This window comes from Mycobacterium sp. SVM_VP21, from assembly GCA_024758765.1.
GTDB classification, from domain to species: domain Bacteria; phylum Actinomycetota; class Actinomycetes; order Mycobacteriales; family Mycobacteriaceae; genus Mycobacterium; species Mycobacterium heraklionense_C.
Window position 1 is genome coordinate 3,743,770 of the sequence record CP101406.1, and the last position, 57,248, is coordinate 3,801,017.

Annotated in this window: 55 protein-coding genes, 3 tRNA genes and 1 pseudogene (2 of these 59 only partly in view); 33 read left to right on the forward strand and 26 right to left on the reverse strand. The window is 67.6% G+C overall.

The window, feature by feature from the left end; translation table 11 throughout:
* The 7 genes from NM962_17430 to NM962_17460 all read left to right on the forward strand — a co-directional run.
* Nucleotides 1–1,279, forward strand: the 3' portion of a protein-coding gene (locus NM962_17430) for a hypothetical protein (protein UVO14802.1). It extends 998 nt beyond the left edge of the window; only the last 1,279 of its 2,277 coding nucleotides appear in the window; its start codon lies off the left edge, out of view; the stop codon is at nt 1,277–1,279.
* Nucleotides 1,276–4,656, forward strand: coding sequence for a murein biosynthesis integral membrane protein MurJ (gene murJ / locus NM962_17435; GenBank protein ID UVO11703.1), 3,381 nt, complete (start codon nt 1,276–1,278; stop codon nt 4,654–4,656). The genes NM962_17430 and murJ overlap by 4 nt, the downstream gene beginning before the upstream one ends.
* A gap of 80 nt (nt 4,657–4,736) precedes the next feature.
* Nucleotides 4,737–5,309, forward strand: a complete 573-nt coding sequence (gene sigM, locus NM962_17440) for an RNA polymerase sigma factor SigM (protein ID UVO11704.1) — start codon at nt 4,737–4,739, stop codon at nt 5,307–5,309.
* Nucleotides 5,310–5,387: 78 nt separating this feature from the next.
* Nucleotides 5,388–5,897 carry a hypothetical protein gene (locus NM962_17445; protein UVO11705.1) on the forward strand — a complete coding sequence of 170 codons (510 nt, stop codon included), beginning with the start codon at nt 5,388–5,390 and terminating at the stop codon, nt 5,895–5,897.
* 96 nt (nt 5,898–5,993) lie between these two features.
* Entirely contained in the window at nt 5,994–6,995 is a 1,002-nt protein-coding gene (gene trxB, locus NM962_17450; protein UVO11706.1) for a thioredoxin-disulfide reductase, read from the forward strand.
* The gene (trxA, locus tag NM962_17455; GenBank protein ID UVO11707.1) at nt 6,992–7,336 is read left to right on the forward strand and encodes a thioredoxin; all 345 of its coding nucleotides are present in this window, start codon (nt 6,992–6,994) and stop codon (nt 7,334–7,336) included. The genes trxB and trxA overlap by 4 nt, the downstream gene beginning before the upstream one ends.
* 167 nt (nt 7,337–7,503) lie before the next feature.
* Complete coding sequence (locus NM962_17460) at nt 7,504–8,724, forward strand: N-acetylmuramoyl-L-alanine amidase (protein ID UVO11708.1); 1,221 nt, start codon at nt 7,504–7,506, stop codon at nt 8,722–8,724.
* 68 nt (nt 8,725–8,792) lie between these two features.
* Here NM962_17460 and NM962_17465 read toward each other — a convergent pair whose 3' ends face one another.
* The 9 genes from NM962_17465 to rpmH form a co-directional block, all read right to left on the reverse strand.
* Nucleotides 8,793–9,542 (reverse strand): acetyltransferase, encoded by a 750-nt coding sequence (locus NM962_17465; protein ID UVO11709.1) that lies wholly within the window; start codon nt 9,540–9,542, stop codon nt 8,793–8,795.
* A 223-nt stretch (nt 9,543–9,765) separates the two neighbouring features.
* Nucleotides 9,766–10,764 (reverse strand): ParB/RepB/Spo0J family partition protein, encoded by a 999-nt coding sequence (locus tag NM962_17470; GenBank protein ID UVO11710.1) that lies wholly within the window; start codon nt 10,762–10,764, stop codon nt 9,766–9,768.
* 43 nt (nt 10,765–10,807) lie between these two features.
* Complete coding sequence (locus NM962_17475) at nt 10,808–11,803, reverse strand: ParA family protein (protein ID UVO11711.1); 996 nt, start codon at nt 11,801–11,803, stop codon at nt 10,808–10,810.
* Between the two features lie 2 nt (nt 11,804–11,805).
* Complete coding sequence (gene rsmG / locus NM962_17480; GenBank protein ID UVO11712.1) at nt 11,806–12,534, reverse strand: 16S rRNA (guanine(527)-N(7))-methyltransferase RsmG; 729 nt, start codon at nt 12,532–12,534, stop codon at nt 11,806–11,808.
* Nucleotides 12,535–12,604: 70 nt separating this feature from the next.
* Nucleotides 12,605–13,162, reverse strand: coding sequence for a single-stranded DNA-binding protein (locus NM962_17485; GenBank protein UVO11713.1), 558 nt, complete (start codon nt 13,160–13,162; stop codon nt 12,605–12,607).
* A gap of 54 nt (nt 13,163–13,216) precedes the next feature.
* A complete protein-coding gene (gene yidC / locus NM962_17490) occupies nt 13,217–14,257 on the reverse strand; it encodes a membrane protein insertase YidC (protein ID UVO14803.1) in 1,041 nt (346 codons plus the stop codon).
* 43 nt (nt 14,258–14,300) lie between these two features.
* A complete protein-coding gene (yidD, locus tag NM962_17495) occupies nt 14,301–14,618 on the reverse strand; it encodes a membrane protein insertion efficiency factor YidD (GenBank protein ID UVO11714.1) in 318 nt (105 codons plus the stop codon).
* Nucleotides 14,615–15,013, reverse strand: coding sequence for a ribonuclease P protein component (gene rnpA / locus NM962_17500; protein UVO11715.1), 399 nt, complete (start codon nt 15,011–15,013; stop codon nt 14,615–14,617). The genes yidD and rnpA overlap by 4 nt, the downstream gene beginning before the upstream one ends.
* A 17-nt stretch (nt 15,014–15,030) precedes the next feature.
* Nucleotides 15,031–15,174 carry a 50S ribosomal protein L34 gene (gene rpmH / locus NM962_17505; GenBank protein UVO11716.1) on the reverse strand — a complete coding sequence of 48 codons (144 nt, stop codon included), beginning with the start codon at nt 15,172–15,174 and terminating at the stop codon, nt 15,031–15,033.
* A 619-nt stretch (nt 15,175–15,793) separates the two neighbouring features.
* Here rpmH and dnaA point away from each other — a divergent pair.
* The 9 genes from dnaA (at nt 15,794) to NM962_17550 (ending at nt 26,696) form a co-directional block, all read left to right on the forward strand.
* Nucleotides 15,794–17,263, forward strand: coding sequence for a chromosomal replication initiator protein DnaA (gene dnaA, locus NM962_17510; GenBank protein UVO11717.1), 1,470 nt, complete (start codon nt 15,794–15,796; stop codon nt 17,261–17,263).
* A gap of 533 nt (nt 17,264–17,796) precedes the next feature.
* Nucleotides 17,797–18,993, forward strand: coding sequence for a DNA polymerase III subunit beta (gene dnaN, locus NM962_17515; GenBank protein ID UVO11718.1), 1,197 nt, complete (start codon nt 17,797–17,799; stop codon nt 18,991–18,993).
* A 39-nt stretch (nt 18,994–19,032) separates the two neighbouring features.
* On the forward strand, nt 19,033–20,193 hold the full coding sequence (gene recF / locus NM962_17520; protein UVO11719.1) for a DNA replication/repair protein RecF: 1,161 nt from the start codon (nt 19,033–19,035) through the stop codon (nt 20,191–20,193).
* A 68-nt stretch (nt 20,194–20,261) separates the two neighbouring features.
* Nucleotides 20,262–20,768, forward strand: a complete 507-nt coding sequence (locus NM962_17525) for a DUF721 family protein (protein UVO14804.1) — start codon at nt 20,262–20,264, stop codon at nt 20,766–20,768.
* A 199-nt stretch (nt 20,769–20,967) separates the two neighbouring features.
* Nucleotides 20,968–23,019 (forward strand): DNA topoisomerase (ATP-hydrolyzing) subunit B, encoded by a 2,052-nt coding sequence (gene gyrB / locus NM962_17530; protein ID UVO14805.1) that lies wholly within the window; start codon nt 20,968–20,970, stop codon nt 23,017–23,019.
* A gap of 56 nt (nt 23,020–23,075) precedes the next feature.
* Nucleotides 23,076–25,571: a DNA gyrase subunit A gene (gene gyrA / locus NM962_17535; protein UVO11720.1), complete on the forward strand. Its 2,496-nt coding sequence runs from the start codon at nt 23,076–23,078 to the stop codon at nt 25,569–25,571.
* Nucleotides 25,572–25,627: 56 nt separating this feature from the next.
* Nucleotides 25,628–26,464, forward strand: coding sequence for a DUF3566 domain-containing protein (locus NM962_17540; GenBank protein UVO11721.1), 837 nt, complete (start codon nt 25,628–25,630; stop codon nt 26,462–26,464).
* 73 nt (nt 26,465–26,537) lie between these two features.
* Nucleotides 26,538–26,611, forward strand: a tRNA-Ile gene (locus NM962_17545).
* A gap of 12 nt (nt 26,612–26,623) precedes the next feature.
* Nucleotides 26,624–26,696 (forward strand) — tRNA-Ala (locus NM962_17550).
* Between the two features lie 31 nt (nt 26,697–26,727).
* On the opposite strand, the gene cwsA is transcribed toward NM962_17550, so the two are convergent.
* Complete coding sequence (gene cwsA / locus NM962_17555; GenBank protein UVO11722.1) at nt 26,728–27,153, reverse strand: cell wall synthesis protein CwsA; 426 nt, start codon at nt 27,151–27,153, stop codon at nt 26,728–26,730.
* A 57-nt stretch (nt 27,154–27,210) separates the two neighbouring features.
* Here cwsA and NM962_17560 point away from each other — a divergent pair, with 57 nt between their 5' ends.
* On the forward strand, nt 27,211–27,741 hold the full coding sequence (locus NM962_17560; protein UVO11723.1) for a peptidylprolyl isomerase: 531 nt from the start codon (nt 27,211–27,213) through the stop codon (nt 27,739–27,741).
* 21 nt (nt 27,742–27,762) lie between these two features.
* Here the strand turns inward: NM962_17560 and NM962_17565 are convergent, their stop codons facing one another.
* Nucleotides 27,763–28,194 (reverse strand): PH domain-containing protein, encoded by a 432-nt coding sequence (locus NM962_17565; GenBank protein ID UVO11724.1) that lies wholly within the window; start codon nt 28,192–28,194, stop codon nt 27,763–27,765.
* A 141-nt stretch (nt 28,195–28,335) separates the two neighbouring features.
* Nucleotides 28,336–28,620 carry a cell division protein CrgA gene (gene crgA, locus NM962_17570; protein UVO11725.1) on the reverse strand — a complete coding sequence of 95 codons (285 nt, stop codon included), beginning with the start codon at nt 28,618–28,620 and terminating at the stop codon, nt 28,336–28,338.
* Nucleotides 28,621–28,712: 92 nt separating this feature from the next.
* On the opposite strand from crgA, the gene NM962_17575 reads away from it, so the two are divergent.
* Both NM962_17575 and NM962_17580 read left to right on the forward strand, forming a co-directional pair.
* Entirely contained in the window at nt 28,713–29,474 is a 762-nt protein-coding gene (locus tag NM962_17575) for a DUF881 domain-containing protein (GenBank protein UVO11726.1), read from the forward strand.
* A 45-nt stretch (nt 29,475–29,519) separates the two neighbouring features.
* Nucleotides 29,520–30,200, forward strand: a complete 681-nt coding sequence (locus tag NM962_17580) for an aminodeoxychorismate/anthranilate synthase component II (GenBank protein ID UVO11727.1) — start codon at nt 29,520–29,522, stop codon at nt 30,198–30,200.
* A gap of 18 nt (nt 30,201–30,218) precedes the next feature.
* On the opposite strand, the gene pknB is transcribed toward NM962_17580, so the two are convergent.
* The 7 genes and pseudogenes from pknB to NM962_17615 form a co-directional block, all read right to left on the reverse strand.
* Entirely contained in the window at nt 30,219–32,093 is a 1,875-nt protein-coding gene (pknB, locus tag NM962_17585) for a Stk1 family PASTA domain-containing Ser/Thr kinase (protein ID UVO14806.1), read from the reverse strand.
* A gap of 41 nt (nt 32,094–32,134) precedes the next feature.
* Nucleotides 32,135–33,325 (reverse strand): annotated as a pseudogene (locus tag NM962_17590) (protein kinase).
* Complete coding sequence (gene pbpA / locus NM962_17595; protein ID UVO11728.1) at nt 33,322–34,803, reverse strand: D,D-transpeptidase PbpA; 1,482 nt, start codon at nt 34,801–34,803, stop codon at nt 33,322–33,324. The pseudogene NM962_17590 and the gene pbpA overlap by 4 nt, the downstream one beginning before the upstream one ends.
* Entirely contained in the window at nt 34,800–36,209 is a 1,410-nt protein-coding gene (locus NM962_17600; GenBank protein ID UVO11729.1) for an FtsW/RodA/SpoVE family cell cycle protein, read from the reverse strand. The genes pbpA and NM962_17600 overlap by 4 nt, the downstream gene beginning before the upstream one ends.
* 110 nt (nt 36,210–36,319) lie before the next feature.
* Entirely contained in the window at nt 36,320–37,765 is a 1,446-nt protein-coding gene (locus tag NM962_17605; protein UVO11730.1) for a protein phosphatase 2C domain-containing protein, read from the reverse strand.
* Nucleotides 37,762–38,229 carry an FHA domain-containing protein gene (locus NM962_17610; protein UVO11731.1) on the reverse strand — a complete coding sequence of 156 codons (468 nt, stop codon included), beginning with the start codon at nt 38,227–38,229 and terminating at the stop codon, nt 37,762–37,764. Before NM962_17610 ends, NM962_17605 begins: the two co-directional genes overlap by 4 nt.
* Before the next feature lie 154 nt (nt 38,230–38,383).
* Nucleotides 38,384–39,859, reverse strand: a complete 1,476-nt coding sequence (locus tag NM962_17615) for a DUF3662 and FHA domain-containing protein (GenBank protein ID UVO11732.1) — start codon at nt 39,857–39,859, stop codon at nt 38,384–38,386.
* A gap of 257 nt (nt 39,860–40,116) precedes the next feature.
* Here NM962_17615 and NM962_17620 point away from each other — a divergent pair.
* Nucleotides 40,117–40,199 (forward strand) — tRNA-Leu (locus NM962_17620).
* An 80-nt stretch (nt 40,200–40,279) separates the two neighbouring features.
* Here NM962_17620 and NM962_17625 read toward each other — a convergent pair.
* Nucleotides 40,280–40,924 (reverse strand): TIGR03086 family metal-binding protein, encoded by a 645-nt coding sequence (locus NM962_17625; protein ID UVO11733.1) that lies wholly within the window; start codon nt 40,922–40,924, stop codon nt 40,280–40,282.
* 63 nt (nt 40,925–40,987) lie between these two features.
* Between NM962_17625 and NM962_17630 the strand changes: the two genes are divergently transcribed.
* Nucleotides 40,988–41,935: a WYL domain-containing protein gene (locus NM962_17630; protein UVO11734.1), complete on the forward strand. Its 948-nt coding sequence runs from the start codon at nt 40,988–40,990 to the stop codon at nt 41,933–41,935.
* A gap of 9 nt (nt 41,936–41,944) precedes the next feature.
* Here NM962_17630 and NM962_17635 read toward each other — a convergent pair whose 3' ends face one another.
* On the reverse strand, nt 41,945–42,370 hold the full coding sequence (locus NM962_17635; protein ID UVO11735.1) for a tautomerase family protein: 426 nt from the start codon (nt 42,368–42,370) through the stop codon (nt 41,945–41,947).
* 35 nt (nt 42,371–42,405) lie between these two features.
* Nucleotides 42,406–43,107, reverse strand: a complete 702-nt coding sequence (locus NM962_17640; protein ID UVO11736.1) for an SDR family oxidoreductase — start codon at nt 43,105–43,107, stop codon at nt 42,406–42,408.
* Nucleotides 43,108–43,202: 95 nt separating this feature from the next.
* On the opposite strand from NM962_17640, the gene NM962_17645 reads away from it, so the two are divergent.
* Complete coding sequence (locus NM962_17645) at nt 43,203–43,688, forward strand: helix-turn-helix transcriptional regulator (GenBank protein UVO11737.1); 486 nt, start codon at nt 43,203–43,205, stop codon at nt 43,686–43,688.
* A gap of 5 nt (nt 43,689–43,693) precedes the next feature.
* Here the strand turns inward: NM962_17645 and NM962_17650 are convergent, their stop codons facing one another.
* Both NM962_17650 and NM962_17655 read right to left on the reverse strand, forming a co-directional pair.
* Nucleotides 43,694–44,536, reverse strand: coding sequence for an LLM class flavin-dependent oxidoreductase (locus tag NM962_17650; GenBank protein ID UVO11738.1), 843 nt, complete (start codon nt 44,534–44,536; stop codon nt 43,694–43,696).
* Complete coding sequence (locus tag NM962_17655) at nt 44,533–45,168, reverse strand: TetR/AcrR family transcriptional regulator (GenBank protein UVO11739.1); 636 nt, start codon at nt 45,166–45,168, stop codon at nt 44,533–44,535. Before NM962_17655 ends, NM962_17650 begins: the two co-directional genes overlap by 4 nt.
* Nucleotides 45,169–45,287: 119 nt before the next feature.
* Here NM962_17655 and NM962_17660 point away from each other — a divergent pair, with 119 nt between their 5' ends.
* From NM962_17660 to NM962_17685, 6 genes are read left to right on the forward strand one after another with little or no spacing between them, the layout of a single operon-like run.
* Nucleotides 45,288–46,652 (forward strand): NAD(P)-binding domain-containing protein, encoded by a 1,365-nt coding sequence (locus NM962_17660; GenBank protein UVO11740.1) that lies wholly within the window; start codon nt 45,288–45,290, stop codon nt 46,650–46,652.
* Nucleotides 46,649–47,566: an alpha/beta hydrolase gene (locus tag NM962_17665; GenBank protein UVO11741.1), complete on the forward strand. Its 918-nt coding sequence runs from the start codon at nt 46,649–46,651 to the stop codon at nt 47,564–47,566. The genes NM962_17660 and NM962_17665 overlap by 4 nt, the downstream gene beginning before the upstream one ends.
* A gap of 8 nt (nt 47,567–47,574) precedes the next feature.
* Nucleotides 47,575–49,179: a fatty-acid--CoA ligase FadD1 gene (gene fadD1 / locus NM962_17670; GenBank protein ID UVO11742.1), complete on the forward strand. Its 1,605-nt coding sequence runs from the start codon at nt 47,575–47,577 to the stop codon at nt 49,177–49,179.
* 2 nt (nt 49,180–49,181) lie between these two features.
* Nucleotides 49,182–49,961, forward strand: a complete 780-nt coding sequence (locus NM962_17675) for an SDR family oxidoreductase (GenBank protein UVO11743.1) — start codon at nt 49,182–49,184, stop codon at nt 49,959–49,961.
* A gap of 1 nt (nt 49,962) precedes the next feature.
* The gene (locus tag NM962_17680; GenBank protein UVO11744.1) at nt 49,963–50,988 is read left to right on the forward strand and encodes an alcohol dehydrogenase catalytic domain-containing protein; all 1,026 of its coding nucleotides are present in this window, start codon (nt 49,963–49,965) and stop codon (nt 50,986–50,988) included.
* A 34-nt stretch (nt 50,989–51,022) separates the two neighbouring features.
* Nucleotides 51,023–52,093: a dihydrodipicolinate reductase gene (locus NM962_17685; GenBank protein UVO11745.1), complete on the forward strand. Its 1,071-nt coding sequence runs from the start codon at nt 51,023–51,025 to the stop codon at nt 52,091–52,093.
* A 12-nt stretch (nt 52,094–52,105) separates the two neighbouring features.
* Here the strand turns inward: NM962_17685 and NM962_17690 are convergent, their stop codons facing one another.
* Together NM962_17690 and NM962_17695 are read right to left on the reverse strand one after the other, a co-directional pair.
* Complete coding sequence (locus tag NM962_17690; protein ID UVO11746.1) at nt 52,106–53,080, reverse strand: pirin family protein; 975 nt, start codon at nt 53,078–53,080, stop codon at nt 52,106–52,108.
* Nucleotides 53,081–53,142: 62 nt separating this feature from the next.
* Nucleotides 53,143–53,559 (reverse strand): WhiB family transcriptional regulator, encoded by a 417-nt coding sequence (locus tag NM962_17695; protein UVO11747.1) that lies wholly within the window; start codon nt 53,557–53,559, stop codon nt 53,143–53,145.
* A gap of 149 nt (nt 53,560–53,708) precedes the next feature.
* On the opposite strand from NM962_17695, the gene NM962_17700 reads away from it, so the two are divergent.
* The 5 genes from NM962_17700 to NM962_17720 all read left to right on the forward strand — a co-directional run.
* The gene (locus tag NM962_17700) at nt 53,709–54,479 is read left to right on the forward strand and encodes a helix-turn-helix domain-containing protein (protein ID UVO11748.1); all 771 of its coding nucleotides are present in this window, start codon (nt 53,709–53,711) and stop codon (nt 54,477–54,479) included.
* A 2-nt stretch (nt 54,480–54,481) separates the two neighbouring features.
* The gene (locus NM962_17705; protein UVO11749.1) at nt 54,482–55,315 is read left to right on the forward strand and encodes a C40 family peptidase; all 834 of its coding nucleotides are present in this window, start codon (nt 54,482–54,484) and stop codon (nt 55,313–55,315) included.
* A 124-nt stretch (nt 55,316–55,439) separates the two neighbouring features.
* A complete protein-coding gene (locus NM962_17710; protein ID UVO11750.1) occupies nt 55,440–56,711 on the forward strand; it encodes a DUF4226 domain-containing protein in 1,272 nt (423 codons plus the stop codon).
* A gap of 15 nt (nt 56,712–56,726) precedes the next feature.
* A complete protein-coding gene (locus NM962_17715; GenBank protein UVO11751.1) occupies nt 56,727–57,044 on the forward strand; it encodes an ESX-1 secretion-associated protein in 318 nt (105 codons plus the stop codon).
* Nucleotides 57,041–57,248: the 5' portion of a DUF2694 domain-containing protein gene (locus tag NM962_17720; protein UVO11752.1), read on the forward strand. It continues 107 nt past the right edge of the window; 208 of the gene's 315 nt are visible here — the first part of the coding sequence; the start codon lies at nt 57,041–57,043; its stop codon lies off the right edge, out of view. Before NM962_17715 ends, NM962_17720 begins: the two co-directional genes overlap by 4 nt.

The following is a 57,248-nucleotide window of genomic DNA, read 5'->3' on the forward strand; positions in this document are numbered from 1 at the left end:
CAAACCCGCCGACATCGTCGACCGCATCCTCGAGGTGAGCTCGACCCGTGGTGTGGTCCTGCTCGGCGATGGCCGGCTCACGACCGGCGCCGCGGACCTGATCAGTGCCCAGGGCGGCGCGGTGGTGATCACCGCCGGCGACTGCGCGGCGCAAGACTCGGCGTCCGGCGCCTCGGCCACCGCCGACGTCACCCCGCGGCGGGTGTCCCCACAGCTGGTGTCCGTGCCGTATGACCCCGCCGTCGGCGCCGCACTGGCGGCGATGGGCACCGATCCGGTCGCGCCCAGCTACCAGGACACCTCGTTAGCCGTCCGGCTTCGTCACGACTCGGCGCTGGCCCGTCGCCAGGACGCCCTGGGCTCCATGTTGTGGCGCGGACTGGAGTCCCCGGAGAGCCCCGGTGCGCCACGCGACGAGATTCTGATGCCGCCGGCGTACTGGAAGCCCCGCGCCGACGACGCTCAGGCCGTGCTGACCACCCTGGCCACCGCGCTGCGCTCCGGGCTGGCCGTGGCCCGGCCACTGACCGCGGTGATCGCCGAAGCGCGCAACGTGACAACCCTCCCGGAGCATCCACTGCCGACCCAACAGCCGGCGGGCGGTTTCGGCCCGGAGATCATCGGCGCGGTGGCCAACGACATCGGCCGGTTGTCGGGCTTGACCTCGGCGTTGACCACCGACGCCCGCACCGGCCTGACCGGTGACCAATACACCGCGCCGCTCGCCGAAGGGATGCTGCGCGCACTGACCCAGTCCGAGCCGGTCGATGTCCGCAACGGCCTGGCGGCGCAGCGGCTGGCGATCATCGGCAACACCGTCACCGATCTGATCGGCGCGGTCACCATCGTCAACCCCGCCGACTCCTACACGCTGGCCACCGAGCACAGCCCGCTGCCGCTGGCGCTGCGCAACGATCTGGCGGTACCGATCCGGGTGCGGCTGCACGTCGACGCGCCACCCGGCATGACGGTGACCGATGTCGGGGAGTTGGAGTTGCCGCCGGGGTATCTGCCGTTGCGGGTTCCGGTCGAGGTACGCGTCAACCAGCACTTCGTCGTCGACGCTGCCCTGCAGACCCCTGACGGTCTGCCGCTGGGTGAGTCCGTCCGATTGTCGGTGCATTCCAACGCCTACGGCATGGTGCTGTTCTTGATCACCATGACTGCAGCGGCGGCACTGACGGTGCTCACCGGGCGCCGACTCTGGCATCGCTTCCGCGGCCAGCCCGACCGGGCCGACCTGCCCGCACCCCCAACCAGCTCAGGCGGAGACCGGTGAGCACGCCGGCCCAGCAACCCGCACGCCCCGAGCTGTCCGACGCCGCCGTGGTGTCGCGCTCCTGGGGGATGGCTTTGGCGACTCTGGTCAGCCGCATCACCGGTTTCATCCGGGTGGTGCTGTTGGCGGCGATCCTGGGGGCCGCACTGTCGAGCGCCTTCTCGGTGGCCAACCAGTTGCCGAACCAGATCGCCGCCCTGGTGCTGGAGGCGACGTTCACCGCGATCTTCGTGCCGGTGCTGGCCCGAGCTGAACGTGACGACGCCGACGGCGGTGCCGCGTTCGTACGTCGGCTGGTCACGCTGGCCACCGCCCTGCTGCTGGCCACCACCGTCATCTCGGTGGCGGCGGCGCCGATGCTGGTGCGGTTGATGCTGGGCGGCGACCCTCAGGTCAACAAACCGCTGACCATCGCATTCGCCTATCTGCTGCTGCCCCAGGTGATCTGCTACGGGCTGTCCTCGGTGTTCATGGCGATCCTGAACACCCGCAACATCTTCGGGGCGCCCGCCTGGGCGCCGGTGGTCAACAACGTCGTGGCGATCGCCACCCTGGTGGCCTACCTGCTGGTGCCGGGGGAACTGTCGGTCGACCCGGTGCGGATGGGCAACGCCAAGCTACTGGTACTTGGCCTAGGCACCACGGCCGGCGTCGTCGCCCAGACCGCCGTTCTGCTGGTGGCGATCCGGCGGGAGCGGATCAGTCTGCGCCCGCTGTGGGGTATCGACGACCGGCTCAAGCGTTTCGGCACGATGGCCTCGGCGATGGTGCTCTACGTCTTGATCAGCCAGGTCGGCCTGGTGGTGACCAATCAGATCGCCAGCACCGCCGCCGCGTCCGGCCCGGCGATCTACTACTACGCCTGGCTGTTACTGCAGCTGCCGTTCGGGATGATCGGCGTGACGGTGCTGACCGTGGTGATGCCGCGGCTGAGCCGCAACGCCGCCGCCGGCGACGACCCCGCGGTGCTGGCCGATCTGTCCCTGGCCACCCGGCTGATGATGATCACCCTGATTCCGATCGTGGCGCTGATGACCGTCGGCGGCCCGGCGATCGGCAGCGCACTGTTCGCCTACGGCAACTTCGGCAACGTCGACGCGGGATTCCTCGGCGCTGCGGTGGCGATGTCGGCCTTCACGTTGATCCCCTACGCCATGGTGCTGCTGCAGCTGCGGGTGTTCTACGCCCGGGAGCAGCCGTGGACGCCCATCGCCATCATCGTGGTGATCACCGCGGTGAAGATCCTCGCGTCGGTGGCAGCCCCGCACCTGACCGACAATCCCGATCTGGTGGCTGCCTACCTCGGCCTGGCCAACGGCCTGGGCTTTCTCGCGGGCGCGATCGTCGGGCACGTGCTGCTGCGGCGCTCGCTGCGTCCGGTGAGCGGGCATGTGCTGGGGCCGGACGTGATCCGCACCGTGCTGGTGACGTTGACGGCGTCGCTGCTGGCCGGACTGGTCGCCGAGGTGCTGGATCGAGTGCTGGGCCTGCGGATGCTGACCGACCACGGCGCGGCCGGATCGATGCTGCGCCTGCTGGTCATGATGCTGGTGATGTTGCCCATCATCGGGGCGGTCATGGTGCGCGCCGAGGTGCCCGAGGCGGTCGCCGCCATGGCCGCGGTGCGCCGAAGAATCGGTGCCGGCGGAGCCCCGATCGGCATGCCCAACCCGCCATCTCCCGACACGAGCGTCCCGTACGCTGAGCACAACTGTTTGCCCACAGCCGGCGGGAACGTCCCGAACGATCCCGCCGCGCACACGCCGCCGGAACACATCTCCGGTGGCCGGACACCGAAAGGCGCGGAGGTGGCCGACATTCCTTCCGAGGGCGCCGGGTCTCGGGCCGCGTCGCGGACCGTTGCTCCGCAGCAGTCTCAGCGGGCCGCCGAGGCCCCCGAGTCAGCCGGCAACGACAGCTTGCTGACGCCGGGCCTGAGCATCGCCGGCGGCCGCTACCGGCTGCTGGTACGCCACGGCGGCACCCCGGTGCTGCAGTTCTGGCAGGCACTGGACACGGCGCTGGATCGACAGGTCGCGCTGACGTTCGTCGACCCGAATCAGACGATGGCCGATGACCAGCTCACCGGCGTGCTGTCGCGCACCCAGCGGCTCAGCCAGATCAACCTACCCGGCATCGCCCGGGTGCTGGACGTGGTACGCGTCGGCGCGGGCGGGCTCGTGGTCTCCGAATGGGTGCGCGGCGCCTCGCTGCAGGAGGTGGCCGGCACCTCGCCGTCACCGATCGGTGCCGCCCGCGCGATCCGGTCGTTGGCCACCGCGGCCGAATCCGCTCACCAGAATGGCGTGGCCCTGTCGATCGACCACCCGGCCCGGGTCCGGGTCAGCATCGACGGCGACGTCACGCTGGCCTTCCCCGCCACGCTGCCGGACACCAAGCCCGAGGACGACATCCGCGGAATCGGCGCCACCCTGTACGCGCTGCTGGTCAACCGGTGGCCGTTGGCCGATGCCGGGGCCGACGTGGGACTGGAGCCCGCCGACCGCGACGAGGCCGGCAACCCGGTCAAACCCGACGCGATCAACCCGGACATCCCGTTCCAGATCGCCGCGGCAGCCAGCCATGCGATCCAGCCCGACGGTGGGATCCGCGGCGCGTCGACGCTGTCGAACCTGCTGCAGCAGGCCACCGCCCTGCACGAGCAGACCGAGCTGTTGGGCACCGTCGGCGACGAGGCGCCCGCACCCCGTCCGGCACCGGCGCCGCCAGACGACGAGACGCGGGCCGAGCGGCGCCGCCGGGTGCTGATCGGCCTGAGCATCGGCGGGGCCGTCATCCTGGTCGCGCTGCTGGTGCTGGCCTCGGTGCTCAACCGGATCTTCGGCGACGTCAACGGGTTGGACAAGACCGAACTGGGCTTGAGCAGTCCGTCGGCGTCGTCGCAGACGGGCACCTCCGGGCCCAGCGGCATCGTGAAGCCGGTGCAGGTGACGGTCTTCTCCCCCGGCGGTGAGGCGGACCGGCCCCAGGACGCCGGTCTGGCAATCGACGGCAATCCGGCCACCGCTTGGTCGACGGACACTTACTCCGACCCGGTGCCCTTCCCGAACTTCAAGAACGGCGTCGGGCTGATGCTGCAACTGCCCAAGCCCACCGTGATCGGCACTGTCACGCTCAACGTGTCCAGCACCGGCACCCGAGTGGAGCTGCGCTCCTCTTCGACACCGAAGCCATCACGGCTCGAGGACACCACCCTGTTGGCCCCGGCGAAGGCGCTCCAGCCCGGTTCCAACAAGATCACCGCCGATTCGGCGTCTCCGACCTCGAACCTGCTGGTGTGGATCTCCACGATGGGCAACACGGGTGGCGAGAGCCGCACCCAGATCTCCGAGATCACCGTGCAGGGAGCGTCCTAGTCGATCGTTGGCACCGCCAACCTGTGCACAGCTCGTTTGGGTGAAGTGCCCACGGGGTCACCGCTGGTTACTGTCCGCCCATGGCGCACCCGGACCGCAGCGACGCCGAGCTGTTGGCCGCGCATGTCGCCGGTGACCGCTACGCCTTCGGCGAGCTCTATGGCCGCCACCACCGCCAGCTGCGCCGGTTGGCCCGGCTCACCACCGGGTGTCCGGAAGACGCCGAGGATGCGCTGCAGGAGGCGATGTTGTCGGCACACCGGGCGGCAGGATCGTTTCGCTACAACGCCGCCGTCGGTAGCTGGCTGCACCGGATCGTGATCAACGCCTGCCTGGATCGCTTGCGCCGCAACAAGATCTCTTACACCGAACTGCTCGTCACGCACGCCATTGCCGGTGACCACACCGCCGCGGTAGAGACGGCGCTGGAAGTGCGCGCAGCGTTGTCCCGATTGCCCACCGACCAGCGGGCGGCAGTGGTCGCCGTCGATATGCAGGGCTATTCGGTCGCTGATGCCGCCCACGCCTTCGGCGTGGCACCGGGCACTGTCAAGAGTCGCTGCGCCCGCGGTCGCGCGCGGCTGGCCGTCCTGCTCGGACGAACCCATCACCCCGGGCCCGGCGCTGCGGTCCGGCCGGCGGTGGCCGGATAGCCTTGGCGCCGAAGGGCGGGTTACCAGGTCGGATCGACGACTACGCGTGACGACACCAGAGCGAGCGGAAGCGGCAGCATGCCAATCGATGAGAACGACGAACAGTCCCGGACCCGCACCGGGCCGCCGGCGCACTCGAGCCGGCCCCTGCCCCCGTTGCGCCGGATCGCCGCCTGGGCCGGAGGCGCCGCAGCACTGATAGCGATCGGGGTCGGCACCGCCGCGCTGATCCGGTTCCCCGGCGACACCCCCAGCGGCCCGCGCTCCCTGGACGCCATAACGGTGGCCTCCGCGCCCACGGCGGTGTTGCCGCTGTCCGAGCCGGAGATCCTCGAGCTCTTGGACCGTCGCCCCGATTTCGGCCCGCTGACCGACCCAGCACGCCGGACCGGCTGCCTGGCCGGACTCGGTTACCCCGCCTCGACACACGTGCTGGGGGCCCGCGAGGTCACCGTCAACGGTCACCCCGGCGTGGTGCTGCTGTTGCCGGGCACACCAGAGGGCACGATCATCGCTTTGGCGGTGGCTCCGCACTGCAGTTCCGCGGACACCGGACTGCTGGCCGACACCACCGTCCGGCGCCCCTAGACGCCGGCAGGACCCGGCAGTAGCGAACTGGGGAACATCGCCGCCTACGCTGACGTTGCTAGCCCCAGTAATCAGATCCCCGCGGAAAGGCCCTCGATGTCTGAGACACCATCCACCCACGATGTGATCATCATCGGCTCCGGCCCGGCCGGGTATACCGCCGCGATCTACGCCGCCCGGGCACAACTGGCCCCGCTGGTCTTCGAGGGAACCGCCTTCGGTGGTGCGCTGATGACCACCACCGAGGTGGAGAACTTCCCCGGCTTCCGCAACGGCATCATGGGCCCGGAGCTGATGGACGAGATGCGCGAGCAGGCGCTGCGCTTCGGCGCTGACCTGCGCATGGAGGACATCGAATCGGTGGATCTGGATGGGCCGGTCAAGACCGTCGTCACCGCCGACGGCGAGACGCACCAGGCCCGCGCGGTCATCTTGGCCATGGGCGCTGCCGCCCGCTACCTGAACATCCCCGGTGAGCAGGAACTGCTCGGCCGCGGGGTGAGCTCGTGTGCCACCTGCGACGGGTTCTTCTTCCGCGACCAGGACATCGCCGTGATCGGCGGCGGCGACTCCGCGATGGAAGAGGCCACCTTCTTGACCCGCTTCGCCCGCAGCGTGACGCTGGTGCACCGCCGCGAGGAGTTCCGCGCCTCGAAGATCATGCTCAACCGGGCCCGCGAGAACGACAAGATCCGTTTCCTCACCAACAGCGTCCCGGTGGCCGTGGAGGGTGAGGCGACCGTGACCGGCCTGCGGGTGCGCGACACCGAGACCGGCGCGGAAACCACCCTGCCGGTGACCGGCGTGTTCGTCGCGATCGGCCACGACCCCCGCTCGGCACTGGTGCGTGGCGCCGTCGACCTGGACCCCGACGGCTACGTGCTGGTCCAGCAGCCGGGTTCACGCACCTCCTTGGAGGGGGTGTTCGCGGCCGGCGACCTGGTGGACCGCACCTACCGGCAGGCGATCACCGCGGCCGGTACCGGCTGCGCGGCCGCCATCGACGCCGAACGCTGGCTGGCAGAATCCGAAGACGCGGCCGATACAGCCGAAGCCCACGACAGCGGTACCGAAACCTTGATGGGAGCACCACAGTGACCGACAACCGCACGAACGACCACGCCACGGTGAACGTCTCCGACGCCACCTTCGCCGCCGACGTACTGGCCAGCAGCAAGCCCGTGCTGGTGGACTTCTGGGCGACCTGGTGCGGCCCCTGCAAGATGGTGGCCCCGGTCCTGGAGGAGATCGCCGCCGAGCAGGCTGACCAGCTCACCGTCGCCAAGCTCGACGTGGACGCCAACCCGGACACCGCGCGGGACTTCAACGTGGTCTCGATCCCCACCTTGATCCTGTTCAAGGACGGTCAGCCGGTGAAGCGGATCGTGGGAGCCAAGGGCAAAGCCGCGCTGTTGCGAGAGCTCGCCGACGCGACCTAGCGGTGCCGGGCACTGTCCGGTGCGCTTGTGAGCCTCGGCTCTCAGGTGCCGTTTGTTGCCTTGCCGTTTTCGAAAATTGGCCGGGGATCTGAGACAATTCTGGCTAATCTGCTGGCAACCACCAGCACGGTTCCACTGCCAACAGCGACAACCGGAGGGGCTCAGTAATGTCGGGTCGGCATCGCGGCACCGAGCAGGGCCTGCGTCGTGGCGACCGCAGCGGTGCCGTGGTGGAGATCCGAGCAGCGCTGGCAGCGCTGGGGCTGGTGGACAGCCCCGACGCGGATCTGAGCACCGGCAAACACGTCGCCCTGGACGTTTTCGACGAAGCCCTGGATCAAGCGGTGCGGGCCTTTCAGCAGCAACGTGGCCTGCTCGTCGACGGCGTGATCGGCGAGGCCACCTACCGTGCGCTCAAGGAGGCGTCCTACCGACTGGGCGCCCGCATTCTCAACCACCAGTTCGGGGCACCGATGTACGGCGACGATGTCGCCACCCTGCAGGCGCGCCTGCAGGATCTGGGCTTCTACACCGGTCTGGTCGACGGCTATTTCGGCATCCAGACGCACAACGCGTTGATGTCCTATCAGCGCGAGTACGGTTTGTACGCCGACGGTATCTGCGGGCCGGAAACGTTGCGCTCCTTGAACTTCCTGGCCTCACGGGTCACCGGCGGTTCGCCGCACGCGATCCGCGAGGAGGAACTGGTGCGGCGGTCCGGACCCCGGCTGTCCGGCAAGCGTATCGTCATCGACCCGGGCCGTGGGGGTCGTGACCACGGGCTGATCATCCAGACTCCGTCGGGACCGATCAGTGAAGCAGATATCTTGTGGGACTTGGCAAGTCGTTTGGAAGGCCGGATGACGGCCATCGGGATGGACACCTTCCTGTCCCGTCCCAGCGGCCGCAACCCGTCGGACGCCGAACGCGCCGCGACCGCCAACGCGGTGGGCGCCGACCTGATGATCAGCCTGCGCTGCGCCACCCACGTCAGCCCGGCGGCCAATGGTGTGGCGTCCTTCCACTTCGGCAACTCGCATGGCTCGGTGTCCACCATCGGCCGCAACCTCGCCGACTTCATTCAGCGAGAGATCGTGGCCCGCACCGGATTACAGGACTGCCGGGCCCACGGCCGGACCTGGGACCTGCTGCGCCTGACCCGCATGCCCACCGTCGAAGTCGACGTCGGGTACATCACCAGCCCGCGTGATCGCGGGATGCTTGCTTCTCCCGCTAATCGTGACGCCATCGCCGAAGGAATGCTCGCCGCGGTCAAACGGCTCTATCTGCTCGGCAAAAACGACCGGCCCACAGGAACCTTCACCTTCGCCGAATTGCTGGCCCACGAGCTGTCGGTCGAGCGGACCGGCCAGCTCGGCGGTTCCTGACCCCCGGCGGTTCAGCGAGGCACGACGCAGGAGAGCCGAAGCTGGGACCGCCGCACGAACACCGCGGTTCAGCGAGGCTCCGTCGCCGAACCGGACGCCGCGGGGGCGCCCACCCCGATCGGTTGCTCCAACCGCGAGCTTTCCAGCAGGCGCTCCAGCGCAGCCTCCACCTCCGCCTTCCACCCCAGGCCCTTGTCGAGTTCCAGGCGCAGCCGCGGGAAGTACCGATGCGGCGCCACCACGGTGAACCCGACGTCGGTCAAGAAGTCTGCCGCGATGATGCAGTGCTCGACCGAGCAGTCACCGACCGCCTCCAACACCGGTGCGACATCGGGCGGGGCGGTGCCCATATCGAGTAGTTCGGAGACTGCCGCCGTGCGGCCGAAGGCCTCGAGTGCGCGGACGCCGCGCCGCATCAACTCCTCGACTACCCGGGAGATCAGTTCCCGTGGCAGACCGTCGGCCATCGGAGCCGGATCGACGCCGATCGAAGTCAGCAGCACAGCGTCGGCCGAGACCGGCCCGGTGGGAAACCGGTGTGCCCGCGGCACGGCGCGCGGTGGTGCGTAGAGCACGTAGCCGAGGCACTGCGGATCCCCGACTGCTCGCGCGGCGGCCGACGGTGTGGCGACCTGGCCGCAGGTCCCCCACTCCAGCATCACCATCGACAGCCAGGCTTCCTTCTCGAACTCCGGGTCCGAGAGGTGATCGTCGCGACCGAGGGTGGCTGGATCGACTTCCCAGAAGACACAGCGGCGCGCGTGCTTGGGAAGCTGCTCGAAGCCCTCGAGCTTCAGGGGTGCGATTCGGACAGACACTGGACTCCCGGTCTCAACCCGTGCTGCCGCCGACGACGGCCCCTTAAGAATAGGAGTGTCGAGCCGCCGGATGCCACCCGCGGCACCATTCGGTGGGTCGACCCCTCCAAAAAATGAAAGCTGCTGTTAATCAACATGTTTCAGTACCCTCGCCGGACCGGCGCCACCATACCGTCACAGTGACGTAACGGCCATGTGGCCCTGGACCTGGGCGAACAACGCCTCAGGAGGTTGTCGAGTCCATCATCGCGACAATGCGTTGCAAATCGTCGACGGAGCCGAACTCGACCACGATCTTGCCCTTGCGCTTGCCGAGGCTGACCGTCACGCGGGTATCGAAAGTGGTCGACAACCGCTCGGCGACGTCCTGCAGACCGGGCATCTGGATCGGCTTGCGCCGCGGCGCGACCGGTGTTGGGGTGCCCCCTCGGTTGGCCAGGGTGACGGCTTCCTCGGTGGCACGCACCGACAGCCCCTCCGCCACGATCCGCGCGGCAAGTTCCTCCTGGGCCTCAGATCCGGCCTCCAGCGACAGCAGGGCGCGGGCGTGGCCGGCCGACAACACGCCGGCGGCAACCCTGCGCTGCACGGCAATCGGCAGGCGCAGCAGCCGGATCATGTTGGTCACCAACGGGCGAGAGCGACCGATCCGCGTGGCCAGTTCGTCGTGGGTCACCCCAAACTCGTCAAGCAATTGCTGGTAGGCGGCCGCCTCTTCCAATGGGTTCAGCTGTACCCGGTGGATGTTCTCCAGCAGCGCATCGCGCAGCAGGTTGTCGTCCTCGGTCTCCCGAACGATCGCTGGGATGGTCTCCAGACCGGCTTGCTGGGAAGCCCGCCAACGCCGCTCCCCCATGACCAACTGGTATCGCGAGGAGCCAGGCACGGCCCGCACCACGATGGGCTGCATGAGCCCGAATTCCCGGATCGAATGCACCAGCTCGGCCAGCGCCTCGTCGTCGAAAACCTGCCGGGGCTGGCGCGGATTCGGGTCGATGTCGGCCGGCCGGATCTCCCGGTACACCGCGCCCACGTCGGGGGTGGCCGCCGGGGCGGAGGCACCCAGTCCGCCGAGAACGACATCGGCGGCAGCATCGCCCATACGCGGGCCCAGGCCGGCGCCGCGGTCGCCCTGACCCTCGTTCCCCTCACCGGGTCCGGTCGGGATCAGCGACGCCAAGCCGCGGCCCAAGCCGCCCTTTTTACGCGACGGTCCGGTCATCTGTGGCGCTCCTGTTCTTCTCCGGGTCGTCGTACGCCGGCGGTCACTGCTGTCCCCCGCCGTCGGCCAGGTCCCGCTCGACAAGCTCCCGGCTGGCATCCAGGTAGCTCATCGCCCCACGCGAGCCCGGGTCGTAGTCGATGATCGTCATGCTGTAGCCCGGCGCTTCGGACACCTTGACGCTGCGCGGAATCACCGTGCGCAGCACCCGGTCGCCGAAGTAGCGCCGGACCTCATCGGCGACTTGGTCCGCCAGTTTGGTGCGCCCGTCATACATCGTCAGCAACACGGTGGTGACATCCAACCGCGGGTTGAGATGCGCCTTGACCATCTCGATGTTGCGCATCAACTGGGACACGCCCTCCAGGGCGTAGTACTCGCATTGGATCGGGATCAGCACCTCCGGCGCCGCAACCAACGCATTGACCGTCAGGAGTCCGAGTGAAGGCGGGCAGTCGATGAAGACATAGTCGAAGTCGAAGCTGTCCAAATCGGCCAGCGCATTGCGCAGCCGGTTCTCTCGCGCCACCATGCTCACCAATTCGATCTCGGCGCCGGCCAGATCGATGGTGGCGGGGATGCAGTACAGCCGCTCGTTGTGCGGGCTCTGCTGCAGGGCTTCGGTCACCGGCATCGCCCCGATCAACACTTCGTATGACGACGGGGTCCCCGATTTGCGGTCGGCGATACCCAACGCGGTGCTCGCGTTGCCCTGCGGGTCGAGATCTATCACCAGGGTCTTGATCCCCTGTACCGCGAGGGCCGCGGCGAGGTTGACCGCTGTGGTGGTTTTGCCGACCCCGCCTTTCTGATTGGCCACGGTGAACACACGCCGGCGCTTTGGACGGGGCAGTCGATTATTTGTGTGCAGCACTTGCATGGCGCGTTCGGCCGCCGCTCCGATCGGGGTGTCGACAAAGTCCGGCGATGTTTCACGTGAAACCGAGCCGGACGATGTTTCACGTGAAACAGCTTCGGCGGAGCCCGCGGGCTTCGCGGCCGGCGACGGCGTGACGCCCGGGGGGACTGCTCTACTCATGCCTACCTCCTGCTCGACCGTCGCGCCGGGCTGCCCGGCATCCGACCCCGTGCGCGCCTCGCTTCGGGGTCTCCCCGCAGTGCCAGCACTACGGTCGCGGGCGGGGTTAAATAGTTCACGCCACATCTCACCACCCTTACGTCGTTGGCGCCTAGTCTGGCCAGCGTGCCGCGGTGTTCATCAACCTCGGCCTGTGCCCGCTCCCCCTTCATCGCCAGCATCCGACCGCCCTTTCGTAGCAGCGGCAGGCTCCACCGGCCGATCTTGTCCAGGCTTGCGACGGCCCGCGACGTGACGACATCGCAGTCGCCGGCCGAATCGCGCACCGCGGGATCCTCGGCGCGGCCGCGCACCACTTCCACGCCGGCGAGGCCCAATTCCGCGACCGCCTCGTGCAAGAACTCGCTGCGCCGCAGCAGAGGTTCGACGAGGATCATCGATACGTCCGGGCGCACAATCGCCACCGGTATCCCCGGCAGGCCGGCGCCGCTTCCAATGTCTGCTACCCGCTCCCCGGGCTCCAGCAGCTCGCCGACTGCCGCGCAGTTGAGCAGGTGGCGCTCCCAGAGCCGTTCGACTTCCCGGGGGCCGATCAGTCCGCGCTCTACACCGGGTCCGGCCAACAAGGCCGCATAGCGGCGGGCGATGGAAAGGCGGTCGCCGAAGACTTCTGCCGCCTCCGGCGGCGGCTCGGGTGCCGGTGCTCCCTCGACATGTTTCACGTGAAACATTCCTCCGGCTTCCCGGGAATGGACCGCGGGCAGGGAATCACATTGCTGTGATTCCCTGCCCTGAGTCTTGTCAGTCCCGCCGTACCACTACGCGGCGCGACGGCTCGACGCCCTGGCTCTCGCTGTGCACGCCGGCGACGGCGGCCACCGCATCGTGGACGATCTTACGTTCGAACGGGCTCATCGGGGCCAGTTCCTCGTCGGCACCGCTTTCCAGCACGCGCCGGGCCACCTCGTCGCCCAGGGCGGTCAAGTCGTCGCGACGCCGGCGGCGCCAACCCGCGATGTCGAGCATCAGCCGGCTGCGCTCGCCCGTCTTCTGGTGCACCGCCAAGCGGGTCAGCTCCTGCAGTGCATCGAGCACTTCACCCTTGCGGCCGACCAGCTTGGTCAGGTCCGCACCGCCGTCGATGCTCACCACTGCGCGGCGGCCTTCGACATCGAGGTCGATATCCCCGTCAAAGTCCAGCAGGTCGAGCAACTCCTCCAAGTAGTCGCCGGCGATCTCGCCTTCGGCAACCAGTCGGTCTTCCAGGTCCACCGCGGGCGCGGCTTGGCCCTCCTGGGCCTCCCCCGTCGCCTCGCGCTCGGTGGTCCCAGCGTCGTTCATGTCGGTCGTGTCAGTCATGTCGTCTCCCTCCGTGCCCGGCGGCTCGCGCGCCGGTTGGCTTGTCGCGGTACGTCACCGCTTACGTTTCTTCGGCTTAGCCCCGGCACCCGGCCGGCCGCCACGGGCAGCTGGTCGATTCGGGCTTCGCTTGGCGGCTTCTGAGTTCCCGGAATCGCCAGCCTCCGCCTCGATCGCGCCCGACTCCTCGACAGCAGCATCGGCTTCGACGGCCGCATCGGTCGTGGCCGCCCGGCTACCCCGCTTGGGCTTAGCCCCGGGGGCCGGCGCATTGGCCGCGCGGCGCCGCAGCGCCTCCTCCTTCTTCGCCTCTTCCTCCTTGGCGATCAGACCGAACACGTAGTGCTGCTGCCCGAACGTCCAGATGTTGTTGGAGAACCAGTACAGGATGATCGCCAGCGGCAGGAAAGGCCCACCGACCACCACACCCAGCGGGAAGACGTAGAGCGCCAGCTTGTTCATCATCGCGGTCTGCGGGTTGGCCGCTGCTTCTGGGCTCTGCCGCGCTACCGAAGCCCGGCTGTTGAAGTACGTCGCGATACCGGCCGCGATCATGATCGGCACCCCAACCGCGATCACCGACAGCCGGTTGAACTCGGTGAAGGCGTCCAGTCCGGTGCGTTGGATCATGGTCGCGCCCAGCGGGGCACCGAACAGATTCGCGTCTAGGAAGTTTCCGACGTCGGCCGCACTGAAGAAGTAGTTGCCCAGCTGCCGGTTCAGATCGGGCGACAGCCCAAGCTGACCGATCCCGGTGCTGGTCCGGTTAAAGGACCGAAGCACATGGAACAGCCCCAGGAAGACCGGGACCTGCGCGAGCATCGGCAGACATCCCAGGATCGGATTGAAGCCGTGCTCACGCTGGAGCTTTTGCATCTCCAACGCCATTTTCTGGCGGTCCTTGCCGTACTTCTTCTGCAACGCCTTGATCTGCGGCTGCAGCTCCTGCATCTGCCGGGTGGTCCGGATCTGCTTGACGAACGGCTTGTACAGCAGCGCCCGCAGCGTGAACACCAGGAACACCACCGACAGCGCCCAGGTGAAGAAGCTCGCGGGTCCCAGCAGAAGGCCAAAAGCCTTGTACCACAACCACATAATGCCCGACACCGGATAGTACACGTAGTCCAGGCTGCCCGGATCAAAGGACACGGTATTCACCCTCCGCTCGATTGTCCGAGTTGTTCTCGGACGGGCAGCCGCAGTCAGCAGCCCCCTGGGTCCGTTCGGGAATCGGGTCCCATCCGCCTTGGTGCCACGGCCCGCACTTAGCCAGCCGTACCGTTGCCAACCAGCTGCCCCGAATCAACCCGTATTCAGTGAGTGCGTCAACCGCGTACTGGCTGCAGGTCGGCATGAAGCGACAGCTGGGCAGGCGCAGTGGCGAGATCAGATTCCGGTAGAGCTCGATGACGAAGATCAATCCGCGTACCGGTACTGCCGCGGCCGCGTGCATCATCGCACCGCCCTCGCGGCTCGGCGGATCGACCGCAAGCCTGTCCGCAACTGGGTGACGAGTTGTTCCGAGGTCGCACCGCTACTGCCGGGCAGTGCCCGAATCACCAGCTGCTCTCGCGGCTCCAAGTCGGCCAACACTTCGCGGGCCACGTGGCGCAATCGCCGAGCCACACGATGCCGGTCGACCGCATTACCGACCGACTTGGCGATGATCAGACCAACGCGCGGCGGAATCGCCGCCGCGTCCTCCACCGCCGACTCCTCGGACGGATCCGTCCGTCGGTCGTCTATGACTCGGTCGTACAGGATGACGTCCGGCTGCACTGCCCTTCGGCCATGCTTGACCGTTGCACCGAAGTCGGCCGATCGTCTCATCCGGTATTGAGCCGGGAGCACCGCCGAGCTGCCTGTGCTCAGGCGGTCAGCGAGCGACGGCCCTTGTTGCGCCGGGCGGTGACGATGGCACGGCCGGCACGGGTACGCATCCGCAGCCGGAACCCGTGCACGCGGGCCCGACGACGGTTGTTGGGCTGGAAGGTCCGCTTGCCCTTGGCCACGGCACACTCTCCTTATTGCATCTTGCGTCGCGTAAGCCCGACACACCGGAAGCCCGTTGTGCCTGTCGCACGCGACGCACTCGGTAAGCTCGGTGAACTTCTGCGTCTTGCTCGTAACCGGCGCGGGCTCCGGCCTTGAGGCCGGTCGCTGCCGTATCGCCAGCGTTCGGGCGACTGTTCGAGGGTACTGATGCACGTTCGCCGGGTCAAACCCCGGTGTCGTTGCCGTACTGCACCATGCTCGCCGGCCTCCGATATCGACCCAGTATTCACACTGGTCACACCCGTATCGATTGCTCTAACGACCTTCGTTTTCATTCGATTCATCTCGGTGAAATGAGTAGTCGTCTACGCGGAAACCTGTTAACTTGCTTGCCAGCGCCGTTTCGGAACCGGAGCGGTTCTCGACCACGAACCGAAGATCACGAAGCGGCTGGCGCTTCAGATATAGCGTCTTTTGTCTGGAGTATCCGTTGCTGAGCAACCGGCCCAGAGGGCCTCACCGCGGAATGCGCACCTCATCCACACCTGTGGATAAGTGTGTGGATAGCATGTCCCTGTACGGCATCCTGGCACCGCGGTGCCAGGCCAGACGGCGTCGAACCAGGGGGATGGGGCTGTGAGTGAGGACCCCGGCACTGCGTTCCTCAGTCTCTGGGACGAGGTAGTCGCCGAACTCAACGGTGAATCCCCGCCAACCAACGGCGCGGCGCCAACTTTGACTCCCCAGCAGAAGGCCTGGCTGAAGCTGGTCCACCCGCTGGCCATCGTCGAGGGCTTCGCGCTGCTGGCCGTTCCGAGCAGCTTCGTCCAAAACGAGATAGAACGGCATCTGCGGACCCAGATCACTGATGCACTCAGCCGACGCCTCGGTCACGCCATCGAACTCGGGGTTCGGATCTCGCCGCAACCCGTTGAGGACCAACCCAGCACGTCCAGCACCGACAACGCTGTAGAGGTGCGCCCCGACGAAGAAGACGACGACACCACCGACGTCGAATACGACTGGCCCAACTACTTCACCGAACGGCCCAGTGAGGACTCGCCTACCGCCGACGGCGCGAGCCTCAACCGGCGCTACACCTTCGACACCTTCGTCATTGGCACTTCCAACCGGTTCGCCCACGCCGCCGCACTGGCCATCGCCGAAGCACCGGCCCGCGCTTACAACCCCCTGTTCATCTGGGGTGAATCCGGTCTGGGTAAGACTCACCTGTTGCACGCGGCCGGCAACTACACCCAGCGGCTCTTCCCCGGGATGCGTGTCAAGTACGTCTCCACCGAAGAGTTCACCAACGACTTCATCAACTCTCTTCGCGACGACCGCAAGGTGGCGTTCAAGCGCAGCTACCGCGATATCGATGTCCTACTGGTCGATGACATCCAATTCATCGAGGGCAAAGAAGGTATCCAGGAAGAGTTCTTCCATACCTTCAACACGCTGCACAACGCCAACAAGCAGATCGTGATCACATCCGACCGGGCACCGAAACAGCTTGCCACCCTTGAAGATCGGCTGCGCACCCGTTTCGAGTGGGGCTTGATCACCGATGTCCAGCCGCCGGACCTGGAGACCCGGATCGCCATTTTGCGCAAGAAGGCGCAGATGGATCGTCTCGACGTCCCCGGCGACGTGCTCGAACTCATCGCCACCAGCATCGAACGCAACATCCGCGAACTCGAGGGTGCGCTGATCCGCGTCACCGCATTCGCCTCGCTCAACAAAACCCCGATCGACCGAGCGTTGGCCGAGATTGTGCTGCGTGACCTAATCGCCGACGCCAGCACCATGCAGATCAGCGCCGCGATCATCATGGCTGTCATCGCCGAATACTTCGACACCTCCGTCGAGGAATTACGCGGGCCCGGCAAGACCCGCCCGCTGGCGCAGTCCCGCCAGATCGCCATGTATCTGTGCCGGGAGCTGACCGATCTGTCACTGCCCAAGATCGGCCAGGCATTCGGCCGCGACCACACCACGGTGATGTACGCCGAGCGCAAGATCCGCGGGGAGATGGCCGAGCGTCGTGAGGTCTTCGATCAAGTCAAAGAGCTCACCACCCGGATCCGGCAGCGCGCCAAGCGCTGATTCCCGGCTTTGTAGTCCGCGTTCTTACGAAAAACTTTGGACCCACTCGTACCACCCGTCACGGTCAAGCCCTGTGGATACCGCTGCGGACAACCTGTCCACGATCCGATAACGAACCATCAGTCGATCCACACCGGCTGCTTCATACACAGCCGTGTCGGCCGGCCCGGGCGTGTCATTCACTGCTGTTCCCCAACGCCGTGCCCCCGCTCAGCAGCGACGATGCCACGCTGTGCCCAGCATCCACAGGACTTACTACTAATACTGGGAGTTATCCCTCGATTCTCTTTAAAAACAGGTCGTTGGGGATTCGGGTCAACCCGGCCTGTTCACAACCGGCCCGCCGCGTCCGCGGCCAAGGCCATGCTGAGCCGCCCGGTGTCGAGGTTTAACTTTCAAGAAGGCCGTCCAGGCTCTACGGTTGGTGACCGACCGCTCTTACACTTCGGCGTGGGGCGTTACACGGCCGCGGGTGGGGGTGTTCACCAGTCGCCGCAGGGTAGAGCTCGATATCGGGGTGACGAGAGGACGTTATGGACGCGGCGACCACGAACGCGGGTCTGACCGACTTGAAGTTCCGCCTGGACCGGGATGACTTCGCTGACGCGGTGGCGTGGGTGGCGAAGTCCCTGCCGGCCCGGCCTACGGTGCCACTGTTGGCCGGTGTGCTGCTGACGGGTTCCGACAACGGTCTGACCGTGTCCGGATTCGATTACGAAGTCTCCGCCGAAGTTCAGCTTGCAGCTGAGATCGCTTCTCCTGGAAGTGTTTTGGTATCGGGTCGACTGCTCTCGGATATCACCAGGGCGCTGCCGGCCAAGCCGGTCGAAGTCCAGGTCGAGTCCACCCGGGTCTCCTTGACCTGTGGGAATGCACGATTCTCGCTGCCGACCATGACGGTCGAGGACTACCCCACCCTGCCGACGCTGCCCGACGAAACCGGCGTGCTGTCCTCAGATGTGTTCGCCGAGGCCATCAGCCAGGTAGCCGTGGCCGCCGGCCGCGACGACACGCTGCCCATGTTGACCGGTATACGCGTCGAAATCTCTGGCAACACAGTGGTTTTGGCCGCCACCGACCGTTTCCGACTGGCCGTTCGAGAGTTGAGTTGGTCTGCCGCACCAGGTACCGAAGCGGCGGTCTTGGTCCCGGCGAAGACCCTTGCCGAAGCGGCCAAGGCCAGCAGCGATGGCAACGAGGTGCATCTGGCTCTGGGCGCCGGCGCTTCGGTCGGCAACGAGGGCCTGCTGGGTATTACCAGCGCGGGCAAGCGCAGCACCACTCGACTGTTGGATGCCGAGTTCCCGAAATTCCGGCAGCTGCTGCCCAGCGAGCATCTTGCTGTCGCCACCATCGGTGTCGCTGAGCTCACCGAGGCGATCAAGCGTGTGGCATTGGTGGCCGATCGGGGCGCCCAGGTGCGCATGGAGTTGTCGGAGGGCACCCTGCGACTGTCGGCCGGGGCGGAAGACGTCGGTCGTGCCGAGGAAGATCTGCCGATCGACTTCGTCGGTGAACCGTTGACCATCGCGTTCAACCCGACCTACCTCACGGACGGGTTGGGATCGCTGCACAGCGAGAAGGTGTCGATGGGTTTCACGGATCCGAAGAAGCCGGCGGTGCTGCGCCCGGCCAGTGCGGAAGATCCCGCGCTGATCGGTGATGGTCCGTTCCCCGCGGTGCCGTCGGATTACGTCTACCTGTTGATGCCGGTTCGCCTGCCCGGCTAATCAGCGCGGACAGCGACGACGGGAGGGGTTGGGTTCTCGGTGTATGTCCGCCACGTGGGCCTGCGGGATTTCCGGTCCTGGGCGCACGTCGATCTGGAACTGGAACCGGGCGCGACGGTGCTGGTCGGACCGAACGGCTTTGGCAAGACCAACCTTGTTGAAGCACTGTGGTATTCGTCCACTTTGGCATCCCACCGGGTGGCCACGGACGCGCCACTGATTCGATCGGGTGCCACCCGCGCCGTGGTGTCGACAATCGTGGTGAACGAGGGCCGCGAACTCGCTGTCGATCTGGAGATCGCCGTAGGTCGGGCCAACAAGGTGCGGCTCAACCGCGCGCCGGTGCGGCACGCCCGCGAAGTCGTCGGGGTGCTGCGCGCGGTGTTGTTCGCCCCCGAAGACCTGGCGCTGGTGCGCGGGGATCCCGGCGAGCGCCGCCGTTACCTCGACGAATTGGCCAGCGTGCGCCGTCCGCGGATCGCCGGGGTGCGCGCCGATTACGCTCACGTGCTACGACAGCGCACCGCGCTGCTCAAAAGTGCCCCGGGCGCACTGCACCGCGGTGATCGAGCGGTGCTGGACACCCTCGACGTGTGGGATTCCCAATTGGCGCTGCACGGTGCGGAGTTGATGGCCGCCCGAATCGATCTGGTCAACCAGTTGGCCCCGGAAGTCGAAAAGGCCTATCAACTGCTGGCACCCGGCACCAGAACCGCAGCCGTGGCCTATCGGCCGAAACTCGAGATCCCCGTCGGTGCCGAGAACCAGTGCGCGGTCGAACTGCAAGAAGCTCTGCTCGCGGAGTTGGCGCGCCGCCGCAGTGCGGAACTAGAGCGCGGTGTGTGCCTGGTCGGTCCACATCGCGACGAACTGGAGTTGCGACTAGGCGACCGACCGGTGAAAGGCTTTGCCAGCCATGGTGAGTCATGGTCGATGGCCTTGGCCTTGCGGCTGGCTTCCTACGAACTACTCCGCAGTGAAGGCGCCGAGCCGGTGCTGTTACTCGACGACGTGTTCGCCGAATTGGACGCTGCCCGGCGCCGCGCCCTGGCCGGCGTGGCCGCATCCGCAGAGCAGGTCCTGATCACCGCCGCGGTCGCTGACGACATTCCCGCGGACTGGGAGGCCCGCCAGATTCGCATCGCCGTCACGGAAGGCGACGAGGGCCGGGTGTCGGAATTGATCGGCGGTGCTTCGTGACCGACGTCGGCGAGCCGCAAGACGAGCCGGCGCCGCAGCCGCCCGCGCACTTGGCCGGGCTGACCGGCATGGATCTTGTCCGCCGGACGCTGGCCGAAGCCCGCGAAGCGGCCCGCAGCCAGGGCAAAGATGTCGGGCAGGGACGCCGGGCGCCGCTGCGTCGCCGTACCCCGGGTACCGGTGGTGGTCGGCGCAGCTGGTCGGGGCCGGGACCGGATCGCCGGGATCCCCAGAGCCTGGGCGCGGCAACTCGCGATCTTGCGCAATCCCGGGGTTGGTCCGCCCAGGTGGCCGAGGGCACGGTGTTGGGTCAGTGGCGCTCAGTCGTCGGTGACGACATCGCCTCGCACGCAACTCCAACCCGGCTTTCCGAAGGGGTGCTTAGCGTCGCGGCCGAATCGACGGCCTGGGCGACGCAGTTGCGCCTGGTCCAGGCCCAATTGCTGGCCAAAATCGCCGCCGCCGTCGGTGACGGTGTGGTCAAGACGCTGAAGATAACCGGGCCTACGGCCCCGTCCTGGCGCAAAGGGCCGCTACACGTCTCCGGTCGGGGCCCGCGCGACACCTACGGTTGAGCCGCCACCGGAATCTGGCGGCTGTGTGGCGCTACGAGCAAAAAAATCGCTCCGGCCAGCGGCCGGACACGAGGTAAACCGCGATATCGACGCCACGGCGCAATCAGCTAGGCAGAAACACCCGAAGAAAATACTCGCCGTCGGGACCCCAAGGTAGACTTGCTCAGTATCCCGCGCATGCACTCACGTGATGCGTCGAATGCTGACTTGCGAACCTGAGGAGAGCTCCCCGACCGTGGCTGCCCAAAACAAATATGGTGCCGATTCGATCAAGGTTCTCGAAGGCCTCGAAGCAGTTCGAAAAAGACCCGGTATGTACATCGGCTCCACCGGTGAACGCGGCCTACACCACCTGATCTGGGAGGTTGTCGACAACGCCGTCGACGAGGCCATGGCCGGATTCGCCTCAAAGGTGACCGTCCGCATCCTTGAAGACGGTGGCGTCGAAGTCACCGATGACGGCCGAGGCATCCCGGTGGCCATGCACGCCACCGGTGTACCGACCGTGGACGTCGTCATGACCGTGCTGCATGCCGGCGGAAAGTTCGAGGAAGGCGCCTACAGCGTCTCCGGTGGCCTGCACGGCGTCGGCGTCTCGGTGGTCAACGCACTGTCGACCCGCCTGGAAGCCGACATCTTCCGTGATGGTTACGAGTGGTTCCAGACCTACGACAAGTCGGTTCCGGGAACCCTGCGCAAGGGCGAGAAGAGCAAGAAGACCGGCACCACCATCCGGTTCTGGGCGGATCCGGACATCTTCGAAACCACTACCTACGACTTCGAGACCGTCGCACGCCGCCTGCAGGAGATGGCATTCCTCAACAAGGGCCTGACGATCGACCTGACCGACGAGCGCGTGCGGGTCGAAGAGGTCGTCGACGAGGTGGTCAGCGACACCGCCGAAGCACCCAAGTCCGCCGAGGAACAGGCAGCCGAGGCCGTTGCCCCGCACAAGGTCAAGCATCGTGTCTTCTGTTACCCGGGCGGCCTGCGTGATTTCGTTGCGCACATCAACCGCAGCAAGACCGCGATCCACCCGACCATCGTCGACTTCGACGGCAAGGGCACCGGACACGAAGTCGAGATCGCGCTGCAGTGGAACGGTGGTTACTCGGAGTCGGTGCACACCTTCGCCAACACCATCAACACCGCCGAGGGTGGCACCCACGAAGAGGGCTTCCGGTCGGCGTTGACCAGCGTCGTCAACAAATACGCCAAAGACAAGAAGCTGCTCAAGGACAAGGACCCCAACCTCACCGGCGACGACATCCGCGAGGGCTTGGCCGCGGTCATCTCGGTGAAGGTGTCGCAGCCGCAGTTCGAGGGTCAGACCAAGACCAAGCTGGGCAACACCGAGGTCAAGTCGTTTGTGCAAAAGGTCTGCAACGAACAACTCGGCCATTGGTTCGAGGCCAACCCCGCTGAAGCTAAGACCATCATCAACAAGGCGGTCTCCTCGGCACAGGCCCGGATGGCTGCCCGCAAGGCGCGAGAGTTAGTGCGGCGCAAGAGCGCAACGGATCTGGGCGGCCTGCCCGGAAAGCTTGCCGACTGCCGCTCGAATGACCCGAGTAAGTCCGAACTGTATGTGGTGGAGGGTGACTCAGCCGGCGGCTCGGCCAAGAGCGGCCGCGACTCGATGTTCCAGGCGATCCTGCCGCTGCGCGGCAAGATCATCAACGTCGAAAAGGCCCGCATCGACCGCGTCTTGAAGAACAACGAGGTCCAGGCGATCATCACCGCCCTGGGCACCGGCATTCACGACGAGTTCGACATCTCCAAGCTGCGCTATCACAAGATCGTGCTGATGGCCGACGCCGACGTCGACGGCCAGCACATCTCCACCCTGCTGCTGACCCTGTTGTTCCGTTTCATGCGGCCGCTGGTGGAGCACGGCCACGTGTTCTTGGCACAGCCTCCGCTGTACAAGCTCAAGTGGCAGCGCGGAAACGAAGCCGAGTTCGCCTACTCCGACCGCGAACGTGACGGTCTGCTCGAAGCCGGCAAGGCCGCCGGCAAGAAGATCAACATGGACGACGGCATCCAGCGATACAAGGGTCTCGGCGAGATGGACGCCAAGGAGCTGTGGGAGACCACGATGGACCCGAGCGTGCGGGTGCTCCGCCAGATCACGCTCGATGACGCCGCCGCGGCGGACGAGCTGTTCTCGATCCTGATGGGCGAGGACGTCGAGGCCCGCCGCAGCTTCATCACGCGTAACGCGAAAGACGTTCGCTTCCTGGATGTTTAGAGATAGTTCGCGACGTTTAGCGACATCTAACTGACTGCTGACTGAACGAGGAATAGATGACAGACACCACGCTGCCACCCGGAGACGACTCGGTGGACCGGATCGAACCGGTCGACATCCAGCAGGAGATGCAGCGCAGCTACATCGACTACGCCATGAGCGTGATCGTGGGCCGTGCCCTTCCCGAAGTGCGTGACGGCCTCAAGCCGGTACACCGCCGCGTGCTCTACGCGATGTATGACTCCGGATTCCGGCCCGACCGCAGCCACGCGAAGTCGGCACGGTCGGTTGCCGAAACGATGGGCAACTACCACCCGCACGGCGACGCCTCGATCTACGACACCCTGGTCCGGATGGCCCAGCCGTGGTCGCTGCGCTACCCGTTGGTCGACGGCCAGGGCAACTTCGGTTCGCCCGGCAACGACCCCGCCGCCGCCATGCGTTACACCGAGGCCCGCCTGACTCCGCTGGCCATGGAGATGCTGCGCGAAATCGACGAGGAAACAGTCGATTTCGTTCCGAACTACGACGGCCGGGTGCAGGAGCCGACGGTGCTGCCCAGCCGGTTCCCGAACCTACTGGCCAACGGTTCCGGCGGTATCGCGGTCGGTATGGCGACCAACATCCCGCCGCACAACCTGCGCGAGCTCGCCGAAGCGGTGTTCTGGTGCCTCGACAACCACGAGGCCGATGAAGAGACCACCCTGGAAGCGGTGATGGAACGGGTCAAGGGCCCGGACTTCCCCACCTCCGGACTGATCGTCGGCTCCCAAGGCATCAATGACGCCTACCGAACCGGGCGGGGTTCCATCCGGATGCGCGGTGTCGTTGAGATCGAGGAGGACTCGCGCGGGCGGGCCCTGCTGGTAATCACCGAGCTGCCGTACCAGGTCAACCACGACAACTTCATCACGTCGATCGCCGAGCAGGTGCGCGACGGAAAGTTGGTGGGAATCGCCAACATTGAAGACCAGAGCAGCGACCGAGTGGGACTGCGCATCGTCGTCGAGATCAAGCGCGACGCGGTGGCCAAGGTAGTGCTGAACAACCTCTACAAGCACACCCAGCTGCAGACCAGCTTCGGCGCCAACATGCTCTCGATCGTCGACGGGGTGCCGCGCACCCTGCGGCTGGATCAGATGATCCGCTACTACGTGGCGCACCAGCTGGATGTCATTGTTCGGCGTACCCGCTACCGGCTCCGTAAGGCGGAGGAGCGCGCCCACATCCTGCGCGGTCTGGTCAAGGCGCTCGATGCGCTCGACGAGGTGATCGCCCTGATCCGGGCATCGCAGACCGTCGACATCGCTCGCCAGGGTCTGATCGAGCTGCTCGACATCGATGACATTCAGGCGCAAGCGATTTTGGACATGCAGCTGCGCCGGCTGGCCGCGTTGGAACGCCAGAAGATCATCGATGAATTGGCCAAGATCGAGGCGGAGATCGCCGACCTGAAGGACATCCTGGACAAGCCGGAACGGCAGCGCGCGATCGTGCACGACGAGCTGGCTGAGCTCGTCGAGAAGCACGGCGACGACCGGCGGACCCGGATCATCGCCGCCGACGGTGACGTCGCCGACGAGGACCTGATCGCCCGCGAGGACGTCGTCGTCACCATCACCGAGACCGGCTACGCCAAGCGCACCAAGACCGATCTGTACCGCAGCCAGAAGCGGGGCGGCAAGGGCGTACAGGGCGCGGGCCTCAAGCAGGACGACATCGTCGCCCACTTCTTCGTCTGCTCGACGCACGACTGGATCCTGTTCTTCACCACGCAGGGCCGGGTGTACCGAGCCAAGGCCTACGACCTGCCGGAGGCGTTGCGCACCGCACGCGGGCAGCACGTGGCGAACTTGCTGGCCTTCCAGCCCGAAGAGCGCATCGCTCAGGTCATCCAGATCAAGGGCTACGAGGACGCGCCGTATCTGGTGTTGGCCACCCGCAACGGACTGGTCAAGAAGTCCAAGCTGACCGACTTCGACTCGAACCGCTCCGGCGGCATCGTGGCGATCAACCTGCGCGATGGGGACGAGTTGGTGGGCGCGATGCTGTGTTCCGCCGAGGACGACCTGTTGCTGGTGTCGGCCCTCGGACAGTCCATCCGGTTCTCGGCGACCGACGAGGCGTTGCGGCCGATGGGCCGGGCCACCTCCGGGGTGCAGGGTATGCGGTTCAACGCCGAGGACTACCTGCTGTCGCTCAATGTGGTCCGCGAGGGCACCTACCTGCTGGTGGCCACCTCCGGTGGGTATGCCAAGCGGACCGCGATCGAGGAGTACACCACGCAGGGTCGTGGTGGTAAGGGCATTCTGACCGTCCAGTACGACAAACGCCGAGGCCGGCTGGTCGGGGCGCTGATCGTCGACGACGAGAGCGAGCTCTACGCGATCACCTCCGGCGGCGGCGTGATTCGCACCGCGGCACGGCAGGTTCGTAAGGCCGGACGGCAGACCAAGGGCGTTCGGTTGATGAACTTGGGCGATGGCGACACACTGATAGCGATTGCGCGGAACGCAGACGAAGAGGCGGCCGACGAAGACGCGGGTAGCTAAATCCGACGTCAGACCCGGCCGCGGCGCGGTGGGGATACGCAGGTAAGGAGTCGTGGGTGAGCGCACCGAACGAGCCGGGGCACCCGGGCAACGGGGGCAAGGCGGAACCGGCCGGAAACGGTCCGGCCGACCCGAGTCAGCGGCCCGCGGGCCGTCCCGGACGGATCACCGAGACCGGGGAAGCCCCGCCGTGGCAACGCGGCGGCCAGGCCCGCCCGCCGGCCCCGGCCCGGCCGGCAGACGCCGGCGCGCACTCCCCCGGCGTTGACGAGCGGATACGCCGGTTCGTGTCCGGTACGGCTGCCCCGACAGCGCCTCCCGCGCCCGGCGCGCCGCCGCCGGCCCCGGCCAAGCCCCCGGCTGCGGCCAAGCCCGCCAAGCCGGCACCTCAACCGGCCAAGCCGGCCGCCAAGGTCGCGCCACCGGTGAAGCCCGCCCAGCCCGACGACGCCTACGCCAGCGAGCTGCCGGATCTGTCGGAGCCGCCGCAGCGGCGGTCTCCGGCCCGCCGCCCGCAGGTATCGGCCGGCACGCGCGGGCCGCTGCGCGCCAGCATGCAGATTCGCCGGATCGATCCCTGGAGCGCGCTCAAGGTGTCGTTGCTGCTGTCGACGGCGCTGTTCTTCGTCTGGATGATGGCGGTGGCCGTGCTGTATGTCGCTTTGGGCGCGATGGGCGTGTGGAGCAAGCTGAACAGCAACGTGGGTGACCTGTTGACCAACAACAGTGCCGCCGAACTGGTTTCGGCCGGTTCGATTTTCGGCGGCGCCGCCTTGATCGGGCTGGTGAATGTCGTGGTGCTGACCGCCATGTCCACCCTGGGCGTGGTGATCTACAACCTCAGCACCGATGTGGTCGGCGGCGTGGAGGTAACCCTGGCCGACCGGGACTGACGGGCCGGGCGTTCAAGGCATTTTGGTGAGCGGGCACCCAGTGCGGTAATCTCGCTCGGTCGCAGACGACTACGGGCCTATAGCTCAGGCGGTTAGAGCGCTTCGCTGATAACGAAGAGGTCGGAGGTTCGAGTCCTCCTAGGCCCACGAGTCCCACCAGGGGCCTTAGCTCAGTTGGTAGAGCGCTGCCTTTGCAAGGCAGATGTCAGGAGTTCGAATCTCCTAGGCTCCACAACGCGACGGTGAAAGCGTCGCCCGGCGTACTAAATCTTGTGCTGTGCGTCCACGCTCGGTGGGCGTGGCGACGGCTCCTGCGGCCGGTTCGAGCGGCGGATCAACACCGCAACCACCCCGCCCGCCAGCAGCGCCGCACCGGCGGCCGCCACCAGCACCCAGGACCGGTGAACATGACGGCGGGGGGCGCTACCTTCCAACAGCTCCGGGAAGGCGGCAACGGCCTCCTGCGCGGCGGCCAACTCCCGGGCGGCGGCTTCGGCGGCTTCGGCGACTCGGTCGGACAGTTGGCTCTCCCGATAACGGCGACGCAATTCCACCGCCCCGCGGCGCACGGCGTCGCCACTGAGGCCCACGGCGCCACGCGCCACGTCCACCGGCCCGGCAGCGGTATGGGCCAGCCCCCGCGTCAGTCGCTCTCGGTGGGTCAGCGGGGTCTCGGTCGCCAGGCGCATGGCCCAACGCTACCCGTGACGCAGCCCACCACGCCGCGAATGGCAGACTGTGATGCCATGACCTCCAGCTCCATTGCCACCGCAACTGCCACGCTGCACACCAACCGCGGCGACATCAAGATCGCGCTGTTCGGCAACCACGCCCCCAAGACCGTCGCCAACTTCGTCGGTCTGTCCCAGGGCACCAAGGAGTACTCGACCACCAACGCCTCCGGCGGCTCGTCGGGCCCGTTCTACGACGGCGCGGTGTTCCACCGGGTGATCAACGGCTTCATGATCCAGGGCGGCGACCCGACCGGCACCGGCCGCGGCGGTCCCGGCTACAAGTTCGAGGACGAGTTCCACCCCGAGCTGGTGTTCGACAAGCCCTACCTGTTGGCGATGGCCAACGCCGGTCCCGGCACCAACGGTTCGCAGTTCTTCATCACCGTGGGCCAGACCCCGCACCTGAACCGCAAGCACACCATCTTCGGTGAGGTCGTGGACGCGGACTCGCAGGCCGTCGTGGACGCCATCGCCACCACCGCGACCGACCGCGCCGACCGGCCCACTGAGCCTGTCGTCATCGAGTCGATCACCGTCGCCTAAGCAGCGACACGCAGCTTGTTGTCAGCGGCCGGTGTAGCCGGCCGCTGAGAGCACCTTGAACACCTCGCGCGGGTCGGTTCCCAAATCCCACCGCGACAAGATCAGCAACTCGTCGTCGAGCGTCTCGATCTCCAGTAGCCGGTGCTTGCGTCCGATGCGCTGATACTCCGTGACCCGAAGCCGGGTGAGGCTGTCCGGGGCCAGCACTCGGGTGCGCCACCATCCGCGCACCGCCAGGCCCTCGAACGTCAGCGCAAGCTTGGGCCGAGCCCGCCAGGACAATCCGGCAAACACCACCAGGCCGACTCCGGCAATGCCGGCGAGAACACGTCCGGGCGTATCTGTGGCGACCGTCACAGCGCAGATAGCTAACACGGCCCCGATAACTGCGCAACTAGCGATTCCGCCGGCCGGCGGCGACCACTCCGTTTGTGCATGCCCGCCCTGAGTCATAGCGACCTGCGGGTTTCAAAGTTATCTACAGGAGTTGTCCACAGTGGGGATAAATCACATCGATGTGATTGAGCAATTGCTTGGTTGCCTGGCTGGCATCGGCGGCGGCCCGTCATAACCGAAATACCGCGTCTGAGCAGCTCAGTGCCAGCGCATGGTGAGCAACAGCCCGGTGATCATGAAGGCAAACGCGATGGCGTAGTTCCACGGGCCCAGCTCAGCCATCCAGTTGAGCGCCGCGGGGGCGTCCAGCCCGGTGGCCCCCAGCTGATACACCATCAGCCACACCAGTCCGAGGAGCATCAGCCCCAAGAACAGTGCGACGAACCATGTGCTCGAGGGGCCGCCTTTGACCTTGACCGGGGTACGGCTCACCGACGAGGGGGTGAAGCTGGTGGTCTTCTTGCGAACCTTGGACTTGGGCATCGGTACCTCGGGAAAGTGCGCCGTGAAGCTGCGAGTATGGGTCGGTACGAGATTAGCCCAGCAGGACAACCCAGTGGAGAACGGGAGAGCCGATGGAGCAGAGGGGGCTGCCGTCTTCCGGCCGCCGCTCCCCGTGGCGGCTCGGAGTTCCGCTGGTCTGCCTACTGGCCGGCCTACTGCTGGCGGCCACGCACGGGGTCTCCGGCGGTAAAGAGATCCGGCGCGGCGACGCCCCCCGGCTGGTCGATCTGGTCCGCGCGACCCAGGCCACGGTGGAAGAACTCACCGCGCAACGGGACGTGTTGTTGGCCGGTGTGGGTTCCGTTCACGGCCGAGGCTCCGGGGTTGCCCTGTCGGCGATGCACAAACGCAGCGAGGAACTCACCGAGGCCGCGGGGCTGGAGGCGATGCACGGGCCGGGCCTGGTGGTAACACTCACCGATGCCCAGCGTGACGCCAACGGCCGGTTCCCCCGGGACGCCTCCCCCGACGACTTGGTGGTGCACCAACAGGACATCTCCGCCGTGCTCAACGCATTGTGGAGCGCCGGCGCCGAAGCGGTGCAGATGCAGGACCAGCGGATCACCGCAGCGTCGGCGCCGCGCTGCGTGGGCAACACCCTGCTCTTGGACGGCCGAACCTACAGCCCCCCGTATGTGGTGACCGCGATCGGTGACCCGGCCGCGATGCAGGCCGCCTTGGCCGCCGATCCCCTGATCACGCTGTACAAGCAGTACGTGATCCGGTTCGGCCTGGGCTACAGCGAGCAGGTCGGTACAGACCTGGTGGTTGCCGAGACGCCGGCTGTCGCCCGGATGCGCTATGCCGTGCCGGCGGGGCCGGTCGACTACTGACACCGATCCCCACGTCGCCATTAACACGGCGGTAGCCTGTTGGTCGTGCGGATCCTCGTCGTCGACAATTACGACAGCTTTGTGTTCAACCTGGTTCAGTATCTGGGCCAGTTGGGTGTGCAGGCTGCCGTCTGGCGTAACGACGACGCCCGCCTCGCCGACCCGGCCGCTGCGGTGGCCGACTTCGACGGGGTGCTGCTGAGCCCCGGACCGGGCACGCCCGAACGTGCCGGCGCCTCGATCGCCCTGGTCGGTGCGTGCGCGGCCGCGGGGATCCCCGTGCTGGGGGTCTGCCTGGGGCACCAGGCGATCGGCGTGGCCTTCGGCGGCACCGTGGGACGGGCGCCGGAGCTGCTGCACGGCAAGACCAGCACCGTCTTTCACTCCGATGCAGGCGTGCTCAAGGGTTTGCCGGATCCGTTCACGGCCACCCGCTACCACTCGTTGACGATCCTGCCTGAGACGCTGCCCCCTGTTCTGGAGGCGACGGCGCGCACCCGCGGCGGGGTGATCATGGCGGTACGGCACACCGAGCTGCCCATCCACGGGGTGCAGTTCCACCCGGAGTCCATCCTCACCGAGGGCGGTCACCGAATGCTGGCCAACTGGCTGGGTTATTGCGGCTACACGCGCGACCCCGAAGACCTCGAAGCCTTGGTGCGCCGGTTGGAGCAGGAAATCGCCGCGACGGTGCAGACCGCGCGCCCGCCCGCCCCGGTTCCGTAGGCGATCACTAGCGCCGAATTACTGGCCGAAGCGCAGCGTGATGTTGCCGTCGGTGTTCACACCCTGGCCGGCCGCCGGGCTCTGGTACAGCACCCGGTTGTGCCCGGACCCGCCGGCATCGACGTCGGCGCCCTTGACCAGCATCCCGGTCCAGCCCAGTGCCCGCAGCTGCGGTTCGGCGTCGGTCCAGAACATGCCGGCCAGATCCGGCATCACAAACTGGTTGCCCCGCGACACCCGCAGCTCGATCACCGCGTCCACGGGAACCGTCTCACCACTGGGCGGGCTGGTGGCGATCACTTCCCCGGCCGGCCGCGGACTGTCCACCGTCACCTCGGTGATCTTGGTGAAGCCGTAGACGGTCAGGTTCTTCTGCGCCAGATCCAGCGTCTGGCCGGTGACGTCGGGAACGGGCTTGGTGGCCGGGCCACTGCCGATCACGATGATGATCTCGTTGGTGACCGCCGTGGTCTGATTCGCCGGCGGGTTGGTGCCGATGACCTTGTCTTTGAGTTCCGGGGTGGACGGCGAGTTGACCTGCTTGAACTTGCCGAACCCGGCGGCGGTCAGCTTCTTGACCGCGTCGGCGTAGCTCAGGGTCGCGACGTCGGGAAGCTGGCGCTGCTCCGGCCCGTAGGACACGTCGACGGTGATCTTGTCGCCCTTGTTTGCCGGGGCGCCGGCGGGCGGGTCGGTGCCGATCACATGGTCGGGCGGGACGGTGGAGTCGGCGCGCTGCTCGGTGCGGGTCTTGAAGCCCTTGTTCTGTAGTTCGGCGATCGCGTCGACCGACGCACGGCCGCTGACGTCGGGAACCTGGATCTGGTGGGTGCGGCCGCCGAACGTGTTGATCGACACCGTGACGATGACGGTCAGTACGGCGAGCACGATCGCGGCGATCAGCCAGCGGCCCACCGAGCCCGGCCGCTCGTGGCCGAAGTCGAGTTCCTGGCGGGGCAACGGGTCGGTCTGCGCGCCGATACTGTCGCCGGCGCGCGGCGTCATGATCGAGGCACGGTCGGCCGCGGTGAGCACCCGGGGCGCTTCGGGCGTCTCCCCGTTGTGGACCCGCACCAGATCGGCACGCATCTCGGCGGCGGTCTGGTAGCGATTGTCCGGATTCTTCGCCAGCGCCTTGAGCACCACGGCGTCCAGATCGGCGGGCAGGCTCGGGAGCCGCTGAGACGGGGGCACCGGGTCTTCGCGGACGTGCTGGTAGGCCACCGCCACCGGCGAGTCGCCGACGAAAGGTGGGTCACCGGTGAGGATTTCGTATAGCACGCAGCCCAGCGAGTACACGTCGGAGCGGGCGTCGACGGTGTCGCCGCGAGCTTGTTCGGGCGAGAGGTACTGGGCGGTGCCGATCACGGCGGCGGTCTGGGTGACGCTGTTTCCGGCGTCGGCGACGGCACGCGCGATGCCGAAGTCCATGACCTTCACCGCGTTGTGCATGTCGATCATGATGTTGGCCGGCTTGACGTCGCGGTGGATGATGCCGTGCTGGTGGCTGAAGTTCAGTGCTTGGCAGGCGTCCGCGATCACCTCGATGGCGCGGATCGGCGGCATCGGGCCGTCGTTGTGCACGATGTCGCGCAGCGTGACGCCCTCGACGAGCTCCATCACGATGTAGGGCAGCGGACCGGCGGGGGTCTCGGCTTCACCGGTGTCGTAGACGGCGACGATCGCCGGGTGGTTCAAGGCAGCGGCGTTCTGCGCCTCCCGCCTGAAGCGCAGGTAGAAACTGGGGTCACGGGCCAGGTCGGCGCGCAGCACCTTCACGGCGACCTCCCGGTGCAGGCGGGTGTCGACGGCGCGGTGCACCTCCGACATCCCACCGAAGCCGAGGATCTCGCCGAGCTCGTAGCGGTCGGAGAGCCGCTGCGGCGTGGTCATCGCGACGTCCTGTGCCAGGTCCACCCCGACGAGTGCGCGGGTGGTGCCGCCGAAGACGATTCAGAGCTCGACGAGCTCGTCAGTGGCGCCCCGGTGTCGGTGACGGTGGCCGGCGCGAGTGAGCCGCCCGGGCTCTTGGCGTTGACCACGATCAGCACCGCGATGATGATTGCCAGCGTGCCGAGCACCCCGGCAGCCCACAGCAGCGCACGCTGCCCGGCGGTGAACGTGCGCCGCGGCGGGGGCGTGCGATGGGTGCCGGTGCTGGGCCGGGCCCGGCGCGCCGCGGTGGCCCGGGCCGACACGGGCGCCGGTGCAACGCGGGTGACGACACCCGACGGGATGGCCGACGGTGCGGCACGCCCGGCCGGCAGTGCCTGACTGGGTCGGGTGGGACGCCGCCCGGATCGCACCGCGGCCACCGCGTCGGCGAACGGGCCGCCGCTGCGGTAGCGCATCCCCGGGTTCTTGGCCAGCGTGATCTCGATCAGTTCACGCACGTTGGGCGGCAACTCGGCCGGCAGCGGCGGAGGTGGCTCCTTGATGTGCTTCATCGCGACGGTCAGCGCGCCGTCGCCGGTGAACGGTCGACGGCCGGACAGCACCTCGTAGCCGACCACACCCAGCGAGTAGACGTCACTGGCGGCGGTGGCGTCCTGGCCCAGGGCCTGTTCCGGGGCGATGTACTGGGCGGTGCCCATCACCATGCCGGTCTGGGTGACCGGGGCGGCGTCGACGGCCTTGGCGATGCCGAAGTCGGTGATCTTCACCTGGCCGGTGGGCGTGATCATGATGTTGCCGGGCTTGACGTCGCGGTGCACCAGCCCGGTGCTGTGCGCCACCTGCAGTGCGCGCCCGGTCTGCTCCAGCATGTCCAGGGCGTGCCGCAGCGACAATCGCCCGGTCCGCTTGAGCACCGAGTTCAGCGGTTCACCGTTGACCAGTTCCATCACCAGGAAAGCGGTGCGGCCTTCGCCGTCCAGCTCGGTCTCGCCATAGTCGTGCACGCTGGCGATACCCGGGTGGTTGAGCATCGCGGTGTTGCGGGCCTCGGCGCGGAACCGCTCGATGAACTCCGGGTCCGAGGAGAACTCCGGCTTGAGGACCTTGACCGCGACGCGCCGGCCCAGCCGATTGTCGACGGCCTCCCACACCTGGCCCATACCGCCGGTGGCGATGAGCCGCTGCAACCGATAACGCCCGGCCAGTGCCGCGCCGACCTGTGGACTCATGAGCGCCCCTGCAGGGCGGCTTGGATCACGGCGCGGCCGATCGGTGCCGCCAAGGCACCGCCGGTGGCGGCCAACCGGTCGCCACCGTCTTCGACCAGGACGGCAACGGCCACTTTCGGGGCGCTGGCCGGGGCAAAGGCGATGTACCACGCGTGCGGCGGGGTGTTCCGCGGATCGGGACCGTGTTCGGCGGTACCGGTCTTCGACGCGATCTGTACGCCCGGGATGGCCCCCTCCTGCTGGGTCATTCTTTCGGCGTCGATCATTAGTTCAGTTAGCTTAGCCGCGACCTGCGAGGACACTGCACGGCGCTGCTCGCGCGGTTGGGTGGTGGCGATGCCCGCCAGGTCCGGACCCTCCAGGCCGTCGACCAGATACGGCTGCATGGTCAGCCCGCCGTTGGCGATGGTCGCCGCGATAACCGCGTTCTTCAGCGGGGTGATGGCGACGTCCTTCTGGCCGATGCTGGTCATGCCGAGCGCGGCCGCGTCGCCGATCCGGCCGACGGTGGACTCCGCGACCTGCAGCGGCATCGGCTCGGGGGTGATATCCAGGCCGAACCCCTGGGCAGTGCTGCGCAGAGCGTCCACGCCGGTACGAATACCCAACTGGACGAAGGCGGTGTTGCAGGAACGCGCGAACGCCATCCGCAGCGGAACGGTCTGCTCGTTGCCGCCATCGCAGGTGCTGCCGCCGTAGTTCTCCAGCGTGACCGTGCTGTCGGGCAGCGCGATGCGCGCCGCGTTGGTCAGCGGCTCGTTCTCGCTGACGCCGGCCTGCAGCGCCGCCGCCGTCGTGATCACCTTGAACGTCGAACCCGGCGGGTAGGTCTCGCTGATGGCGCGGTTGGTCAGCGGCGAGGTGGGGTCGTCGCGCAGCTGTTGCCAGGCTTGACCCTGCTTGGCCGAATCGTGCGAGGACAGCAGGTTGGGGTCATACGACGGCGCTGACACCATCGCCAGGACCTTGCCGGTGGACGGCTCCAGGGCCACCACCGCACCACGGCAGCCGCCGGTGCAACCCTTCTGCATCGCCTCCCAGCCGGCTTGCTGCACCCGGGGCCGGATAGTGGTCTCCACGGTGCCGCCGCGCGGGCTGCGGCCGGTGAAGAAGTCGGCCAACCGCAGCCCGAACAGGCGCGGGTCGGACCCGTTGAGCACGGTGTCCTCGGCGCGCTCGAGGCCGCTGCTGGAGTACCGCAGCGAGTAGAACCCGGTGACCGGCGCATACACCGCCGGGTCGGGGTAGATGCGCTGGTATTTGATCCGGCCGTCGGTGGCGACCGAGTAGGCCAGCAGCTGGCCGGCGGCGGTGATCTGGCCGCGTTGCCGGGAGTATTCGTCGAGCAGCACCCGCTGGTTGCGCGGGTCGGCGCGCAGCCCGTCGGCGGCAAAGACCTGGGTCAGGGTGGCGTTGCCCAAGAGCAGCACGATCAGCGCCATCAGGGTCATCGTGACGCGGCGCAGGGAGGTATTCATACGCGCTCGATCACCGCCGTGCCGGTGTCGCCGATCGGAGTCGGGCGCACGGGATGGGTGCTCAGCGGTCGGCGGGCGGCGTGCGAGACGCGCAGCAGGATCGCCAGGAGCACATAGTTGGCCAGCAACGACGACCCGCCGTAGGACAGCCACGGGGTGGTGAGCCCGGTCAGCGGAATCAGCTTCGTCACCCCGCCGACCACGATGAACAGCTGAATGCCCAAGGTGGCGGCCAAGCCGGCGGCCAACAGCTTGCCGAAGCTGTCACGCACCGCGATCGCTGTCCGCATCCCACGCACGATCACGATGGTGTACAGAATCAGCACGCCGGCGAGCCCGACCAGGCCCAGCTCCTCGCCGAACGCCGCGATGATGAAGTCCGTCGACGCCGCGGGCACATAACCGGGCTGTCCGTTGCCCAACCCGGTGCCGAAGATGCCGCCGGTGGCGAAGCTGAACAGCGACTGCACCATCTGATAGCCGACGCCCTCCGGGTCGGCGAAGGGGTCCAGCCAAGTCTGCACCCGCACCCGGACGTGGCTGAACAGGAAGTAGGCGGCCACGCTGCCGGCGGCGAACAACAGCATGCCGATCACCATCCAGCTGAACCGGCGGGTGGCCAGGTACACCACCACCAGGAACGATGCGTACAGCAGCAGCGACGTGCCGAGGTCCTTCTCGAACGCCATGACTCCGACCGAGATCACCCAGGCGGCCAGCAGCGGCGCCAGGTCGCGGGGCCGGGGCAGGTTCATGCCCAGCACGTGCTTGCCGGCGCTGGTGAACAACCGGCGCTTGGACACCAGCACCGAGGCAAAGAAGATCAGCAACAAGATCTTGGAGAACTCGGCGGGCTGAATTGAGAAGCCCGGCAACCGGATCCAGATTTTCGCACCCTGGCGTTCGGACAGCGAGGCCGGCAGCAGGGCGGGGATCACCAGCAGCACCAGTCCGGCCAGGCCGCAAACGTAGCCGCTGCCGGAGAGTTGGCGATGGTCCTTGAGGGCCACCAGCACCAGGGCGAAGACCCCTACGCCGACCAGTGTCCACAGCATCTGCGCGCTGGCGCCGGGACGAGAGTCGGCGCCGTCGATTCCGACCCCGAGATCGATGCGGTGGATCATCACCAGCCCAAGGCCGTTGAGCAGGGCCACCACTGGCAGCAGCAGCGGGTCGGCATAACGTGCCGACCGCCGGATGACCAGGTGCGCGAAGCTGAACAGCACCAGAAACGCGACCCCGTAACCGACCAGGTCGGGGCGCAGGCCCTGCTCGTGACCGGCCTCGACGATCAGCATCGCCACCGCGATGATCATGGCGGCGAAGCACAGCAGCAGCAGTTCGGCGTTACGTCGATCCGGCAGCGCCGGGGTCAGCGTCACCGGCGGCTGCGGCGCCGTGCTCACTTCCTCATCGCTCCGCACGCTCCGCTCTGCATCGTCGCCGGCGGTGTTTAAGGCGCGCCGCTTCTCCTCATCGCTCCGCACGCTCCGCTCTGCATCGTCGCCGGCGCGGGTCATGAGGCCGCCCGGCAGTCGGTCCCCGGTTCTGGAGGTGCCGGCGGCAGGTTGGTCAGGGTGGGCAGACGCGACTTTCCGGAAGGGGGCGGCGGGCCGGGCCGCGGACCGGTCGGGACCAGACCGGGGGCCGGCGTGCGCGACGGCGTCGAGTTGGTGCCGGTGGTGGTGCCGTGCGGGCACGGCGGCAGCAGAGAATCGCGGGCCAGATTGCGCAGTTGGGTGATCGCGTCGTCGAGGGTGCCGGCGGGCAGGCCGTTGCTGACCTGTTGGCGGGCCGGCGGGCGGAGGTCCTGCAGCGTCATCAGTCGGCAGGACAGCTTGTCGCCGGACTGTTTGAAGCTGATCTGCACCAGCTCGCCCTTGCTGTCCAGACAGCCGAGCAGATAGGGCTCCTGCAGCGGCACGCCCAAGATGGATCCCTGTACACCGCGCATGATCGCCACCGTGCCGCCGTAGGCGGTGACGTAGTAGTTGGTGCGCACCACCGCGCGTCCGACCAGTAGCCCGGCACCCAGCAGTGTCAGCAGAAGCGCCGCGACGATGAACTTGCGGCGGCGGGACCGGGGTGGGCGGTCCGGCGTTTCGATACGCGGCAGCACGCGCTTGGCGACCGTTTTGCGCGGGGAGATCGCCGACGCCCGCCCGGCAGCGGTGTTGAGGGCGATCACGTGGTCGTCGTCGCTGTCGGAGACCGCCCCGGCCAGGATCGGCTGGGTCTGGCCGTAGTCGACGTCGACGACATCGGCCACCACGACCGTCACGTTGTCGGGGCCGCCGCCGCGCAGCGCCAACTCGATGAGCCGTAGCGCGCAGTCGTTGACGTCGGGGATCTCCAGCGCCTCGTGGATGGTCTCGGTGCTCACCGGGTCCGACAGGCCGTCGGAGCACAGCAGATAGCGATCGCCGGCCTGCGCTTCGCGCATGATCAGCGTCGGCTCCACCTCATGGCCGGTCAGGGCGCGCATGATCAGGGAGCGCTGCGGATGGCTGTGCGCCTCCTCCAAGGTGATGCGGCCTTCGTCGACCAGGGTCTGTACGAAGGTGTCGTCCTTGGTGATCTGGGTGAGCTCACCGTCGCGCAGCAGGTAGCCGCGGGAGTCGCCGATATGGGCCAGCCCCAGCCGCGGGCCGGCGAACAGGATCGTGGTCAGCGTGGTGCCCATGCCTTCGAGCTCGGGGTGCTCTTCGACATAGGCGGCGATCGCCGAGTTGCCCTCCTGCACGGCACTTTCCAGCTTCGCCAGCAGGTCGCCGCCGGGTTCGTCGTCGTCGAGGTGCGCCAGCGCAGCGATCACCAGTTGCGACGCGACTTCACCGGCCGCGTGCCCGCCCATGCCGTCGGCCAACGCCAACAGCCGGGCACCGGCGTAGACGGAGTCCTCGTTGTTGGAGCGCACCAGACCGCGGTCGCTACGGGCGGCGTACCGCAGAACCAGGCTCACCGGCGGAGCTCAATCGCGGTCTTGCCGATTCGTATCGGCGTGCCGACTGGAACCCGTACCGCAGTGGTCACCTTCACCCTGTCAAGGTAGGTCCCGTTGGTCGAACCCAGATCTTCGACATACCATTCCGTGCCCCGCTGAGATAGCCGTGCGTGTCGGGTGGAGGCGTAATCGTCGGTGAGCACCAGGGTGGAGTCGTCGGCGCGGCCCACCAGAACCGGCTGATCGCTGAGCGCGATGCGTGCCCCGGTCAGCGGTCCCTCGGTCACGACCAGATGCCGTGCGGTAGTCCGCTGCTGGCGTGGCGGCAGCAGCACGCCCCGGATCGACAACCCCCGGCGAACCATCACGGCGCCGGTGGGTGCGTAGATGTCGGTCCGCAATATCCGCAGCACGGACCAGATGAACAGCCACAACAACGTCAAAAAACCGGCTCGCGTCAGCTGCAGTACCAGTCCCTGCATCCGGCGTCCTCTCCGTTGTCGCGCAGCCCATGGCGTGCTCCTGACGGCGGAGCACTTCGGCAAAGTCACGATACTTGGGCGCGGGCGGCCGTAGGGCAAAGCGGCAGCGCTTTGCTGGTTGGGTTGGTCAGTCGGGTGGACGCTGCCGCCGGGCCTAGTGGACCCGGACGATGATCTCGGAGTGACCCAGCCGGATGACGTCGCCGTCGGCCAGCTGCCACTCCTGGACCGGGGCGTTGTTCACGGTGGTGCCGTTGGTCGAGTTCAGGTCCGACAGCAGGGCCACCCGGCCGTCCCAGCGGATCTCGAGGTGACGGCGTGACACCCCGGTGTCGGGCAGCCGGAACTGGGCGTCCTGGCCGCGGCCAACCACGTTGGCCCCTTCGTGCAGCTGGTAGGTCCGGCCGCTGCCGTCGTCGAGCTGCAGGGTGACCGACGCGGGTGCGGAGTAGGCCCGCTGGCCGTAGCCGCCTCCCTGAGCCTCCCCGTAACCGCCCTGAGCCTGCTGGCCGTAGTCGTAGCCGCCCTGGGTGCCTTGACCTTCGCCGTAACCGCCGGGTGCGGGCTGGCCGTAGTCGTAACCGGCGGGAGCCGGAGATGCCTCGCCGTAGCCGTACCCGGGCTGGCCGTAGTCCTGGCGGCCGTACTGGCCACCCTGGTCATACCCACCCTGGTCCGGGTAGGCGGGGCGCTGCTCGTACTGGCCCTCGGGGTAGGCGTAGTCGTCCTGGCGGGCCGCAGGTGCCTCGCCGTAGCCGTAGCCGGGCTGGCCGCCGGCCGGGTAGGCCGGTGCTGCGGGGGGCTGGTGCTGCGGGTAGCCCTGCTCGTAGCCGGCGGGAGCGCCGTAGCCGCTGGGCGGACGCTGCTCGTAGGGCTGGGCCGGCGGGGCGGGAGGGGCATAACCGCCGCCTGGGCCCGGGTAGCCGCCCTGCTCGGGGTAGCCGCCCTGCTCAGGCCGGCGGGGCGGGGCGTAGCCGCCGCCCTGGCCCTGGTCGGGGTAGCCGCCGCGTTGCTCCTGCTGGTAGTGCTCGGCGTCGGGGGCGTAGGGGCCACGGGGGTCCTGACCGCCGCGAGCGTCGTCAGCGGGCCGGCCGTAGCGGGGGTCGTAGTAGTCGTCGCTGGGACGATCCTGCCCGTGGGCGCCGCGGTACGGGTTATCGGTCATCGGTGGCACTCCTGATTCTGCGGTAAACGCATGAACTGATTGTGGCGGGCGGGATTCATTGACCGTCTGGTGGGGGCTGGCGTCAGGATTGACTCCGCCGCGGGCACGGACCTGGCCGGTGCGCAGGCTCGGCGACTGCTGGAACCGGACAACCACATCACCATACGTTTGCCACCCCTGTTCGCCGATGTACCCCGCTAGATGACGGGCGAAGGCCTTCGACGTCAGATCCTGGTCGGCGCCCACTTTGTCGTAGTCGTCTCTACCGAGGGTAATGACGTATTCGTTGGGTGCCAAAAGTTGATTTCCGGCCAGGGAGCGCACCCCTGCGGCGGCTTCGCGGCGTAACGCAGCCTCGACCTCCTCGGGGAGGACCTCCCCCCCGAAGACCCGGGCCATCGCATCCTCCACAGCGGATTCGAGTTTGCGCTCGATGCGATGAACCAGCCCGCGCTGGCTGTCCAAGCTGCTACCCGCCTTACTCTCCGCCGTCATTGATGGTGCCGGGGACGCTGCTGCGGCGTGTCGCTCAGCTGCATCCGCCCTGGACATGGTATCGACCCGGGGTGCCAGGGCGGCACCCTTCTACGGCGGAGAATCGGATAAGACCAGGTCACGAAGGGATCACGGCGGCTAGAACGGGGCTCCGCGGTGCTGAGCTGCCGGGCTGGAGCCGATTTTTCAGGGGGCGGGGGACCCGTGATACGCTCCCCCGGTTGCTCGGGCGAGTGGCGGAATGGCAGACGCGCTGGCTTCAGGTGCCAGTGTCCTTCGGGACGTGGGGGTTCAAGTCCCCCTTCGCCCACAGTGTGCGGTTCTACGAATCGCAGGCACGAAGGCCACGAACCAAAAATGGTTCGTGGCCTTCGCGCTTTGTCCCTCGGATCACCAGAGCGGATCGCGGCCGTTCCAGGCGATGAGCCGGTCGATGGCGGGGGCGTCGTCGGGAACGGGGACAGCTTCGGCGAACGGCATGGCCACCTCTTCCAGGCCCATCGCGGCCGAGATCTGCGCGTAGAGCGCCCGGCGATTCTCGGCCGGCAGGATCCGGTGCGCCGACTGCAACGCGGCGGCGATCACCGTGTCGTCCCAGTCGGGCTGCTGACCGGTCGCCACCGCAAGGTCCCAGGTGTGGACCGTGATCTCGGAGAGGTAGGACGCCAGAATCTCGGCGCCGCTGCCTTGGATCCACGGCAGCGCCATGGGTTGGTGGAGGACGGCGTCGTCGCCCCAGGCGTCGGTGGCGCGTCTGCCGGACTCCTGCCACGCATCGGCCCAGCGATCGTCGGAGACCTGTGGTTCGGCGACGGCGAAGGGGTCCTCGCCGTTGCCGAGCGCGGAAATGCGGTCAAGAACGGCGACCAGGTGAGCCAGCATGGTCTGCACGTCCATCTCGGTGCAGGGCGTCAGGTGAGCGAACTGGTCAGAGCGGACGCCGGCGATAACGGCGCTAGCGGTGGCAACGGCGCGGTCGAGAAGGGGCCGGGGGTCGGTGGGAGGGGCTGCGGGAGAACTGGTCGGTTTGGTCATGGCGCCATTGTTGCGGCCATAACCGGACATCTTGTGGCCAGTTTTATGTGCGAGTCTGCTGGGGTGCGAGCTGATCGGCTGCTAGCCACCCTGCTGCTGCTGCAACAACGCAAGCAGGTCACCGCGCTGGAGGTCGCCCGGGAACTGGAGGTGTCCGAGCGCACCGCCCGCCGCGACCTCGAAGCGCTCAGCGTCGCCGGGGTCCCGGTGTACTCCATGCAGGGCCGAGGTGGCGGGTGGCGCCTGCTGGGCGGCGCTCGTACCGACCTCTCGGGTTTAACCGCGAGCGAGGCTCGCGCCCTCTTTCTGGTCGCTGGACCCGCGTCGGCGGCAACCCCGGAAGTCAAGGCCGCTCTGCGCAAGCTCGTCCGCGCGCTGCCCGAGCCCTTCCGGGAGCAGGCCGAGGCCGCCGCGACATCAGTGGTGGTGGATCCACGGCACTGGGGGGCCAGTCAGGTGGTGCCGCGGCCACCGCAGTTTCTCGACGACCTACAAGAGGCAGTGATCCGCGGCGTCCAGATACGGCTCGGCTACGTCGACCGCCAAGGCGCCGAGACCGAGCGGACTGTCCACCCCCTGGGCATCGTCGCCAAGGGCCCGACCTGGTACCTGGTTGCCCATACGGAGGCCGGTCGACGGACCTTCCGGATCGACCGGGTCTCGTCGGTCGAGTTCACCGACGACCCCGTGCAGCGGCCGCAGGGATTCGACCTTGCGCAGAGCTGGCGCGAGATCGCCGACGAGGTCGACCGCAAACGCACCCCGATCGAAATCCAGGCCCTGTGCGTTCCCGACGGGCTCGGCCTGCTCCGGATGATGCTCGGGGGCCGCCTTGAGGTGGGCGGCTCCACGCCCGATGGCCGGATCGAGGTGGTGATCCGCGGCCACAGTGAATACGCCCTCGCCGGCCAGCTCGCGGGGCTGGTCGAATGGCTCGACGTGACCGGTCCGCAGGGCGTACGTGACCAGCTGGCCGCCATCGGTACCGCGCTGGCGGCGCGGTACCGATGAGCGCCCGCCTCAGTACACCGTCGCCACGTTCTCCTTGGCCCAGCGCTTCTCGGCGTCCGATCCGCCCGGCGGCGGAACGAGCCCGTTGATCATCCACAGTTCCTCGCTGGTCTCGTCGACGTGGAATTCCGAGTGCACGCCCGGGTGCCGCTCGAGCGTGGGAGTAAGGATCTGGTTGATCCATTCGGTGATTCGCCGGCGGCTTTCGGGGTCAACGGCGTGCCGGGCGATGTGGTCGATGACGACGCGAATGCCGACCTGAGTCGGCTCGCCACCGACATAGAAGTCCTCCGGTGCGATCTCGTGGAAGACGGTGACCACATAGAAGCGCGGCAGGCCCGCACTCTCGTAGCGGTCGGTGATGCGGGACGCCAGCGCGCGCTTCTCCTCGGTGTCGAAGATCCCGGGAGTGTGGTGAATTGTCCACAGTGGCATGACGGTTCAGTACTCCTTGGTTGGTTCGGGCGTGCTCAGTGCGACAGAGCGAACGACAGGTTCTCGACCGGACCGGACAGCGCGGCCTTGACGCCGACAGACACGTCGTCGGCCAGCACCTCAACGGCACCGGATTCCACGCCGTCGACGATCCGCCGCGCCACTTCGGCCGGCGTCACCTTGGGTCCGGACATGTCGGAGACCATGTCGGTGTCGATCAAGCCGGCGTGCACGCCGACCACCTGTGTCTGCTGCGCCGCCAGTTCGATGCGCAGCGAGTTGGTCACCGACCAGGCGGCGGCCTTGGAAGCGCCGTAGGCGCCGGAGCCGGCCATCCAGGACAGCACCGAGTGCATGTTCACCAGCGCCCCTCCCCCGTTGGCCGCCAGGATCGGCGCGAACGCGCGCGCCAGGCGCAGCGGCCCGAAGACGTTGACGTCAAAGGTTTCGGTGATCCGCTCGAAGGAGCCGCTCAGCAGTGGGTCCGGCAGCAGCACGCCCGCATTGTTGAACACCAGCTCGGCATCGCCGGCCGCCTCGGCCAGGGCCGCGACCGACTCGGGGGACCCGACCTCTAGTGCCAGTGGCACCACCTGCGGCCGCTCATCGGTGAATGCGGTGCGTGCGGTCGAGTAGACCTTGTGGGCTCCGCGCGCCAAGAGTTCGTCGACCAGGGCTGCGCCCAGTCCGCGGCGTCCGCCGGTGACCACCGCGACCTTTCCCTGTACTGCAACCATTTCCGGATCCTCTCTTGCTGACTAACGACTTCGTTAGTAAGAGCAAAGCACGCCACGCTGGATAACGCAAGTGTTAGTCACGTAAGCTGGACCACATGGAGTTCGAACCCCGGTTGCGCGACCGATCGCGCTGGTCCACCGGCGATGCGTGTTCGGTGGCCCGGCTGCTCGATGTGCTGAGCACCAAGACCGCGTTCCTGGTGGTGCGGGAATGCTTCTACGGCACCAGTCGATTCGAGGACTTCATGTCGCGCATCGGCGCCTCAGCGCCGGCGGTGTCGCGCGCACTCAAGCAGCTCGAGGCCGCCGGAATCATCAGGCGGGTCCCCTACCAGGAGGCCGGGCAGCGGGCCCGAGACGAGTATCGGCTGACACCCGCAGGCGAGGATCTCTTGCCCGTGATGCTGGCTTTGACCCAGTGGGGCGACAAGTACCTGCAAGACGGAACGCCGCCACTGAGCTTCGTCGATGCGACCACCCAGCGGCGGGTGGGCGTTCGCGTTACCGACGATCTGGGGGGTCCGATCACAGACGCCGACGACATCGAGATCCGCTGGAACGCACCGCGTCGATCACGCTGAGGCGCTTAGCAACCCGCCTTGATCACGGTCTCGGCGAACTCGGCAATGGACTCTGGTGGCGCGAAATCAGCGAACCAGACGTAGAACCGTTGTGCCCCCTGGCTTTCAAGGAAACGGAAGTGTTCGACCAGCGCGGCGCAATCACCGCACACCAGGCCCGATCCCAGCCGACCGAATCGCCGCTGGGCGGTCTCCGCTACCGCGGCCACGTCCTGATCGTGTCGGGCGAAACCCACCATCTGCTGCACCGAGGCGCGCGCCGACCCGATCGACGGCAGCAACTCCGGCAACTTGTGCACGTGCGTCGCCGGCAGATTCCACCAGTCGGCGTACCGACGGGTCAGCTCGAGCATGCGGGGGCCGACCCCGCCCAGTACCAGCGGGATCGGCGCGGTCGGCACGGGAAACTGGGCCCGCTCCCCCTCGCTGCTCCAGTACTCACTCAACAGCGCCAGCGTCTCCCCCAGCGCGTCGACGCGCTGCCGCGGGCCGGCGGTGCTGATCCCGTACTTGACCAGCTCGTCGGGCATCGAGCCGGAACCCAGGCCCAGCTCGAAGCGTCCGCCGCTGGCCGCGGCCAAGGTGGTCGCCTGCTTGGCCAGCACCGCCGGGTGCCGGAACCCGGCGCACAACACCACGTGGCCGACCTTGATCCGTTCGGTATGCGCGGCGACCCAGGTGGCCACGGTCATCGCCTCCCACAGCGGCGACGCGGGATCCATCGGGGTGTCCAGGTGGTCGAGGAAAGCCACGCCGTCGAAACCGGATGCCTCGGCCACCCGTGCGCGTGTCACCAGGTCGTCGAGGTCGATCCTGGTCTGCGGGAGGTACAAGAACCACTCGGTCATCGCTTGCCCTTCGGTGTCGCGGTCGTGGGCGCCTGCCGCAGTCCCGGCAACACGTAGCGGCGCAGATGTCCTCGCACGGCCGCCGGGTCGTCGGGGTCCATGTGGTTTCCCGGCACGCTGCCCAGGCTGATCATCACCCGCGCGACCCATTCGCTCGCCTCGGGAATGTCGGTGTCGGGGTGGATGTCTCCGCCGTCGACGGCGGCCTGCACGAAGGGCTGCCAGAACGCTGCGAGGTCGGGCACCAGGCCGCGAACGCCGGCCCCGGCGCACGCGGTGAACTCATCCGGTTCGGCGGTGCGCAGTCGCATCAGTAGTGTGCCGGGATCGTCGTAGGCGCGGCGGCCGATCTGGACGCCGGCCACCAGCTGGTCCTCGAAGTCGGTGAGCGTCGACAGCTCGGCGCGGGTCTGCGCCCAGCTGGTCTCGATCAGCCGAATGATCGCCGCGCCGACCAGCGTCGGCTTGTCCGGGAAATTCCGGTACAGCCAGGCCCGGGAAACCCCCGCCGCCTGAGCGACGTCGATCATCGTCGTCGCTCGAATCCCCTTGTCGGCCAGTAGCTTCTCAGTCGCATCGAGAAGCCGGTCGGTGGTCGACGGGGATGCGGGCGACCCTGACGCTGCGTTCACGACCACCTCCTGGCTGGTAAGCCTAGCAAGGGGTAGACACATTCGCAGATGTGTGTACTATTGCCACGCGCCGTAGACACTTCTGCAAACATGTCTACCCCGGATCTCGGAGGTTCCCCATGTCCACCCCTCGCACCGCGATCATCGGTGCCGGTATCAGCGGCCTGACTGCCGGAAAGATGTTGTCCGACTACGCGGTTGACTACACCTGCTTCGAGTCCTCGGATCGGATCGGCGGAAACTGGGCCTTCGGCAACCCGAACGGGCACTCCAGCGCCTACCGGTCGCTGCACATCGACACCTCCAAGCACCAGCTGTCGTTCCGCGACTTCCCCATGCCGGAGCACTACCCCGACTTCCTGCACCACACACTGGTCAAGGAGTACCTGGAGTCCTACGCGGCGGCGTTCGAGCTCAAACGCAACATCGAGTTCGACACCGAGGTCACCCACGCCCAGCGGCTTCCCGGCGGCGGCTGGGAGCTGGAGCTGGCCGGCGGCGGGCGCCGCCGGTTCGACCTGTTGGTCGTCGCCAACGGGCACCACTGGGATCCACGCCTCCCGGACTTCCCGGGCGACTTCAGCGGTGAGACGTTGCACGCGCACCACTACATCGACCCGAAGACACCGCTGGACTTCTCCGGAAAGCGGATCCTGGTCGTGGGCCTCGGCAACAGCGCCGCCGACATCGCGGTCGAGCTGTCGTCGAAGGCCCTGGACAACGAACTGACCCTGTCGACTCGTTCGGGCGCCTGGATCGTGCCGAAGTACCTGGCCGGCAAGCCCGCCGACAAGTACTTCCGGACCAGCCCGTATCTGCCGTTCTCCTGGCAGCGCAAGGTCGCGCAATGGGCCCAGCCGATCATCGCCGGGCGACCCGAGGACCTCGGGCTGCCCACCCCCAACCACAAGTTCTTCGAAGCGCACCCCACCCAATCGGTGGAACTGCCGCTGCGCCTGGGATCCGGCGACGTCATCCCCAAGCCGAACATCAGCCGGCTCGATGGCGAGACGGTGCACTTCACCGACGGCACCAGCGGCCAATTCGACATCATCATCTACGCCACCGGCTATAACATCACCTTCCCCTTCTTCGACCCGGAGTTCATCAGCGCACCGGACAATCGGATCGACCTGTACAAGCGGATGTTCTATCCCGGCATCGACGACTTGGTGTTCGCCGGTTTCGCCCAAGCCACCCCCACGCTGTTCCCGTTCGTGGAGTCCCAGGCCCGCCTCATCGGCGCCTACGCGGCCGGCCGCTACCGGCTGCCGTCGGCTACCGAAATGCGCCGGGTGATCGACGCGGACCGGCGCAAGTACACCGGCCACATGCTCGACACCCCGCGCCACACCCAGCAACTCGACTACTTCCTTTACGAACACGACATGCGCACCGCGGAGATCCCGCGCGGCACTCGACGCGCCACCGAATTCGGTCCACCCGCGTGGGCCGGGGTGCGCAAGATGGAGGCATCCGCATGAGCACGACCGTCCGATTCGCCCACGGCGGCGCGACGTGCGTCGGGCAGTTCTTCCCAGCCTCGCAATACGACAGCGAGGGCTCCCCGGTCGTCGTGCTCGGACACGGGCTGGGCGGCACGGTGGACTCAGGTCTGATCCCGTTCGCCGAACGACTCAGCGAAGCCGGCTTCGCTGCCTTTGCATTCGACTACCGGTACTTCGGTGCTTCAGAAGCGCAACCGCGCCAACGGATTTCCATGCAAGAGCAGATCGATGACTTCCGCGCGGCATGCTCGGCTGCGGCCGAGCAGCCCGGTGTGGATCCGCGCCGGATCGTGGCGTGGGGCGTCTCGCTGGGCGGCGGGCATGTCTTCGAGGTGGCCGCCACCACGCCCGGTGTTGCGGCCGCCATCGCGCTGACACCACTGGTCAGCGGTCCGGCCGCTGCGGTCGCGGCATTGCCGCATCACCGCCCCGCCACGATGTTGCGCTCGACGGCAACGGGTTGGCGCAGCGCGTTGGCCCAACGCTTCGGTGGGCCGCCCGCGACCATCCCGCTGGTGGGCCGCCCCGGGGAGCTGGCCACCTTGACCGCCGACGGCTACCACGCGGCCTACACCGCGATGGCCGGTCCGACCTGGCGCAACGAGATCGACGCCCAGGTCGGCGTGCAGCTCGGCGCCTACCGGCCGGCGGCCAAGCATGCCGAGGCCATCGCCTGCCCGATCCTGGTGCAGATAGCCGACTTCGACCAGGGCGCTCCCCCGCAGGCCGCCGCGAAAGCGGCGTTCGCCGCCCGCGCCGAAGTGCGGCACTACCCGTGCGATCACTTCGACGTCTTCGCCGGTGGCGACTGGTTCGATCACGTCGTCGAGCACCAGATCGCGTTTTTGACCCGGCACCTGGCCGGCGCGACCGCTACGGTCACGGGTTAGGAGGTCTGATGGCAGAAACCATGCAGCAGCTGCTCGCCGAACGCATCGGTGACACCGGACTGGCGGTGCTATATAACGACACCGACGGTGGGCAGATCCGCTGGTCCTGGCGGGAGTACCTCGTCCGGGCGGCCCGCCACGGGGCCGCGGTGCTCGCGCGCGCCGATACCGGCCGGCCGATGCACGTCGGCGCCCTGCTGGGCAACACCCCCGGGATGCTCACCGCGCTGGCCGCCGCCGGGCTGGGTGGCTACGTCCTGTGTGGGGTCAACGACACCCGCCGCGGCTCGGCGCTCGCGGGGGATCTGCGCACCGCCGATGTGCAGATCCTGCTCGTCGATGCCGAACATCGTGCGCTGCTGCGGGGAATGGAACTGCCCGGCGTCACGGTCATCGACGTCGACGATCCGGCCTGGGCCAGCGAGTGCGCTGAGGCCGGGGTACTGCAGCCGCATCGGCAGGTCGGGCCGATGGACCCGTTCATGCTGATCTTCACCTCCGGCACCAGTGGTGACCCGAAAGCCGTTCTGGTCAGCCACTTCATGGTGCTGGTCGCCGGGCAGAGCCTCACCGAGCGATTCGAGTTGGGCGCCGACGACGTCGTCTACCTCTCCATGCCACTGTTCCATTCGAATGCGATCGCGGCCGGCTTCGGTCCGGCGGTGGCCGCCGGTGCGGCGATGGCGCCGGCCAAGTTCTCGGCTTCGCGGTTCCTGGTCGACATCCGCGCCTACGGTGGCACCTACATGAACTACGTCGGCAAGCCGTTCGCCTACCTGCTGGCGCATCCCGAGCAGCCCGATGACGCCGACAATCCGCTGCGTGTCGCGTTCGGCAACGAGGCCTCCGAGCGTGACATCGGCGAGTTCGCCCGCCGGTTCGGTGTTCACGTGGTCGACGCCTTCGGCTCCACCGAGAACGCCGTCACCATCACCCGCGATGAAGGCACCCCGCCGGGTTCGGTGGGACGCGGCTTCCCGGGCGTCGCCATCTACAACAGCGAAACGAAAGCCGAATGCGCACCGGCGATCTTCGACGAACATGGTGCGCTGCTCAACGCCGACGAGGCGATCGGCGAACTGGTCAACACCGCCGGGTCGGGATTCTTCTCGGGCTACTACAACAATGAGCAGGCCACCGCAGACCGGATGCGTGACGGCATGTACTGGTCAGGCGACCTTGCCTACGCCGACGCCGACGGCTGGATCTATCTGGCCGGACGTACCGCCGACTGGATGCGGGTCGACGGCGAGAACCTGGCGGCGGCGCCGATCGAACGGATCCTGATGCGCCACCCCGACATCAACCAGGCCGCGGTGTACGCCGTGCCGGACGGCAACGTCGGAGACCAGGTGATGGCCGCGCTGGTACTGCGCGATGACGCTCAGCTGACCGAGGGAGACTTGGCCGATTTCCTTGCCTCCCAAGAGGACTTCTCCCCCAAGGCCTGGCCCCGCTATGTCCGGGTGACCGCGGAGCTGCCCGCGACGGCCACCAACAAAATCCTCAAACGGGTGTTGGTGGCCGACGGCACCGACGTCGGTGAAGACACGCTGTGGATGCGTCCCGAACGCGAGCGCACCTACCGAACCACCACGACGACGGGAGCGTGACGATGGCTGCTCAAAAACCTGTGGCCCTGATCATGGGCGGCGCTTCCGGGATCGGCCTGGCCACCGCGCATGCCCTGGTCGCGCGCGGTGACCATGTGGTGATCGCCGACGTCAACGAGGAAGCCGCACGTGCCCGGGCCGCCGAACTCGCCGATAACGCCACCGCCGTCGTCGCGGACGTGACTGACGAGGCCAGTGTCGCAGCGGCATTCGCGGTCGCCCGCGAAGCCGGACCGGTCCGCACGGTGGTCAGTTGTGCCGGCCTGTCGATCATCGGCCCGATCGCCGACATCGAGTTGTCCGGTTGGCAGACCACCATCGATGTCTGCCTCACCGGCACCATGCTGGTGATCAAACACGCGGCCCGCAATCTCGAAGACGGCGGCAGCGTGGTCGCGATCTCCTCGCTCAACGGGCGCCAACCCGGCACCACCATGGCCGCGTACTGCAGCGCTAAGGCCGGAGTGCTGATGCTGGTCCAGGTGGCCGCACTGGAGCTGGGTCCCCGCGGCATCCGGGTCAACGCGGTCTCCCCCGGTCTGGTGGACACTCCCCTCGTGGCCGGCCTGGCGATGGTGCCCGGGCTCACCGACGAGTACATCGAGAACACTCCGCTCGGGCGCTCAGGCCTCCCCGACGACATCGCGCAGACCGTGGAGTTCTTGACCTCGGAACGTGCCGGCTGGATCACCGGATCGGCCTTCGACGTCAACGGCGGCGCGCATCTGAAGCGCTACCCCGACGTGCTCGGCAAAGTACAAGCCCTAGCTGAAGGATCGTGAAATGCGCAGTGTCGTAATCGATGGGCCCGGATCGATCCGGGTCGACACCCGGCCCGACCCCGAGCTGCCCGGCGCCGACGGCGCGGTGGTCGCGGTGACCGCGACCGCGATCTGCGGCTCGGATCTGCACTTCTACGAGGGTGACTACCCCATCGTCGATCCGGTACCGCTGGGCCACGAAGCGATCGGCACGGTCGTCGAAGTCGGCCCCGAGGTGAGCTCGGTACGAGCCGGAGACCGGGTCATGGTGTCGTCGGTCGCGGGCTGCGGGCACTGCGCCGGGTGCGCCACCCACGACCCGATCCGGTGTCATTCGGGCCCGCAGATCTTCGGCTCGGGCATGCTGGGCGGGGCGCAGTCGGAGCTGCTTGCGGTGCCGGGCGCGGACTTTCAGCTCGCCCGCGTTCCCGATGGCATCGGCGTCGAGCAAGCCCTGCTCCTCACCGACAACCTGGCCACCGGGTGGGCGGCGGCGCTGCGCGCCGACATCCCGATCGGCGGCACGGTAGCGGTGACCGGCCTGGGGGCGGTGGGTCTGTGTGCCGGGATCAGCGCGCTGTTCCTCGGTGCGGCAACGGTTCTCGGCATCGATCCGGTAGCCCAGCGACGGGACCGGGCAGCGAAGATGGGGATGACCCCGGCGGAGCCGTCCACCACGGCCGCGGCGATGGACCTGACCAGCGGGCGCGGCGTAGATGCGGTGATCGACGCTGTCGGCTCGGACACCACCATGTCCGATGCGTTGACCGCGGTGCGGCCCGGCGGGACGGTGTCGGTGGTCGGCGTGCATGACCTGCAGCCGTTCCCGTTCCCGGCGTTGCCGGTGTTGCTGCGCAGCGTCACGCTGCGGATGACCACCGCACCCGTGCAGCAGACCTGGCCGCAGCTGGTGCCGCTGCTGCAATCCGGGCGGCTGTCGGTGGACGGGATCTTCACCACCGAGATGGCCTTGGACGACGCGGCAGACGCCTATCGTGCCGTGGCGGCGCGGTCCGGAGACGTGGTGAAGGTGCTGCTCACGCCGTAGCCTGAAGCGACGCCGGGGGACGAGAGGATGTCAGATGGTTAAGCGGATCGTCATCTGGGGCACCGGATTTGTCGGCAAGTTGGTCATCCCCGAGATCGTCAGACACCCGCTGTTCGAGCTGGTCGGCGTCGGCGTCAGCGACCCCGCCAAGGTGGGGCGCGATGTCGGTGAGATCTGCGGAATCCCCCACGTCGGCGTCACCGCCACCGATGACGTCGACGCCCTGATCGCCTTGGCCCCGGACGCACTGGTGCACTACGGCCCGACCGCCGCGCACGCCGGCGACAACATCGCGCTGATGTCGCGCTTCCTGCGGGCCGGCATCGATGTCTGCTCCACCGCGATGACCCCGTGGGTGTGGCCCGGCCTCAAGCTCAATCCGCCGGATCTGCTGGCGCCGATCACCCAAGCGTGCGAGGACGGCGGGGCGTCGTGCTTCACCACCGGTATCGACCCCGGTTTCGCCAACGACCTGTTCCCGATGACCCTGATGGGGGTCTGCGCCGAGGTGCGCAAGGTGCGTGCCTCCGAGTTGTTGGACTACACCAATTACACCGGTGATTACGAGAACGAGATGGGGATCGGCCGCGATCCCGACTTCCAGCCGGTGCTCAAGATCCCCGAGGTGCTGATCTTCGCCTGGGGCGGCACCGTGCCGATGATCGCGCACGCCGCCGGGATCGAACTCGATGAGATCACCACCACCTGGGATACCTGGGTGACTCCGAACGAACGCAAGACTGCCAAGGGCGTGATCGCGCCCGGACAGGTGGCGGCGGTGCGGTTCACCATCAACGGCATCTACCGGGGCGAGACCCGTATCCAACTCGAGCATGTCAACCGGATTGGTCGAGACGCTGCACCGGACTGGCCGGCAGGCACGCAGGACGACGTCTACCGCGTCGATATCGAAGGGACGCCGAGTATTTCGCAGGAGACGGCGTTCCACTTCACCGATGGTTCGGGGCGCGATGCGGCGACGGCCGGCTGCCTGGCAACCGGGATGCGCGCGCTGAATGCGGTGCCGGCGGTCAATGATCTTCCGCCGGGCTGGGTGACGGCACTGGACCTGCCGCTGCTCCCGGGGGCGGGCACCATCCGCTGAGTGCGGGATCGGCTAGCCGTTGCGGGGCCGTCGCGGCCGCAGCCGCAGCGGCGGCATCGGCGGGGCGGGCAGCCGTTGCAGGCGGCCCTGATAGCCGCTGACCTCGCCGAATTGCTCGTCGCCGTCTTGCCAGCGGCGCCGGAACTCCACGATCTCGTCATGGCTGCGACCGATGAAGTTCCACCACAGCACCAACTCCTCGCCGAACGGCACCCCGCCCAGCACCAGGATTCGGGCGGGGGAGTCGCCGGTGTTGCGCAGGGGCAGCACCGTGCGACCGGGGCCTTGATAGCCGAGTGCACCGAAACCCAGACCCGTGCCGCCCAGGCTGACCGCGCCCTGGTCACACAGCACACCGTGTTCGAATGCGGGGTCGACGTCGAGTGCCAGCTCTGTGCGCGGATCCAGGTCGAGCTGGGCGCCCAGTAGGGGAGTCAAGGACGGGACGGGGGAGTGGTATCCGGCCAGCTCGCCGAGGAACACCAGCGCCGAGGCGCCGGGCAGCGAAACAGGTTCGGGCGCAAAATGGTTGAAGTCGCGGGCACTGTGGCGGGCAGTATCGGGCAGGGCTACCCAGAGCTGCACTCCCCGCAGGACAGGAGCCGATTCCGGGTCGATCGAGACCTCGGAGTGGCAGATGCCTGCACCGGCGGTCATCAAGTTCAGTTCGCCGGGGTTTACCACCGCGTGCACGCCGCCGCTGTCGCGGTGCTCGACCCGCCCGCTAAACAGCCAGGTCGCCGTCTGTAGCCCGGTATGCGGGTGCGGGGGCACGTCCATGCCGCCGTCGGCGACGTCGTGAGGTCCGTAATGGTCGACGAAGCACCAGGCGCCGATCAGCGAGCGGTCGCGCTGCGGCAGGGTACGCCGGACTCCGATGGCACGCGCTCCGCCCAGCGGCACCTCGCGGGGGTGCAGCACCTCAATACAATCCTCGGGCTTTGCCGCGCAAGCGAATTCATTCGAGGTGGCCTCCAGGTTGCTCAACGGTCCACCTCCTGCACTGCGCTCCGCAGCCGCTGCGCAGATCCTACCGACTCACGCGCCGGTCACGCCGCTGATCGAGGACCGAGCCGCCCGGCGGGCAGGTGAAAAACCGTCGCTGTCACCGGCAGCTGCTCACGTTCGTGGTTGGTCAGCAGCGTCTGGTTGTCGGGTAGTTCGCGAGTGTTGATCTCGCCGGCGGCGATCGCCAGCAGCAGGGCGTGGGCCTGGGCGAGTTCGGCCCGCTTGCGGTACTGACCGCCGGGGAGCTTCACGCCGGCCCACACGCCGTACTCCTCGCCGCGTTCCACGGCGAGCGCCGCGCACCGGCGTTGCTGCGCGAGCGGGCAGCGTCGCAGGCACTGCAACCGTGCCTCGATGGAGGACTGTTCGTAGGCCCGGGCCTTGGCGGCCCCGTCGGCGCCGTCGGCGTCGGGGTAGCCGAACCACAGTTCGGGATTGGCGGAGCAGGGGGGTGCCATTGGAAGGACCTCCTCGTAGACAGACCGAATAACGTAGACGGAAACGTATACGATCGAATACGACGAACGCAACAGAAGTTGATAAAAACATATATGTAAGTAGTGAAGGTCCAGGCTGTGTACTATCCGTCCATGGCCGGGGCGCAACAATGAGCCGCGAAGCGGCGGGTGCGGCCATTCGGGCATTGCGGGAGGCGCGCGACTGGTCGCTGGCCGACCTCGCCGCCGCCACCGGGGTCAGCATCATGGGATTGAGCTACCTCGAGCGTGGCGCCCGCAAGCCGCACAAAGGCACAGTTCAGAAGGTTGAAAATGGGCTCGGCCTGCCGCCGGGCAGCTATTCTCGGCTTCTCGTTGCCGCCGACACCGACGCCGAACTGGCCCAGTTGATCTCCGCGGCCGGGCCGCAAACGTCCGCCGCGCGTCCCGCCGGAACCATCGTCGTCGACCGACACAGCGACACCGAAGTGCTGGAGGGATACGCCGAGGCGCAGCTCGATGCGCTGCGTTCGGTGATCGCGAGACTGCCATCGGAAGCATCAGACGAATACGAGACGTATATTCTTTCCGTGATCACGCAGTGCGTGAAGGCGGAGATGCTCGCAGCCAGTTCGTGGCGGGTCGCGGTGAACGCGGGCGCCGATCACGCTGCCCGACTGATGGCGCATCTTCAAGCCCTGGAGGCCACCCGCAGCGACCTGCTGCAACGGATGCCCGGCAGCCTGACCGCCCGCTTCGACCGGGCGTGTGCGGAGTCGTCGCTGCCCGAAGCGGTGATCGCGGCGTTGATCGGCGTTGGACCCGAAGAGATGTGGGACATCCGCAACAGGGGCGTGATCCCGCCCGGAGCGCTGGCCCGAGTCCGCGCATTCGCGGACGGATCCATGGATGCGACGGCTGGTGGCGACGAAGGGGGATAACAGTGAGCAACGGTGAGTTGGAGCTACTGACGCGCGCCAATGAGCTTTTCGCGGGCAATCCACGGCCCGCGTCACTGGAGTCCGGGCTGGATCACTACGCCGCGTTGTTGCAGCGCAACGCCAACACCGACACCGGAACCGGGCATGACCGGTACCGGATGGCGGTGCTTGCCCAGCGAGATCGGTTACTGGCCAGCGCGCGTACCGATGCGCTGGCCACCACGGTGCTGGCCGCCGTCATCGCCGACCACGCTCGGGCGCGCCAGCAGACCGACGGCGTCGTCTCCGCCGCCCGCGCCGACTCGGCGCTCACCCCGAACATGCCGTTGGCGCATCGCGAGGCGATGCGCCGGCGGGTGGCCCGGCTGCGCGCCCAACAGGCCCACGTGGTGTCCGCGCAGCGTCGCGCGCGGGCCCACGGTGCACGGTTGCGGCGGCTGCGATACCGGGGAGAGCGGCGCAGGCCCGTGGGTGCGGATCGGTTGCGGCTGCCCAACACTCGGGGCGGGCTGGCGGTCCGAGCCGCACTGTCGCGGCTCGGCAGACCCTATGTCTGGGGTGCGACCGGTCCCGACCGGTTCGATTGCTCGGGGCTGACTCAGTGGGCGTATCGCCAGTCCGGCGTGCCGCTGTCGCGCACCACCTACACGCAGATCCACGAAGGAATCCCGGTGCCGCGCTCCCAGATTCGACCCGGCGATCTGGTCTTCCCCAGCACCGGGCATGTTCAGCTGGCGATCGGTGGCAACCGGGTGATCGAAGCCCCGCACGCCGGCGCAACCGTGCAGATCAGCCCGTTGGGCGCGCACGTGGCGATCCGGCGTCCAGCGCCGTGATCGGAGGCGTCCCCACCGCATGCTCGGGTGAATTGCCGGCATCGGTGGGCGTCAGTACAGTCACCGGCCATGAAGCGGTCAGCTCCCGAGCGTCGGCCCACCGCAGCGATGTTGGGCTGAGGAGATGGCAACCCGCGACGACGTGCTCGATGTGATCGACCGCATCGAACGGGCCGGCGGCGCGGGTGAGGCGGACCTGACCCTGCCGTTGCCGCCTTCGGGCTACGACGGCGTTCCAAGGCGCCTGGGCTCGACCGGTGACCAACAGCAGGGCCGGGCGGCGCAATCCATGAAGCTGGCCGAAACGGCTCTGGCGCAGCAACTGTCAACGGCGGCGGACTTCGACCGGCACATCATCGAAGCGCTGCGCCACGCGCACAAGACCACGTTGGAAGGCCGACGCCGCCTCGACGACCTCGAGGCCGAGATTGCCGGCGCCGCCGGGTCCTGGGACCTGAGTACCACCGCGGGCGCGCGCGAATTCCAGAGGTTCTTGGTCGACAGACTCGGGCAGATCATCAAGGTGGTCGAAGAGACCAACGATGATGACGCGTCCAAGGAGGCGCTCGCCACCGCGTTGACGGGGCTGTACCTCGGCGCGCCATCGGATGCCCACGAGCCGACGCCCGCCGGGGACGACCAGACGCTGCCGGTGGGCCCGGATACCGAGCCCTATCCGGACGTACTGGCCGATGACCAGCCTGAGACGGATGACCAGGAGACACCGCAACGGCCGCCGCAGTTGGCGACGCCGATGTTCCCGGGCATGGGTTCCGACGGCCCGGGCTTCGGTGCCATGCCGGCCGCTCTGCCCTCCGGATTTCCGATCAACGGGCCGACGCCTGGATGGGGCGGTGACGACGTGCCCGCCGAGGAGGACGACCGGCCCGAGGAGGCGGCTGAGGCCAATGCTGTCGATGGCGCCGACGCGGACGGCGATACGTCGGAGCAGGAGTCGGGGGAGCGGGGGCCGGTCACTGTGCGGCTGCCTGACGGTGAGACCACGACCGTGGCCAATCCACAACTGGCTGCGGCGATGCAGGCCGTCGCCGATGGACAGTCGGTCGTGGAGGCATTCCGCAGTCAAGGCATCCACGTCCCGACGCCTGGAACACCGGTGGTGGCAGCGGTCGACGTGGCCAGCCTGCGCCCCGGCGACATCGGCGTATTCACCGACCGGCATGCCCTCGCTGTCGGCGCCGGCAAGGCGCTACTCGACGGGCAGGTCCACCTGGTGGAGAACTTGCGTGGTCCCGGATTCCTGGGTTGGCAGCATCCGCCGGCGCTGGCCCAGGAGCCCGCACCGCCCGCCGAGCCGGTTGCGACCAGGCCGGCGAGGGCGCTCGGTGGCCTTATGCGCTTGAAAAAGGCGGCTCCAACCGTCATCGTCGATTAGCCAGGAAGGTGGAACATGCCCGAGAAGATCCACGTCAACCAGGACGTTCTGACCAACGCGGCTGGGAACCATCAAGAGGCGTCGGACTACCTGTCCACCGTCGCGGCCTCACACGAGGGGATCCAGGCGACCCTGAATTCTCTCGGTCCGATCTACGGCGACTTTCGCCAGGCGGCCGGTTCGTTGCTCGATGCACGCAAGACCTGCTACGACGACCAGTCCAGTGAACATTCGACTGTCGCGGACAATCTGCACCGCGCGGTGGCGACGTGGAACAAGAATGAGGAAGACGCCGCCAACACCTTCGAGCACCTCACCGATGGGCACCGATGACTGAGCCGAATCCGGCTTTCGACACGATCCACCCTAGTGGTGATGTGCTGTTCCGGTCTTGTCGTGGCGGCTATCTGCACAGCGTGGTGCTCACTGAGGCGGTGATGGACACCGACGTGCACCGCCTTGCGGAGGCGATCGTGCTGGCCGCGGACGTCTCGTTTCTCAAGGCGGCGTTGGAGATCCGGGGAGAGCTCGTCACGA

Bases quoted from the DNA above. Each gene is read 5' to 3' on its own strand.
- cwsA (UVO11722.1), bottom strand. From the start codon at position 27,153: ATGCGCCTGGCGACCGAGACCCCGCTGACCCACCGAGAGCGACTGACG.
- NM962_17610 (UVO11731.1), bottom strand. From the start codon at position 38,229: ATGCAGGGACTGGTACTGCAGCTGACGCGAGCCGGTTTTTTGACGTTG.
- NM962_17470 (UVO11710.1), bottom strand. From the start codon at position 10,764: ATGACCGGACCGTCGCGTAAAAAGGGCGGCTTGGGCCGCGGCTTGGCG.
- gyrB (UVO14805.1), top strand. From the start codon at position 20,968: ATGCTGACTTGCGAACCTGAGGAGAGCTCCCCGACCGTGGCTGCCCAA.
- NM962_17640 (UVO11736.1), bottom strand. From the start codon at position 43,107: ATGGTTGCAGTACAGGGAAAGGTCGCGGTGGTCACCGGCGGACGCCGC.
- fadD1 (UVO11742.1), top strand. From the start codon at position 47,575: ATGGCAGAAACCATGCAGCAGCTGCTCGCCGAACGCATCGGTGACACC.
- rsmG (UVO11712.1), bottom strand. From the start codon at position 12,534: ATGTTTCACGTGAAACATGTCGAGGGAGCACCGGCACCCGAGCCGCCG.
- NM962_17695 (UVO11747.1), bottom strand. From the start codon at position 53,559: ATGGCACCCCCCTGCTCCGCCAATCCCGAACTGTGGTTCGGCTACCCC.
- NM962_17560 (UVO11723.1), top strand. From the start codon at position 27,211: ATGACCTCCAGCTCCATTGCCACCGCAACTGCCACGCTGCACACCAAC.
- pbpA (UVO11728.1), bottom strand. From the start codon at position 34,803: ATGAATACCTCCCTGCGCCGCGTCACGATGACCCTGATGGCGCTGATC.
- NM962_17685 (UVO11745.1), top strand. From the start codon at position 51,023: ATGGTTAAGCGGATCGTCATCTGGGGCACCGGATTTGTCGGCAAGTTG.
- NM962_17475 (UVO11711.1), bottom strand. From the start codon at position 11,803: ATGAGTAGAGCAGTCCCCCCGGGCGTCACGCCGTCGCCGGCCGCGAAG.
- NM962_17460 (UVO11708.1), top strand. From the start codon at position 7,504: ATGTCGGGTCGGCATCGCGGCACCGAGCAGGGCCTGCGTCGTGGCGAC.
- NM962_17710 (UVO11750.1), top strand. From the start codon at position 55,440: ATGGCAACCCGCGACGACGTGCTCGATGTGATCGACCGCATCGAACGG.
- NM962_17675 (UVO11743.1), top strand. From the start codon at position 49,182: ATGGCTGCTCAAAAACCTGTGGCCCTGATCATGGGCGGCGCTTCCGGG.
- crgA (UVO11725.1), bottom strand. From the start codon at position 28,620: ATGCCCAAGTCCAAGGTTCGCAAGAAGACCACCAGCTTCACCCCCTCG.
- NM962_17715 (UVO11751.1), top strand. From the start codon at position 56,727: ATGCCCGAGAAGATCCACGTCAACCAGGACGTTCTGACCAACGCGGCT.
- pknB (UVO14806.1), bottom strand. From the start codon at position 32,093: ATGACCACGCCGCAGCGGCTCTCCGACCGCTACGAGCTCGGCGAGATC.
- NM962_17485 (UVO11713.1), bottom strand. From the start codon at position 13,162: ATGACTGACACGACCGACATGAACGACGCTGGGACCACCGAGCGCGAG.
- NM962_17665 (UVO11741.1), top strand. From the start codon at position 46,649: ATGAGCACGACCGTCCGATTCGCCCACGGCGGCGCGACGTGCGTCGGG.
- NM962_17700 (UVO11748.1), top strand. From the start codon at position 53,709: ATGAGCCGCGAAGCGGCGGGTGCGGCCATTCGGGCATTGCGGGAGGCG.
- NM962_17650 (UVO11738.1), bottom strand. From the start codon at position 44,536: ATGACCGAGTGGTTCTTGTACCTCCCGCAGACCAGGATCGACCTCGAC.
- yidD (UVO11714.1), bottom strand. From the start codon at position 14,618: ATGATGCACGCGGCCGCGGCAGTACCGGTACGCGGATTGATCTTCGTC.
- NM962_17525 (UVO14804.1), top strand. From the start codon at position 20,262: ATGGATCTTGTCCGCCGGACGCTGGCCGAAGCCCGCGAAGCGGCCCGC.
- sigM (UVO11704.1), top strand. From the start codon at position 4,737: ATGGCGCACCCGGACCGCAGCGACGCCGAGCTGTTGGCCGCGCATGTC.
- NM962_17445 (UVO11705.1), top strand. From the start codon at position 5,388: ATGCCAATCGATGAGAACGACGAACAGTCCCGGACCCGCACCGGGCCG.
- gyrA (UVO11720.1), top strand. From the start codon at position 23,076: ATGACAGACACCACGCTGCCACCCGGAGACGACTCGGTGGACCGGATC.
- NM962_17635 (UVO11735.1), bottom strand. From the start codon at position 42,370: ATGCCACTGTGGACAATTCACCACACTCCCGGGATCTTCGACACCGAG.
- NM962_17645 (UVO11737.1), top strand. From the start codon at position 43,203: ATGGAGTTCGAACCCCGGTTGCGCGACCGATCGCGCTGGTCCACCGGC.
- NM962_17680 (UVO11744.1), top strand. From the start codon at position 49,963: ATGCGCAGTGTCGTAATCGATGGGCCCGGATCGATCCGGGTCGACACC.
- trxB (UVO11706.1), top strand. From the start codon at position 5,994: ATGTCTGAGACACCATCCACCCACGATGTGATCATCATCGGCTCCGGC.
- NM962_17565 (UVO11724.1), bottom strand. From the start codon at position 28,194: ATGACTCAGGGCGGGCATGCACAAACGGAGTGGTCGCCGCCGGCCGGC.
- NM962_17575 (UVO11726.1), top strand. From the start codon at position 28,713: ATGGAGCAGAGGGGGCTGCCGTCTTCCGGCCGCCGCTCCCCGTGGCGG.
- NM962_17625 (UVO11733.1), bottom strand. From the start codon at position 40,924: ATGACCAAACCGACCAGTTCTCCCGCAGCCCCTCCCACCGACCCCCGG.
- yidC (UVO14803.1), bottom strand. From the start codon at position 14,257: ATGTGGTTGTGGTACAAGGCTTTTGGCCTTCTGCTGGGACCCGCGAGC.
- dnaN (UVO11718.1), top strand. From the start codon at position 17,797: ATGGACGCGGCGACCACGAACGCGGGTCTGACCGACTTGAAGTTCCGC.
- NM962_17660 (UVO11740.1), top strand. From the start codon at position 45,288: ATGTCCACCCCTCGCACCGCGATCATCGGTGCCGGTATCAGCGGCCTG.